General features: G+C 36.7%; 55 protein-coding genes and 1 pseudogene (1 of these 56 running past the window's edge). 28 read left to right on the top strand and 28 right to left on the bottom strand.

Going from position 1 to position 57,671, the window contains the following annotated elements; translation table 11 throughout:
• Window positions 1-168 precede the first annotated feature (168 nt).
• The 5 genes from GYM74_RS11810 to GYM74_RS11790 all read left to right on the top strand — a co-directional run bounded on the left by GYM74_RS11810 (window position 169) and on the right by GYM74_RS11790 (window position 5,808).
• Window positions 169-1,725: an ABC transporter substrate-binding protein gene (locus GYM74_RS11810; RefSeq protein WP_370634075.1), complete on the top strand. Its 1,557-nt coding sequence runs from the start codon at window positions 169-171 to the stop codon at window positions 1,723-1,725.
• A 137-nt stretch (window positions 1,726-1,862) separates the two neighbouring features.
• Window positions 1,863-2,879: a dipeptide ABC transporter permease DppB gene (gene dppB / locus GYM74_RS11805; protein WP_220218394.1), complete on the top strand. Its 1,017-nt coding sequence runs from the start codon at window positions 1,863-1,865 to the stop codon at window positions 2,877-2,879.
• Window positions 2,880-2,893: 14 nt separating this feature from the next.
• Window positions 2,894-3,820 carry a dipeptide ABC transporter permease DppC gene (gene dppC, locus GYM74_RS11800; protein WP_220218393.1) on the top strand — a complete coding sequence of 309 codons (927 nt, stop codon included), beginning with the start codon at window positions 2,894-2,896 and terminating at the stop codon, window positions 3,818-3,820.
• 13 nt (window positions 3,821-3,833) lie between these two features.
• Window positions 3,834-4,814 carry a dipeptide ABC transporter ATP-binding protein gene (dppD, locus tag GYM74_RS11795; RefSeq protein ID WP_220218392.1) on the top strand — a complete coding sequence of 327 codons (981 nt, stop codon included), beginning with the start codon at window positions 3,834-3,836 and terminating at the stop codon, window positions 4,812-4,814.
• Window positions 4,801-5,808, top strand: coding sequence for a peptide ABC transporter ATP-binding protein (locus GYM74_RS11790; RefSeq protein ID WP_220218391.1), 1,008 nt, complete (start codon window positions 4,801-4,803; stop codon window positions 5,806-5,808). The genes dppD and GYM74_RS11790 overlap by 14 nt, the downstream gene beginning before the upstream one ends.
• Before the next feature lie 299 nt (window positions 5,809-6,107).
• Here GYM74_RS11790 and GYM74_RS11785 read toward each other — a convergent pair whose 3' ends face one another.
• Complete coding sequence (locus GYM74_RS11785; RefSeq protein ID WP_220218390.1) at window positions 6,108-6,551, bottom strand: DUF6389 family protein; 444 nt, start codon at window positions 6,549-6,551, stop codon at window positions 6,108-6,110.
• A 271-nt stretch (window positions 6,552-6,822) separates the two neighbouring features.
• On the opposite strand from GYM74_RS11785, the gene GYM74_RS11780 reads away from it, so the two are divergent.
• The 5 genes from GYM74_RS11780 to GYM74_RS11760 all read left to right on the top strand — a co-directional run bounded on the left by GYM74_RS11780 (window position 6,823) and on the right by GYM74_RS11760 (window position 11,865).
• Complete coding sequence (locus GYM74_RS11780; RefSeq protein WP_220218389.1) at window positions 6,823-7,551, top strand: hypothetical protein; 729 nt, start codon at window positions 6,823-6,825, stop codon at window positions 7,549-7,551.
• A 517-nt stretch (window positions 7,552-8,068) separates the two neighbouring features.
• A complete protein-coding gene (locus GYM74_RS11775) occupies window positions 8,069-9,019 on the top strand; it encodes a sulfate ABC transporter substrate-binding protein (protein ID WP_220219671.1) in 951 nt (316 codons plus the stop codon).
• Window positions 9,020-9,099: 80 nt separating this feature from the next.
• Complete coding sequence (gene cysT / locus GYM74_RS11770) at window positions 9,100-9,918, top strand: sulfate ABC transporter permease subunit CysT (RefSeq protein WP_370634074.1); 819 nt, start codon at window positions 9,100-9,102, stop codon at window positions 9,916-9,918.
• A 9-nt stretch (window positions 9,919-9,927) separates the two neighbouring features.
• Complete coding sequence (gene cysW / locus GYM74_RS11765; protein ID WP_220218387.1) at window positions 9,928-10,776, top strand: sulfate ABC transporter permease subunit CysW; 849 nt, start codon at window positions 9,928-9,930, stop codon at window positions 10,774-10,776.
• 9 nt (window positions 10,777-10,785) lie between these two features.
• Window positions 10,786-11,865 (top strand): sulfate/molybdate ABC transporter ATP-binding protein, encoded by a 1,080-nt coding sequence (locus tag GYM74_RS11760; RefSeq protein WP_220218386.1) that lies wholly within the window; start codon window positions 10,786-10,788, stop codon window positions 11,863-11,865.
• A gap of 19 nt (window positions 11,866-11,884) precedes the next feature.
• Here the strand turns inward: GYM74_RS11760 and GYM74_RS11755 are convergent, their stop codons facing one another.
• From GYM74_RS11755 to sat, 5 genes are all read right to left on the bottom strand, one after another.
• Complete coding sequence (locus tag GYM74_RS11755; protein ID WP_065562756.1) at window positions 11,885-12,838, bottom strand: LysR substrate-binding domain-containing protein; 954 nt, start codon at window positions 12,836-12,838, stop codon at window positions 11,885-11,887.
• A gap of 352 nt (window positions 12,839-13,190) precedes the next feature.
• The gene (gene cysI / locus GYM74_RS11750; RefSeq protein WP_220218385.1) at window positions 13,191-14,951 is read right to left on the bottom strand and encodes an assimilatory sulfite reductase (NADPH) hemoprotein subunit; all 1,761 of its coding nucleotides are present in this window, start codon (window positions 14,949-14,951) and stop codon (window positions 13,191-13,193) included.
• Window positions 14,952-14,998: 47 nt separating this feature from the next.
• Window positions 14,999-16,786: an assimilatory sulfite reductase (NADPH) flavoprotein subunit gene (locus GYM74_RS11745; RefSeq protein WP_220218384.1), complete on the bottom strand. Its 1,788-nt coding sequence runs from the start codon at window positions 16,784-16,786 to the stop codon at window positions 14,999-15,001.
• A 139-nt stretch (window positions 16,787-16,925) separates the two neighbouring features.
• Window positions 16,926-17,561, bottom strand: a complete 636-nt coding sequence (locus GYM74_RS11740; protein ID WP_065562758.1) for a phosphoadenosine phosphosulfate reductase family protein — start codon at window positions 17,559-17,561, stop codon at window positions 16,926-16,928.
• A 45-nt stretch (window positions 17,562-17,606) separates the two neighbouring features.
• The gene (gene sat / locus GYM74_RS11735; protein WP_220218383.1) at window positions 17,607-18,767 is read right to left on the bottom strand and encodes a sulfate adenylyltransferase; all 1,161 of its coding nucleotides are present in this window, start codon (window positions 18,765-18,767) and stop codon (window positions 17,607-17,609) included.
• A gap of 346 nt (window positions 18,768-19,113) precedes the next feature.
• Between sat and GYM74_RS11730 the strand changes: the two genes are divergently transcribed.
• From GYM74_RS11730 to ggt, 3 genes are all read left to right on the top strand, one after another.
• The gene (locus tag GYM74_RS11730) at window positions 19,114-20,391 is read left to right on the top strand and encodes an MFS transporter (RefSeq protein ID WP_220218382.1); all 1,278 of its coding nucleotides are present in this window, start codon (window positions 19,114-19,116) and stop codon (window positions 20,389-20,391) included.
• A 12-nt stretch (window positions 20,392-20,403) separates the two neighbouring features.
• Window positions 20,404-21,270: a pyridoxal kinase PdxY gene (gene pdxY / locus GYM74_RS11725; RefSeq protein ID WP_220218381.1), complete on the top strand. Its 867-nt coding sequence runs from the start codon at window positions 20,404-20,406 to the stop codon at window positions 21,268-21,270.
• A gap of 127 nt (window positions 21,271-21,397) precedes the next feature.
• A complete protein-coding gene (gene ggt, locus GYM74_RS11720) occupies window positions 21,398-23,137 on the top strand; it encodes a gamma-glutamyltransferase (protein WP_255556170.1) in 1,740 nt (579 codons plus the stop codon).
• Between the two features lie 299 nt (window positions 23,138-23,436).
• Here ggt and GYM74_RS11715 read toward each other — a convergent pair whose 3' ends face one another.
• Both GYM74_RS11715 and GYM74_RS11710 read right to left on the bottom strand, forming a co-directional pair.
• Complete coding sequence (locus GYM74_RS11715; RefSeq protein WP_220218380.1) at window positions 23,437-24,834, bottom strand: RtcB family protein; 1,398 nt, start codon at window positions 24,832-24,834, stop codon at window positions 23,437-23,439.
• Between the two features lie 145 nt (window positions 24,835-24,979).
• A complete protein-coding gene (locus tag GYM74_RS11710) occupies window positions 24,980-25,783 on the bottom strand; it encodes a hypothetical protein (protein WP_220218379.1) in 804 nt (267 codons plus the stop codon).
• Between the two features lie 104 nt (window positions 25,784-25,887).
• Here GYM74_RS11710 and GYM74_RS12435 point away from each other — a divergent pair.
• Both GYM74_RS12435 and GYM74_RS11700 read left to right on the top strand, forming a co-directional pair.
• Window positions 25,888-26,034: pseudogene (locus tag GYM74_RS12435) on the top strand (RtcB family protein); the annotation flags it as partial.
• A gap of 135 nt (window positions 26,035-26,169) precedes the next feature.
• Complete coding sequence (locus GYM74_RS11700) at window positions 26,170-28,065, top strand: hypothetical protein (protein ID WP_220218377.1); 1,896 nt, start codon at window positions 26,170-26,172, stop codon at window positions 28,063-28,065.
• 54 nt (window positions 28,066-28,119) lie between these two features.
• Here the strand turns inward: GYM74_RS11700 and GYM74_RS11695 are convergent, their stop codons facing one another.
• The 3 genes from GYM74_RS11695 to GYM74_RS11685 form a co-directional block, all read right to left on the bottom strand.
• Complete coding sequence (locus tag GYM74_RS11695) at window positions 28,120-28,635, bottom strand: JAB domain-containing protein (protein ID WP_305054796.1); 516 nt, start codon at window positions 28,633-28,635, stop codon at window positions 28,120-28,122.
• A 15-nt stretch (window positions 28,636-28,650) separates the two neighbouring features.
• Window positions 28,651-28,800, bottom strand: a complete 150-nt coding sequence (locus GYM74_RS11690) for a hypothetical protein (protein ID WP_220218376.1) — start codon at window positions 28,798-28,800, stop codon at window positions 28,651-28,653.
• Between the two features lie 719 nt (window positions 28,801-29,519).
• Window positions 29,520-29,816 carry a hypothetical protein gene (locus GYM74_RS11685; protein ID WP_220218375.1) on the bottom strand — a complete coding sequence of 99 codons (297 nt, stop codon included), beginning with the start codon at window positions 29,814-29,816 and terminating at the stop codon, window positions 29,520-29,522.
• A 241-nt stretch (window positions 29,817-30,057) separates the two neighbouring features.
• On the opposite strand from GYM74_RS11685, the gene GYM74_RS11680 reads away from it, so the two are divergent.
• On the top strand, window positions 30,058-30,813 hold the full coding sequence (locus GYM74_RS11680) for a nucleotidyltransferase domain-containing protein (RefSeq protein ID WP_220218374.1): 756 nt from the start codon (window positions 30,058-30,060) through the stop codon (window positions 30,811-30,813).
• 16 nt (window positions 30,814-30,829) lie between these two features.
• A complete protein-coding gene (locus tag GYM74_RS11675; protein ID WP_220218373.1) occupies window positions 30,830-31,891 on the top strand; it encodes a DNA polymerase beta superfamily protein in 1,062 nt (353 codons plus the stop codon).
• Between the two features lie 81 nt (window positions 31,892-31,972).
• On the opposite strand, the gene treC is transcribed toward GYM74_RS11675, so the two are convergent.
• The 3 genes from treC to treR form a co-directional block, all read right to left on the bottom strand.
• Window positions 31,973-33,646, bottom strand: a complete 1,674-nt coding sequence (gene treC / locus GYM74_RS11670; RefSeq protein WP_220218372.1) for an alpha,alpha-phosphotrehalase — start codon at window positions 33,644-33,646, stop codon at window positions 31,973-31,975.
• A gap of 75 nt (window positions 33,647-33,721) precedes the next feature.
• Window positions 33,722-35,149, bottom strand: coding sequence for a PTS trehalose transporter subunit IIBC (gene treB / locus GYM74_RS11665; protein ID WP_220218371.1), 1,428 nt, complete (start codon window positions 35,147-35,149; stop codon window positions 33,722-33,724).
• Window positions 35,150-35,314: 165 nt separating this feature from the next.
• Window positions 35,315-36,286: a trehalose operon repressor TreR gene (gene treR / locus GYM74_RS11660; protein ID WP_220218370.1), complete on the bottom strand. Its 972-nt coding sequence runs from the start codon at window positions 36,284-36,286 to the stop codon at window positions 35,315-35,317.
• Window positions 36,287-36,492: 206 nt separating this feature from the next.
• Here treR and GYM74_RS11655 point away from each other — a divergent pair, with 206 nt between their 5' ends.
• Window positions 36,493-37,041 carry a hypothetical protein gene (locus GYM74_RS11655; protein ID WP_220218369.1) on the top strand — a complete coding sequence of 183 codons (549 nt, stop codon included), beginning with the start codon at window positions 36,493-36,495 and terminating at the stop codon, window positions 37,039-37,041.
• An 87-nt stretch (window positions 37,042-37,128) separates the two neighbouring features.
• Here the strand turns inward: GYM74_RS11655 and GYM74_RS11650 are convergent, their stop codons facing one another.
• Window positions 37,129-37,413 (bottom strand): helix-turn-helix domain-containing protein, encoded by a 285-nt coding sequence (locus GYM74_RS11650; protein ID WP_220219668.1) that lies wholly within the window; start codon window positions 37,411-37,413, stop codon window positions 37,129-37,131.
• A gap of 227 nt (window positions 37,414-37,640) precedes the next feature.
• Here GYM74_RS11650 and GYM74_RS11645 point away from each other — a divergent pair, with 227 nt between their 5' ends.
• Window positions 37,641-38,276: an NAD(P)-dependent oxidoreductase gene (locus tag GYM74_RS11645; RefSeq protein WP_220218368.1), complete on the top strand. Its 636-nt coding sequence runs from the start codon at window positions 37,641-37,643 to the stop codon at window positions 38,274-38,276.
• Window positions 38,277-38,340: 64 nt separating this feature from the next.
• Here GYM74_RS11645 and flhA read toward each other — a convergent pair whose 3' ends face one another.
• The 5 genes from flhA to flgA form a co-directional block, all read right to left on the bottom strand.
• Window positions 38,341-40,431: a flagellar biosynthesis protein FlhA gene (gene flhA, locus GYM74_RS11640; RefSeq protein WP_220218367.1), complete on the bottom strand. Its 2,091-nt coding sequence runs from the start codon at window positions 40,429-40,431 to the stop codon at window positions 38,341-38,343.
• Between the two features lie 16 nt (window positions 40,432-40,447).
• Complete coding sequence (gene flhB, locus GYM74_RS11635; protein ID WP_220218366.1) at window positions 40,448-41,578, bottom strand: flagellar biosynthesis protein FlhB; 1,131 nt, start codon at window positions 41,576-41,578, stop codon at window positions 40,448-40,450.
• A gap of 143 nt (window positions 41,579-41,721) precedes the next feature.
• Window positions 41,722-42,156: a flagella synthesis protein FlgN gene (locus tag GYM74_RS11630; protein WP_220218365.1), complete on the bottom strand. Its 435-nt coding sequence runs from the start codon at window positions 42,154-42,156 to the stop codon at window positions 41,722-41,724.
• A gap of 23 nt (window positions 42,157-42,179) precedes the next feature.
• The gene (gene flgM, locus GYM74_RS11625; protein ID WP_220218364.1) at window positions 42,180-42,479 is read right to left on the bottom strand and encodes a flagellar biosynthesis anti-sigma factor FlgM; all 300 of its coding nucleotides are present in this window, start codon (window positions 42,477-42,479) and stop codon (window positions 42,180-42,182) included.
• Window positions 42,480-42,558: 79 nt separating this feature from the next.
• Window positions 42,559-43,149 carry a flagellar basal body P-ring formation chaperone FlgA gene (flgA, locus tag GYM74_RS11620; protein ID WP_255556167.1) on the bottom strand — a complete coding sequence of 197 codons (591 nt, stop codon included), beginning with the start codon at window positions 43,147-43,149 and terminating at the stop codon, window positions 42,559-42,561.
• 224 nt (window positions 43,150-43,373) lie between these two features.
• Here flgA and flgB point away from each other — a divergent pair, with 224 nt between their 5' ends.
• From flgB to flgJ, 9 genes are read left to right on the top strand one after another with little or no spacing between them, the layout of a single operon-like run.
• The gene (flgB, locus tag GYM74_RS11615; RefSeq protein WP_220218362.1) at window positions 43,374-43,784 is read left to right on the top strand and encodes a flagellar basal body rod protein FlgB; all 411 of its coding nucleotides are present in this window, start codon (window positions 43,374-43,376) and stop codon (window positions 43,782-43,784) included.
• A gap of 5 nt (window positions 43,785-43,789) precedes the next feature.
• A complete protein-coding gene (gene flgC / locus GYM74_RS11610; RefSeq protein WP_220218361.1) occupies window positions 43,790-44,194 on the top strand; it encodes a flagellar basal body rod protein FlgC in 405 nt (134 codons plus the stop codon).
• A gap of 13 nt (window positions 44,195-44,207) precedes the next feature.
• Complete coding sequence (gene flgD, locus GYM74_RS11605; protein ID WP_220218360.1) at window positions 44,208-44,927, top strand: flagellar hook assembly protein FlgD; 720 nt, start codon at window positions 44,208-44,210, stop codon at window positions 44,925-44,927.
• 16 nt (window positions 44,928-44,943) lie between these two features.
• Window positions 44,944-46,155 (top strand): flagellar hook protein FlgE, encoded by a 1,212-nt coding sequence (gene flgE / locus GYM74_RS11600; protein ID WP_220218359.1) that lies wholly within the window; start codon window positions 44,944-44,946, stop codon window positions 46,153-46,155.
• 14 nt (window positions 46,156-46,169) lie between these two features.
• Entirely contained in the window at window positions 46,170-46,925 is a 756-nt protein-coding gene (locus GYM74_RS11595) for a flagellar basal body rod protein FlgF (RefSeq protein WP_220218358.1), read from the top strand.
• A 16-nt stretch (window positions 46,926-46,941) separates the two neighbouring features.
• Window positions 46,942-47,724, top strand: coding sequence for a flagellar basal-body rod protein FlgG (gene flgG, locus GYM74_RS11590; RefSeq protein ID WP_220218357.1), 783 nt, complete (start codon window positions 46,942-46,944; stop codon window positions 47,722-47,724).
• A gap of 21 nt (window positions 47,725-47,745) precedes the next feature.
• Window positions 47,746-48,423, top strand: a complete 678-nt coding sequence (locus GYM74_RS11585) for a flagellar basal body L-ring protein FlgH (RefSeq protein WP_255556166.1) — start codon at window positions 47,746-47,748, stop codon at window positions 48,421-48,423.
• Between the two features lie 11 nt (window positions 48,424-48,434).
• On the top strand, window positions 48,435-49,544 hold the full coding sequence (locus GYM74_RS11580) for a flagellar basal body P-ring protein FlgI (RefSeq protein WP_220218355.1): 1,110 nt from the start codon (window positions 48,435-48,437) through the stop codon (window positions 49,542-49,544).
• Between the two features lie 15 nt (window positions 49,545-49,559).
• Window positions 49,560-50,585: a flagellar assembly peptidoglycan hydrolase FlgJ gene (flgJ, locus tag GYM74_RS11575; RefSeq protein WP_220218354.1), complete on the top strand. Its 1,026-nt coding sequence runs from the start codon at window positions 49,560-49,562 to the stop codon at window positions 50,583-50,585.
• A gap of 86 nt (window positions 50,586-50,671) precedes the next feature.
• Here flgJ and flgL read toward each other — a convergent pair whose 3' ends face one another.
• The 8 genes from flgL to GYM74_RS11535 form a co-directional block, all read right to left on the bottom strand.
• Window positions 50,672-51,628 carry a flagellar hook-associated protein FlgL gene (flgL, locus tag GYM74_RS11570; RefSeq protein WP_220218353.1) on the bottom strand — a complete coding sequence of 319 codons (957 nt, stop codon included), beginning with the start codon at window positions 51,626-51,628 and terminating at the stop codon, window positions 50,672-50,674.
• Window positions 51,629-51,643: 15 nt separating this feature from the next.
• Window positions 51,644-53,287 (bottom strand): flagellar hook-associated protein FlgK, encoded by a 1,644-nt coding sequence (flgK, locus tag GYM74_RS11565; RefSeq protein WP_220218352.1) that lies wholly within the window; start codon window positions 53,285-53,287, stop codon window positions 51,644-51,646.
• 159 nt (window positions 53,288-53,446) lie between these two features.
• Complete coding sequence (gene motB, locus GYM74_RS11560; RefSeq protein ID WP_220218351.1) at window positions 53,447-54,331, bottom strand: flagellar motor protein MotB; 885 nt, start codon at window positions 54,329-54,331, stop codon at window positions 53,447-53,449.
• Window positions 54,331-55,218 (bottom strand): flagellar motor stator protein MotA, encoded by an 888-nt coding sequence (gene motA, locus GYM74_RS11555; RefSeq protein WP_220218350.1) that lies wholly within the window; start codon window positions 55,216-55,218, stop codon window positions 54,331-54,333. Before motA ends, motB begins: the two co-directional genes overlap by 1 nt.
• A gap of 57 nt (window positions 55,219-55,275) precedes the next feature.
• Window positions 55,276-55,881, bottom strand: coding sequence for a flagellar transcriptional regulator FlhC (flhC, locus tag GYM74_RS11550; RefSeq protein ID WP_220218349.1), 606 nt, complete (start codon window positions 55,879-55,881; stop codon window positions 55,276-55,278).
• A 12-nt stretch (window positions 55,882-55,893) separates the two neighbouring features.
• Window positions 55,894-56,214: a flagellar transcriptional regulator FlhD gene (flhD, locus tag GYM74_RS11545; RefSeq protein ID WP_366915684.1), complete on the bottom strand. Its 321-nt coding sequence runs from the start codon at window positions 56,212-56,214 to the stop codon at window positions 55,894-55,896.
• Window positions 56,215-56,404: 190 nt separating this feature from the next.
• On the bottom strand, window positions 56,405-57,121 hold the full coding sequence (locus tag GYM74_RS11540; protein ID WP_220218347.1) for an RNA polymerase sigma factor FliA: 717 nt from the start codon (window positions 57,119-57,121) through the stop codon (window positions 56,405-56,407).
• 179 nt (window positions 57,122-57,300) lie between these two features.
• Window positions 57,301-57,671, bottom strand: partial view of a flagellin gene (locus GYM74_RS11535; protein ID WP_220218346.1) — the end only. 442 nt of this gene lie beyond the right edge of the window; only the last 371 of its 813 coding nucleotides appear in the window; its start codon lies beyond the right edge, outside the window — the gene reads right to left on this strand; it ends in the stop codon at window positions 57,301-57,303.

The raw sequence follows: 57,671 nt of genomic DNA, 5'->3' as shown, positions 1-57,671 counted from the left end.
TTCAGACTATTTATACAGGCTTTATTTAAAAGATATTAGTAATACAACGTCTTTAACTTTGTTTAAGTAATATAAAAATAGATTTACAATTCAATAATTGGAGTAATTATCATGAATAATTTAAGGAAATATAAGCGTAAATTTTTGTTAGGTGTTGGGTTGCTGACGATGCTTACTAGTGCACAGCTTCATGCTGCCCAAACACTAGTCTATTGTGCTGAGGCTTCACCTGAAACATTCAATCCACAGTTAGTGACAAGTGGAATTTCAATGGATGCTAGCGCTGTGCCTGTTTATAACCGTTTGGTAGAGTTTAAATTAGGTACGACCGAAATTGAACCTTCTTTAGCTAAATCCTGGGATATTAGCCAAGATGGTTTAACTTATACCTTTCATTTACGTGATGATGTGAAATGGCATAACACTAAAGAATTTAAACCAACACGAAATTTAAATGCTGATGATGTTATTTTCACATTTATGCGACAAAAAGATAAAAATCATCCTTATAACAAAGTTTCTGGTGGTCAATATGAATATTTTGAAAGTATGGGATTAGCAGATTTAATTAAAGAGATTAAAAAAGTTGATGATCATACTGTTGTGTTTGAATTAAAACGGCCAGAAGCCCCTTTTTTAGCTGATTTAGCGATGTCATTTGCTTCAATTTTATCTGCTGAATATGCCGATGCTATGCTTAAAAATGGCACTCCCGAAAAAGTTGATTTAGTTCCTGTTGGTACAGGGCCATTCACTTTTGTTCAATATCAAAAAGATTCAAAAATCCTTTATAAAGCTAATCCGGAATATTTTGGACCAAAAGCTAAACTTGATCGTTTAGTTTTTTCAATTACACCAGATGCTGCAATTCGTTATGCTAAATTGCAAAAAGGAGAATGTCATGCTATGCCATTTCCAAATGTGGCCGATGTTGAACGAATGAAATCAGACAATAATATTGTAGTGAAAGAAATGGCTGGGGTTAACATTGGCTATTTAGCCTACAATATGGATAAGCCACCACTTGATAATTTAAAAGTTCGACAAGCATTAAATATGGCAGTGAATAAAGATGCGATTATTAAGGCTGTTTTTCAAGGTGCCGCTGAACCGGCTAAAAACTTTATTCCTCCTTCAATGTGGGGTTATAACGATGAAGTAAAAGATTACCCTTATGATCCAGCACAAGCAAAAGAATTATTAAAATCAGCTGGCCTAGAAAATGGATTTACTATCACTTTATGGGCAATGCCAGTACAACGCCCATATAATCCAAATGCGCGCCGTATGGCTGAAATGATTCAAGAAGATTGGGCTAAGATTGGTGTAACCGCTAAAATTGTTAGTTATGAATGGGGTGAGTATTTATCCCGTATTCGTGACGGTGAACATGATGCGGTGTTAATGGGTTGGTCTGGAGATAATGGTGATCCGGATAATTTTTATTCTGTTTTGATGAGTTGTGATGCGGTTAAAGCAGGTTCTAACTATTCACACTGGTGCTATAAACCATTTGATGATTTATTACAACAAGCTCGCATTGAGCCTGATCATGAAAAAAGGGTCAAGCTATACAAACAAGCGCAAGTTGAAATGCGTGATCAAGCGCCTGCGCTAATGATTGCTCATTCTATGGTTTATATGCCATTACGTAAAGAGCTTAAAGGCTACATCATGGATCCTTTAGCATTACATAATTTTAACCAAGTTACTCTTGAAAAATAGCATCAATGCAATTAACCACCTTTTTGTGGTTAATTGCGGCATTAGCTTTTTTAGGGTTGAAATAGTAAATATTATTTTTATAAAAAATTATCTATCATATAAACAATACGTTAGAAGCAATATTTAAGAGCAACTATATGTTCCAATTTATTTTAAAGCGGTTAGGTATACTGATTACGACGTTTATTTGTATCACACTGCTTACTTTTATTTTTGTCCATCTTATCCCAGGGGATCCTATTACAGTGCTTGCTGGAGAGCGAGGCTTATCCCCAGAACGTCATGCTGAATTGATGACTCAACTGGGTTTAGATAAACCACTATATCATCAATATTTTCAATACATTATCAATATGTTTCATGGCGATTTTGGAATTTCTTTTAAAAGCCAAATTCCAGTATGGGACGAATTTGTACCCCGATTTAAAGCAACGTTTGAGTTAGGATTCTGCGCAATGTTGTTTGCTGTCAGTTTTGGCATTCCAATCGGTGTTCTTGCTGCTGTGAAACGTGGTTCAATATTTGATCATACAGCGATAGGCCTGTCTCTAACCGGTTATTCCATGCCAATTTTTTGGTGGGGAATGATGCTAATAATGTTAGTCTCTGTACATTTAAACTTAACCCCAGTGTCCGGACGTGTCAGTGATATGCTATTTTTGGATGAAAGTAATCCTTTAACTGGATTTATGCTAATTGATACTTTCTTGTGGGGTGAAACAGAAGATTTTATTGATGCTGTAACTCATTTAATTTTACCGGCTATTGTGTTAGGTACTATTCCATTAGCGGTCATTGTCCGTATGACCCGTTCTTCAATGTTAGAAGTATTGAGTGAAGATTACATCCGAACAGCACGTGCTAAAGGCGTTAGCCGAATTCGTATTATCCTTGTTCATGCGTTACGCAATGCGATGATTCCAGTGATTACTGTTATCGGTTTACAAGTTGGTTCAATGCTAGCTGGAGCTATATTGACCGAAACGGTTTTCTCATGGCCTGGAATTGGACGTTGGCTTATTGAAGCGCTACAACGCCGAGATTACCCTGTCGTGCAAAGTGGCGTGTTAATCGTTGCGGGTATGATCATTTTAGTGAATTTATTAGTTGATATGTTGTATGGCGTTATCAATCCACGTATTAGACATAAATAAGAGTATGTATACAGATGAATAAACAGGATATTGCTGAAAAAACCAATACACAGCCGGATGCTAGTTTGGTTGCACCTAAACCCTTAACGCCCTTACGAGAGTTTTGGTTCTATTTTTCAAAAAATAAAGGGGCTGTTGTTGGTTTAGTTTTTATTGTTATCGTTGTATTGCTAGCTGTTTTTGCTAATTTTATTGCGCCACATTCTCCTTCTGAACAATTTAGAGAAGCATTATTAGCTCCTCCTGTCTGGATGAAAGATGGCAGTTGGCAATTTATTTTGGGAACCGATGATGTAGGTAGAGATATTTTATCTCGTCTTATTTATGGTGCTCGTCTATCCTTATTGGTCGGTTGTTTGGTTGTCATCATCTCACTTATTTTGGGCATTACTCTGGGTTTGATTGCTGGTTATGTTGGTGGCTTCGTCGATAACATCATTATGCGAGCTGTTGATATTATGCTTGCTTTACCGAGTTTACTGCTTGCACTGGTTTTGGTTGCAATTTTCGGCCCATCTATTACTAACGCCTCTATCGCTTTAGCTTTTGTTGCATTACCACACTATGTTCGTTTAACTCGAGGCGCGACGCTTGCTGAAATTAATAAAGATTACGTGATTGCTTCCCGAGTTGCCGGTGCCGGAGCCTTACGGCAAATGTTTATAAATATTTTGCCAAATTGTTTAGCGCCACTGATTGTTCAAGCCTCGTTAGGATTTTCAAATGCAATTTTAGATATGGCCGCCTTAGGATTTTTAGGTATGGGCGCACAACCGCCAACACCTGAATGGGGAACTATGCTTGCTGACGTATTGCAATTCGCACAGTCCGCATGGTGGGTTGTTACCTTTCCTGGCTTAATTATTTTAATGACAGTGTTAGCTTTCAACTTAATGGGAGATGGTTTGCGTGACGCACTTGATCCTAAATTGAAGCAGTAATGGAGATACAGTCATGGCACTATTAGAAGTAAAAGAATTATCAGTTGAATTTAACGGATTCAAAGCCGTAGATCATATTAGTTATGACGTCGAACAAGGACAAGTAGTTGGTATAGTTGGAGAATCTGGCTCAGGTAAATCAGTTAGTTCGCTGGCAATAATGGGATTAATTGATTTTCCAGGCAAAGTTACTGCCGAAGCGTTACATTTTGATACTAAAAACCTTCAACAGCTTACAAGCAAAATGCGTCGTAAGATTGTAGGTGCAGATGTGGCGATGATCTTTCAAGATCCAATGACTAGCTTGAATCCTTGTTTCACTATAGGTTACCAAATTATTGAAACATTAAAAATTCACCAAGGTGGCAGTAAAAAAGCACTTAAAGCAAGGGCGATTGAATTGCTTAAATTAGTGGGTATTCCAGATGCTGAAAATCGTTTAAGTGTTTATCCACACCAGTTGTCAGGTGGGATGAGTCAACGGGTCATGATCGCAATCGCAATTGCGTGCAATCCTAAACTCTTAATTGCTGATGAGCCGACAACCGCATTAGATGTTACCATTCAAGGGCAGATTATTGAGTTATTGCTTGAGTTACAACGCAAAAATAACATGGCATTAGTTCTTATTACCCATGATTTAGCGTTAGTTTCTGAAGCAGCACAAAAAATTATTGTGATGTATGCCGGGCAAGTTGTGGAGATTGGCGATGCTGAAATTATCTTTAAAACGCCGTTACATCCTTACACTCAAGCATTATTACGATCACTTCCTGAGTTTACTCAAGATAAAGAACGGTTAGAATCGTTATCTGGTGTTGTACCGGGTAAATACGATAGACCAGTGGGCTGCTTACTTAATCCTCGTTGTCCTTATGCAACTGAGCGTTGTAATACCGAGGAGCCTACATTAATCAGCTATTCCAAAACCAGGAAAGTAAAATGTCATTATCCATTATCGCGCGAAGGGACACCTCAATATGAACAACAATAATATGGAAAATAGTGAATTACTGCTTGATGCCAGAAACTTGACAAAATATTATTCGGTAAAAACCGGTTTCTTTTCGGAAAAAAAACAAGTCAAAGCGGTTGATGGTGTCTCTTTTACATTAGGTAAAGGCAAAACCCTTGCGATTGTTGGCGAATCAGGGTGTGGTAAATCTTCATTAGCCCGATTATTAACAATGATTGAAAAACCGACATCCGGTGAAATATATTTTAAAAATCAGAACCTATTAAATGATGATCCACAAGCGCAAAAACTACGTCGTCAAAAAATACAAATCGTTTTCCAAAACCCCTATTCATCATTAAACCCACGAAAAAAAATCGGCTCGATATTAGAAGAACCTCTCATCATCAATACTGATTTAACGGCAAGTGACCGTAAAGCAAAAGTACTATCAATGATGCAAAAAGTTGGGTTAAAAGAAGAGTTTTATAATCGTTATCCCCATATGTTTTCGGGTGGACAACGCCAGCGTATTGCTATCGCAAGAGGTTTAATGCTTGATCCCGAAGTGGTGGTTGCTGATGAACCGGTTTCAGCATTGGATGTATCTGTGCGAGCGCAAGTACTTAATTTGATGATGGATTTGCAACAAGATCTTGGGTTATCTTATATATTTATTTCTCATGACCTTTCAGTCGTTGAGCATATTGCTGATGAAGTAATGGTAATGTATTTGGGGCGTTGTGTTGAACAAGGGAGAAAAGATGAAATCTATCGCCATCCTCAACACCCATACACGCAGGCACTTTTATCCGCAACGCCAAGATTAAATCCCGATCTTAGGCGTGATAGAATAAAGTTAGAAGGGGAATTACCAAGCCCTTTGAACCCGCCTTTAGGTTGTGCTTTTCATGCTCGCTGTCGTTGGGCATTTTCACGTTGTGCATCTCAGCAACCAAAGCTGATTAATTATAATGAACATAAAATTGCTTGTTTTTGCACAGAAGAGAAAATTAATAACAGTGGCAGTTAATGCTGCCACTAAACTGCCATTATATGAGAAAGTTTTACGGAAGTTTTATTAACAAAACTTCTAACTTACTTTTTGAACGATTGAGTGGTAATGAAGAAGTATGTAATAAGGTTATGGGTGACGTGGAATTAAAAGAAGTGATTAAACGACTTGCCAAACAAATATATGAGCGAGTAAAGTGCTAAAATAATATATAAACACTATTTTTAATAAATACTATCTTAAAGTAGGATAGGTAATATATGACTTACTATACCAATATATTTTCCCCTGAAACCTATTTATCTTTGGATTTTTATTTACTCACCTAGGGGGATAAGTCCCTCAAATTTAGAGCATTCTTCTCCAAATGCATACGCAGGTATGCCTAGCCCCCCTGACAAATTCCATATCCGCTTAAGCCAGTCAATGCTTACTTCAACAATTAGATCATTAACTGAAAATGGAGTTTGATAAGGATCAAATAAAGGCACTTCCGGTTGTAATTTAGCATCAATGAATTTTATGCCAAACAGTTCACGATAAGGTTCTATCACTTTATTAAGTACGTATAGATCTGGTCCGATAAGGTGAATCATAATAGAAAATATACCTTCCTCATCTTGGGTTGGATGAATACCGACCTCAACTGATCTAGCTTTTTCGGGCAGAATCTGTTTAATAAGATTAATCTTCGCAATCGCATCTTGCGTGTGCCTATTAAGGATATCTTTCAGTATTATCATATATTGAGTTTTTGTCATAACTTTCTTCTCGTTAGTTTGTTTTCCTTGCTTTATACGCAATAAACGACAGTTTTTTGTCTGATTCTTGTCATAATATAGTCCTTCACAAGATGTTTGCCCGCTTGAATAATTAATTCATTGCCGGTTGTAATTGTAGTTAAAAAAATTGTTTATTGACCTGAAATTTAAAATAACCTTCATATTAGAATAAAAAATAACCATGTTAATAAAATATAAATTATAATCCTCATCGCAATTCCAACAGAAAAGGCTTGAAAGGTATAATCAAATGATTGGTTTAAAAAATTCGTTGTTATTAACACTACTATGTTTACCTGTTGTTAGTCATGCAGATTGTGAAAAGTGGATTGATATATTGCTCAATGAGCGACACCATTCTCGTGATAGCAAAATGGCAATTTGCGATGTTTGGCAAGCAGATAAAAGCAAATCTATTGTTGTTTTACCCTTACTACAAAAAGGCGGTATAGTTGACACCTATGACCTTGATGTTTTATTAATTGATAATCAATCAGGACAAGTCATTGCTAATAGTTGGCAACCTAATGCACTTGAAAGTGATGCCAAAGAATTAATTGGTTTTGAAATTGATAAAGATAGTTATCAACTTAATCCTGAAACTTTGGCTTTTGGTGTACGTATTCAATATAGAATCAGATCAACTTCCTCTCCTTATAGCGGAGAATATATTAATCTCTACGTTAAACAAAATGATAAATTAAAACCCGTTGTTAATAATCTCCCCATGTTTGAACTTTCAGGTGAGAATGATCAAAGGTGTGCACATGACATTCATATCTATGATCGTAATATAATATTAGGAACTTGTATGACTAATGGTTATGTCGACCTAATTGTTTTTGAAAAAAATGTAAATCAAACAGCTGTGGTAGATGATTATGGCGAATGTCTTGCGCGAGAAATTGCCTTACCTAATAAAACATTTTATATGCATTACAATGGTTTAGAATATCCAGTAATAGAGATTGAGGAATAAGCAATAACAGAGGAATGCAGGAATTGAAAAATTTATAAATATTTTGTTTCAAGAAATAATAATTTTTCGACACGCATGGTAATTAGAATATACGTTCTCTAAAGACAAAATATAAAATAAAAATTTAAAATAATGAATATGAGAATATTGCGTAGGTAAATTAAAAAGAAAAAAGGCGAACAACGAACCCAACATAAGCCTTTATTGCTACTCTATGTTTTTCTTGTGATCCCCAAATTTTTTGTTCAGAAATAGTTAAATCTATTTAATTCATGATTTGAGTGCTAACGCTATAAAAATCTACCCCAACACCTATATATCTATTTTTGTTATAACTAAATGCAAAATAATCGTTTTCGCATCTCACCATAATTTGGTCTAATTATTTCATATTCTTATCATTACTAATCCAATACATTAGTAGCGTAGCGTGAGGTGTCGAGTGAAAAATTTACCTATTTTTCAAAAATTATATAGGCATGGGATCAGCTTAATATTATTGGCAATTTGCACTTTTATGCATCAAGCGCAAGCAATTGAATTACTCAATGTCTCTTATGATCCCACGCGAGAGCTTTATAAAACATATAATCAGGCTTTTATCGAGTATTGGCAGCAGCAAACCGGTGAACGGTTGACGATAAATAATTCGCATGGTGGGTCTGGTAAACAGGCGCGTTCGGTCATTGATGGTTTGCAGGCCGATGTGGTTACGCTTGCGTTATCGAGTGATATTGATGCGTTAAACCGTTATCAAACTAACATATCACCTGATTGGCAAGCTAGGCTGCCAAATAATAGTGCGCCTTACCATTCAACTATTGTTTTTTTAGTGCGTAAAGGTAATCCAAAACAGATTTATGATTGGGGTGATCTCATTAAAGATGATGTTGAAGTAATAACACCCAATCCCAAAACCTCGGGTGGGGCTCGTTGGAATTTTTTGGCGGCTTGGGCTTATGCTAAAAGTACCTATGGTAACGATGAACAAGCTCAAGATTTTGTCACCAAATTATATCAACATGTTCCGGTTTTAGACACTGGTGCCAGAGGCGCAACCATTAGCTTTGTACAGCGAGGCTTAGGTGATGTTTTAATTTCTTGGGAAAATGAGGCTTATTTGGCGTTAAGAGAGCAAGGTGGCGATCAATTAGAAATTATTATGCCCTCATTATCCATTTTAGCTGAGCCGACTGTGGCTTTAGTCGATAAAGTTGTTGATAGCAAAGGTACACGTAAGCAAGCGCAAGCTTATTTGGAATACTTATATAGCGAGCCGGCACAACATATTATTGCCAAGCATTTTTATCGTCCTGTTAATCCTGATGTCCTTAAACAATATGCTGATCAGTTTCCTACTATTAAGCTAGTTACGGTTGATAACGATTTTGGTGGATGGCAAACAGTGCAAAAAAAATTTTTTAGTGATGGGGCCATCTTTGATGCAATTTATGCTGAGATAAACTAATTACTACTTATTCTGGCGATGTTATGTGTGTGCTCACTTAGCTTTGCGGTATAAAGGTGAATGTTATGAAAGTTGCAAGCATTAAACAACAACGGATCATCCCAGGTTTTAGCTTAACGTTAGGTTATACTTTAACCTTTCTTAGCTTGATTGTGCTTATTCCGTTATTAGGTTTGTTTCTTTATTCAACAAAGCTGTCTTTTGAGGAGTGGCATCGGTTATTAGTCAGCAAACAGTTTTTATTGGCATTAACTCTTTCATTAAGTACCGCATTTATCAGCGCCGGTTTAAACAGCTTTATTGGTTTACTATTGGCTTGGGTACTGGTGCGTTATCGATTTCCAGGACGTAAGATAATGGATATCTGTATTGATATCCCGTTTGCCTTACCAACAGCCGTTGCTGGCATTGCGTTAACCGCAATTTATGCCAAAAATGGGCCAATTGGGCAATGGTTCAGTTTTAAAATTGCTTATACCCCCATTGGCATTACCTTAGCGCTGTTATTTGTTACATTGCCGTTTGTTGTGCGTACTTTGCAACCGGTGATGGCTGATTTACCACGTGAACAAGAAGAAGCGGCGAGTTTGCTTGGTGCATCGCCTAGGCAAATTTTTATGCATATTATTTTACCTGCCATTTTACCTGCTTGGCTAACGGGGTTTACCCTCGCTTTTGCTCGTGCTATTGGCGAATATGGTTCAGTGGTCTTTATTGCCGGTAATATTCCATTTAAGACCGAAATATTACCGTTATTAATTGTCTCAAAACTTGACCAATATGCTTATGATGCCGCTGCCGCGATTGGTGTAACGATGTTACTAATTGCTTTTGTATTGTTATTAATTATGAACAGTTTACAGCGAAAACTTAACCGTAAGATTAATAAAAACCATTAATATAAGATTATGCAGATATTACAATCAATAACAGAAAAAAAGAGAGTAACCCGTTTACAGCTATTGCTAATCTTGTTGGCGGTATTACTGTTTTTCGGACTTTTGTTGTTGCCGCTAGTTGTGGTGCTTGCGCAAGGGCTAGCTAATGGTGTAAATGCATTTTGGCAAGTGATTATTGAGCCAGATACCTTATCCGCTTTCAAATTAACACTGATTGCCGTTGGTGTGGCGGTGCCATTAAATGTGATATTTGGTGTATGTGCAGCATGGGTCATAACTAAATATCAGTTCAAAGGCAAACAAATATTAGTCACATTAATTGATTTACCGTTCTCGATTTCCCCCATTGTTGCAGGTTTAATCTATGTATTGCTATTTGGCGCACAAAGTGCGTTGTATCCGTTTTTGCAGGCGTGGAATATTCAAATTGTCTATGCGATTCCAGGAATTATCTTAGCAACGATTTTTGTATCCGTTCCTTTTGTGGCAAGAGAACTCATTCCGATAATGGCGTTACAAGGTACTCATGAAGAAGAGGCCGCCAGCGTCCTTGGTGCGAATGGCTGGCAAATTTTTTTCCACATTACTTTACCCAATATTAAATGGGCCTTAATGCATGGTGTTGTTCTTTGCACCGCTCGCTCACTCGGTGAATTTGGCGCGGTATCGGTTGTTTCTGGGCATATTCGTGGTTACACCAATACCTTACCGCTTCATGTTGAGATTTTATACAATGAATACAATATTGTTGCCGCATTTAGTGTCGCTATTTTGCTATTAATGATGTCGCTTGCGTTACTCTTGATTCGTCAATGGATTGAAAGGCGCTTAGCCAATGAATGTCATTACGGGAACTAAGAGGTAGATATGAGTATTACACTACACAATATCAATAAAAGTTTTGAACACGTTAATGTCTTAGAAAATATCAATTTCAGCATAAAACAAGGTGAATTAGTTGCACTATTAGGCCCATCTGGTTGTGGAAAAACAACTTTACTGCGCATTATAGCCGGTTTAGAAACTGCCAGTTCAGGGCAAATCTATTTTGCTGATAGGGAAGTAACTAAGCTGAGCGCCAAGCAACGAGAAATTGGTTTTGTCTTTCAAAATTATGCGTTATTTCGGCATATGAATGTAGCTGAAAATGTGGCATTTGGACTAAAAATGAAACCAAGATCTGTACGATTAAATAAAACAGCAATTGATGAACGCGTTAATCAATTACTCGAATTAGTGCAACTTGACCATTTTGCCAAACGTTATCCAGACCAACTGTCAGGTGGTCAGCGCCAGCGAGTTGCATTAGCGCGTGCGTTGGCTTCGAAACCTAATGTGTTGTTGCTTGATGAACCATTTAGTGCTTTAGATGCTAAAGTCCGTAAAGATTTAAGGCGTTGGTTGCGTGATTTTCATCATGAACTCAATGTTACCAGCATCTTTGTTACCCATGATCAAGAAGAAGCACTGGAAGTTGCTGATAGAATAATTTTAATGAATCAAGGTCACATAGAGCAAATAGGTACCCCTGCCGAAGTCTATAAGCAACCAAAAACCGCCTTTGTTGCGCATTTTCTAGGGGATGTTAACCTTTTATATGGTTATATTGAAAATAATACATTAATCATTGGTGATTTTCACAAAGATATGAGGGAACAAGGTACCTGGCCTGATCAGTCTACTATCGCTTATGTTCGACCTCACGAAATCAGTATTGCTAAAATTGCCCGAAAAAATGATATCCAAGGAGAAGTTGTACGTATACATACTGCTGGTCCAACCGTCTTTCTGGAAATTGCTGTAGCCGGACAACCAAAGCATATTGATGTATCTATTAGCTATCGACAATATGAACAACAGCAAGTTGAAATTGGTGATACTGTCTACTGGCAACCTGCACTCGTTAATATTTTTATGCAAGATGAACTATTAGAGTTTATGATTTAAGGAGAATGATTCCTATAAATTAAATCTGATAATCAAGTATTTTGGAATGAGTTTGCTCAATTAATGCATGACTTTTGATATCTTCCAGTGACAACTCTTGATTGCATAATTGAATAAAGCGCCAAATATAATTACGTTGTAATTTATGTCGTTTTAATCCTAGCCATGTAACATGTGATTCAAACAGATGTTTCGCATCCAATTCAACTAAATTGATATCATGATCAGGGTTATACATTTTATTACCTAAAATACCAATCCCTAAACCTAACTCAACATAAGTTTTAATAACATCAGGCTCCTGAACATTGAGCGAGATATTGGGTGTCAATCCGATAGCTGAAAAGGCTTTATCAATACTTTTACGAGGAAATATTCCTTGACGATAAGTGATGATAGGTAATGTTTGTAACATATCTAACGTCACTTTATCGACTTTAGTCAAAGGGTGATCTTTCGGAGTAACTATAGAGTAATGCCAACGATAAAAAGGGTAAATAGCAAGTGAACTGTTATCCACTCTTTCATTATCAATACCAATATCTGCTTCGCCAGAAAGAAGCTGAGAGATAATTTCACTAGATGATCCCTGATTGATAATGATATGAACTTTAGGAAAAAGCATTCTAAAAGATTTTATAATATTTGGGAGAATATAACGGGCCTGAGAGTGGGTGGTCGCTATCACTAATGAACCTTCATCAGTATTAGAAAAAATGGTTGATAACCGCTTAATATTATTAATTTCATTTAAAATTCGCTCGGCAATAACCACCAATTCTAAACCGGGTTCAGTCATGTTAATCAAGCGCTTACCTTGACGAATAAAAAGATCAATATTCAGCTCTTCTTCTAGCTCTTTGATATGTCGGCTTACACCAGACTGAGATGTGTATAAAGAATTTGCGACTTCGGTTAAATTATAATTACAACGCGCAGCTTCGTGAATAATCCTTAATTGTTGTATATTCATGACGATCTTCCTAGTAAAAATTACTTTATTCCCGTTATATAGTTGTATTATTTATGTGTAAGTTGCTGTATATAATTAATAACTAAAAAGTGAATTATTTAAAAAATTTCAGACCGCCAGCAAGCATAAGCAATATGATGAAACTGGTTATAAGCATTTTGTCTAATTTATAAATTATGCTTATTCGTAATTTTATTAGTAAAATTATGTGCTTTGATAAGTAATTTCAGTATAAAAGAACGTATAAAAAAGACAAATATGATAAAGTAATAACCATATGAATTATGGCTATATATGCCTACAGTCAATAAACATAGTTTAAAATTATCAATCAACAACTTTTATACTTATCTCAATTCGCCTCTTGATAAAAATCGATCGCTGAATTGAGTACCGGTTTCACAATCTCATGACGAATAACAAAATCACCAAATCCTTCTTCTTTATTGCGATGAATGGACCATGCGGCAATAAGTGGTTCGAGTGCTAATAAAATCTCCTCTACATTCACGTTTTCTTTATATAAGCGAGGAATTCGCGTGCCTTCTCGATTACCGCCAAGATATAAATTGTAGCGACCAGGTGCTTTACCCACCATGCCCACTTCCGCCAACATGGCTCTGGCGCAACCGTTAGGACAACCGGTTACACGCAAAATAATATAATCATCGGATAAGTGATGCTGAGTTAACATCTGTTCTATTTTAGTTACAAACGTCGGTAAAAACCGTTCTGCTTCAGCCATAGCTAGTGGGCAAGTTGGGAAAGACACACAGGCCATGGAATATTTACGTTGTAATGTGACAGTATCGTCAAGCAAACCATATTGACGTGCAATTTGTTCAATGGCTGCTTTTTGTTCCTCTGGCACGTTAGCTATAATTAAGTTTTGATTGGCGGTTATACGCAGATCACCTTGATGAATTTTGGCAATTTCTGCAACGCCGGTTTTTAATGGTTTATTGGGATAATCAAGTAACCGACCATTTTCAATAAATAGCGTTAAATGCCAGTTATCATCAATACCTTTATACCAACCAAATTGATCACCTCGTCGACTAAAGTTATAAGGTTTACTACTTAGAAATTTACTTCCGGCACGTAGTTCAACCTCTTTTTTGAAGTTTTCCACGCCAACACGTTCAAGCGTATATTTAGTTTTGGCATTTTTTCGATTATTGCGGTTACCCCAATCACGTTGGGTGGTCACAACGGCCTCAGCAAAAGTCAGTACTTTTTCGACAGGAATAAAACCAAAATCATCGGCTTTGCGTGGGTAAGTTGTTTTATCACCATGCGTCATTGCCAAACCACCACCAACTAATACATTAAAACCAATCAGTTCGCCTTTTTCTGCTATTGCCACAAAGCTAAGATCATTAGCATGAACATCCACATCATTAATCGGGGGGATGACAACGGCAGTTTTAAATTTACGCGGTAAATAAGTCGAACTTAAAATTGGCTCACTATCGGGTGTAGAAAGCTTTTCACCATCCAGCCATATTTCAACGTAAGCACGGGTTTTCGGTAAAAGGTGTTCTGAGATTTTGCTTGCCCAATGATAAGCTTGTTGATGAACTTTTGATTCCACAGGATTTGAAGTACATAAAACGTTACGATTCACATCACCGGCAGTGGCAATCGAATCTAGCCCTATCTTATGCAACAGCTGATGAGCAGACTTAAGGCTGCGTTTAAACAGTCCGTGAAATTGGAAAGTTTGTCGAGTCGTGAGTCGAATACTGCCATATTTTGTTGCTTCAGTAGCAAATTTATCGATAGTCAGCCACTGTTTTGGGGTGATGATACCACCGGGCAGGCGGCAACGTAACATCATGGAGATCAGTGGCTCCAGTTTTTGTTCTGTGCGTTCTTTACGAATATCGCGATCATCTTGCTGATACATGCCATGTAAGCGAATTAGCTGAGAATTATCGCTGTTAAAGCCACCCGTTAAACCGTTATTAAGATCATCAACGATAGTGCCTCGCAAATAATTACTTTCTCGCTTAAATCGTTCAGAATCCGATAAAGGCAGATCAGAGACATCATTTTGTGGCGGTGTTAAATTGACTGTTTGAGTCAGGGTAACTGTTTTAGATTTGCTCATATTACATCACTCGATAAATTAATATTAGTTGTTGTATCTGTTTATCATTAGTAAACATCTCGTTGATAGCGCTTTTGACTTCTTAATTCATCCAAATAACTGATAGCTTGTTCTTGACTATATTGTGCTTGAGTCATCAAAATTTGTTGAAGCGCTAAATCAACCGCTTTTGCCATACGTTTAGCATCCCCACAAACATAGATAAAGGCACCTTCTTGTAGCCATTGCCAAATATCCCTGGCTTGAGCAATTAATTTATCTTGTACATAGATTTTCTCAGCTTGATCTCGTGACCAAGCAAGATCGATGCGAGTTAACAGACCTTCTTTAACATAGCTCTGCCATTCCACTTGATAGAGAAAATCGGATATAAAATGTGGATTGCCAAAGAATAACCAATTCTTACCGGTAGCACCTTGACTCGCACGCTGTTGTAAGAACGCCCTAAAGGGGGTAATGCCCGTACCGGCAGCAATCATAATGATTGGTGCATGAGTATCATCAGGTAATCGAAAATTATCATTATGCTCAATAAAAATTTTGACTTGATCTTGATCAGCAATTTGATTTGCTAAGAATCCAGATGCGCCGCCCATACGGATCTTATCGTCGACCTGATAACGTACTACATTTACGGTAAGATGAACTTCTGAGCCAACTTCATCTTGCGCAGAAGCAATGGAATAGAAACGCGGAGTAAGAGGCCGAAGCAATCCAACGAAGACCTGTGCCGCTATCTTGCCGCGATAGCGGTTAAGCATATCAACCAGTGGTAATGTTTGACTCATTTCCAATAAGGCTTCTCGATCGCCAATTAAGGCAAGAAGTTCGGGATGTTGAACGGCTTGAGCGTATTTTTCAATAATGATCGGCGTATTTTGAGTCAATTCAACATATTCAGTCAGAACCGTTTTTAAAGCGATCTGTTGTCCATGATGTTCAACTGGCGTTTCACCTGCAAGCTGGGTGATACTTAGTATCTCCTCCACAAGTTCATTACTATTTTTATACCAAACACCTACCGCATCACCAGGTTGATAATGAAGATCCGAATCGGACAGGTCAAGCTCAATATGACGAATATCACGATCTGAATCGCGTGAGGTGATTTTTTGATTAACGTTAACTGCGGCAATAAATGGATTATCGCGGTGATAAAGGCTACTGTTAACGGCTATACTGGTTGAATTTTCTGTTGGCGATTGTGTGTTTGATAGTTGTAATTGACTAAGTTTATCAATCACTGCCTGTCGCCAAGAGGTACTTATGGTTTGAAAATCTGTATCAGCATCTACACGTACTAGCAGGCGCTGAGCATCTAATTCAGCGAATCGTTGATCAAAGTCTTTAGCAGCTTGACAAAATTTTGGATAAGAAGCGTCGCCTAAGCCAAAAACCGCAAACTGTAAATGAGTTAATTTAGGCGCTTTAGCGGCAAACAGATATTTATAAAGTGACAGCGCTTCTTCCGGTGGCTCACCCTCACCTTGGGTTGAGGTCACCAATATTAAAATCTCTTCCTGACTGAGTTTTTTAGCTTTATATTCTCCTGCCGGCAGATGAGTCACCGCAATACCCAAACGTTCAATATCCTGACTTAACTCGTTAGCTACTCGGCGGGCATTACCGGTTTGTGATGCCGATATAATTGTGACTTTTTGCTCCGCTTGAGTCATATTGGAGGGGAGAGTGGTACTCGGTAAAACTTGTTCGACGGAACTTTTTTCCGCCCGTCCCCATAAATAACCCGATAACCAAGCTAGCTGCTTATCGTTGCAATTTTCAATAATTTTTTTTAACTCATCACAATTAAAAGGAAAATGTTGTGTACTCATACGATGACCTTATCTGATAGCGTTTAGGCTATCGTTAAATTGCTATTGGCTCGTAACCTTAACGTGCTATGGTAAATCTAACCAATATTGTTTTACTCATCTTCTGTTGGTAAAGTCCAATGTGGATCGATCCTAAAAATCAAAAAGTTATTTTATGTAAACCGCACTCTCTACCTTGTGGTCCTTTAGTTGGATCGACGTAGTCCATTTCGTTAGGTAAATTATGTTTTTCGATATAATTCTGCATATCTTGACTCGTCCAATCGAGTATTGGGGCGATCTTAAATAAATTGTCCCCTGCTTTTGTTACAATATTGAGTTCTTGCCTTAGCGCAGATTGTTCACGGCGTAGTGCAGTAAACCACAATGTGGGTTTAAGCGTAGACAAAGCACGGTTAAACGGTTCAATTTTAACAATTTGTGTAAACTCGGTGTGTTCCGGAGTATCAAGTTCAGGTAGCCCGCCATATCGCACATTTAAATAAGCAGTCGTCCTTTGTGGGACAAAAATATGTAGATTAAGATTAAGTTGTTTAGTAATTTCATTGGCTACACGATAGGTTGCATTGGTTGCATAACCGTTATCGACCCAAACAACCTTAATATTTGGATCGATTTGGGTAACAAGGTGCAAAAGTACGGCCTCATAAGGGCCAAAATGGGTACTGATAATACTTTTCACTGGAATATCTTGTTGTTTTTTCAGTGCCCATTCAATAATGGTTAACGGTGACTGATTTTGCAATTTTTGGTTAACTTTAGTTAAATCTAGCATGGCTTTTCCCTTTATTGATTTATGGATGATTAACTATTTAGCTGATTACTGATTTACCCATTGATATAACTCAGCAACGACTTCTGGCCGACTAAATGTTTCTGGTATCGGCTCTTTGGCTTGTAAACGTCGTCTGACCTCTGTGCCTGAAATAAGAACGCGATCAGCACTACCGTGTGGACAAGTTTTCGTTGATGCCATACCGTCACATTTATGGCAATAAAATGTCCAGTCAATCTTAATTGGCTTAATGAGTAAATCGTCATCCTGCAAATGGCTAAAGATCTCTTGTGCAGCAAACGGTGAGTAAAAATCCCCAACCCCAGCATGATCGCGGCCGACGATAAGATGACTACAACCATAATTTTGTCTAAAAAGGGCATGCAGTAACGCCTCTTTCGGCCCAGCGTAGCGCATATCTAAAGGGTAACCGGAATGAATAACGGAATCTGGCACAAAGTAATTGTGAATTAAACTATTAATTGCTTTAAGACGAATGTTGGTCGGTACATCGCCGGGTTTTAAGTTACCAAATAATGAATGGATAAGCACACCATCAAAAAGTTCTAACACGGTTTTAACTAAATATTCGTGTGAACGATGCATTGGATTACGAGTTTGAAAGGCTGCTATTTTTTTCCAACCTAATTGATTAAAGCGTTCCCGTGTCTGTTGTGGCGTTAAAGCATATTGACCAAACTGTGCTTTAAAGCCATTATCGTGCAGAACCCGGACTTTACCACCTAAATTAATCGGTGGTTGAGCCATCAGCATTGCAACACCAGGATGACTTGGATCTGTCGTTGTAAACACCTGATTAGCTTCATATTGTTTATCTGGACGATAAATACTATCCACATTCAAAATACCGATTATCTGCCCATCTGGTGTTTTTAAAGCGATTTCATCACCTAATTTTAGGGTATTAGCTTGAGCATCGGTCACCGATACGGTTATGGGAATTGGCCAAAAAACCCCGTTCGCTAAATGCATATTATCGCACACGCTACGCCAGTCCTCTTCTCGCATAAAGCCATACAGAGGTGTAAAACCCCCGACGCCTAACATCACTAAATCCCCTGTTTCACGACTGGATAAGGTGATGGCTGGTAAATTTTTTGCATATTGTTGCAGGGCTAGCCGTTCATCGTCATTAACCTGTAAAGGTTGTAAACTGTCACTAGCATGAGGCGCGATCAATCCCATAATGATTCCTTACCTATCTCGTTATTTTTATTATGTCTAATTAAAAGCGATTATCGATAAATAAGGAAATATCAATTTTATATACCATTATGCGATTTGTGTATATTCAAAGTTGATGCAAGATGTTATCACTACAATAAGATAAAAGTTATCGGAAGCCCAAAGCTAAAGTGTTATAATTAATTCGCATACATCAAGTTGAACGTATTTAGTAAAATAGAAATATTATTAAATTTCTATATATAATTTTTAATCTCTTTTCAGATAACGAATTGTGATGTTGATAGCTTTGTGCTAGTTTTATTATTCATTATTGGTCATACATTCCTCTACCCAAGGTTTACTTATGTCAAATTCATCTGCAAAAAAAGTGGCTTTTGCTGCTTTTATTGGTACTACTATTGAATGGTATGATTTTTATATCTATGCGTTAGCATCGGTATTGATTTTTGGTCAGCTTTTTTTCCCTTCAGATAACGAGTTTGTGCAAATTTTAGGGGCGTTTGCTACCTTTGCAGTAGGTTTTTTATCACGTCCTTTAGGTGCTATGTTATTTGGGCATATTGGTGACCGTTTAGGGCGTAAAAAATCACTTATTATCACTTTGCTTTTAATGGGGACGGCGACCACTTTTGTTGGGTTATTACCGTCTTATCAACAAGCAGGTATTTTGGCACCAACGTTATTGGTTGCATTGCGAATTTTACAAGGTGTTGCCGTTGGTGGTGAGTGGGGTGGTGCCGTGTTGATGACGAATGAACATGCGCCGAAAGGGTTGAAAAACTTCTTTTCATCCTTTGCTCAGTGGGGAAGCCCAGCAGGCAATATTTTAGCATTACTGGTTTTTTCTTATATTATTCGTTTACCTGTTAATGAACTGATTGATAGTGGTTATTGGCGTATTCCTTTTTTAGCCAGTGCTATTTTGTTAATTATTGGCATTATTGCTAGAGTGACGTTAACCGAATCGCCGGTTTTTGTTGAAGCATCTAAAAAACAAGCAGACTTAAAGCAAGAGTCAGCACCGATTATCGAAGTATTTAAAAAAGCATTGCCATTATTAATATTAGCGATTGGTGCTAATGTGCTGTCATTTAGCGGTATCTTTTCCAATACCTTAATGATTGGTTATACTACTTTGGTACTTGGTGTCGAAAAATCAGTGATAGTTGATGCACTGTTTTGGATCGCTATTGTCCATTTTGTTGCTCAACCGTTTATCTCTTATTGGTCAGAAAAATTCTCGGCAACACGCTTTTTGATTTGTACAGCAATGTTGGCAATGGCATCGGTATTCTTGTTATTCCCGATTATAAATACAGGCACAAAAGCCAGTTTTATTATTGGGATTTCGTTAAATGTGATTTGCTACAGCGGCTTTTATGGTGTAATAGCTGGGTATTTGAGTCGCATTTTCCCTGCCAGAATGCGCTATACTGGGTTATCAATGAGTTATCAAGGGTGTGCGGCTATTTTTGGTAGCTTAATTCCAATGATAGGTGGTTATGTTATTTATACCTTCAAAAGTTTTTGGTTACCCTTAGCCTTATTTTATTGCGGTTTAGCACTGATATCCATTATCTGCATCTACTTGTTAAGCAAATATCGTTATTATGATGAATAATAAGGCCTATATATGAAAACTGTTTTATCAATTCAGTCCAATGTTGTTTATGGTTATGCCGGTAATAAAGTGGCGACACTAGCGATGCAATTGCAAGGTGTCGAAGTGATGCCAATACACACCGTTCAGTTATCGAGTAATACGGTTTATCCACATTATGACGGCATTGTGCTGGGCGCTCAGCAAATCACTCGAATCGTCAATAGTTTAGAAAAAATTGGTGTATTGTCATCCATTGACGCCATTATTTCGGGCTATATTGGACTTGCCGAACAAGGTGAAGAAATCCTTGAAGCCGTAAAAAAGATTAAATTTTATAATCCTAATGCGATTTATGTTTGCGATCCGGTTATGGGGGGCGACATCAATAAAGGCAGTTCCCTGCCACAAAATATTATTGATTTCTTCACTAAGCAAGCAATCAAATACGCTGACTATATCACACCAAATTTATTGGAGTTACAGATATTATCGAATCTGGAAATTAAAACCTTTAACGATGTGCTTAACGCGATAAAAACACTGCAAAATAAGCGGATTCAAGCCATATTGGTTAAAAATCTGCTGCATGCCGGTAAAACGACGGAATTATTTGAAATGATTTTAGCCACACCATCGCAAAGCTATCATCTGGCTCGACCATTATATGATTTTCCACACCGTCCATTGGGCGTGGGCGATTTAATTTGTAGTCTGTTTACTGCCCATTTAGTGAATGGACAATCCCAATTAACCGCCTTTGAACTCGCTGCGAATGCCGCCAATCACGTTCTCGACATCACCAAACAACAAAATGCCCGAGAGCTGGCGATTATTGATGCTCAGCAGTGGATCAAACAGCCGGATTTGAAGTATCGGGGGACACAGCTTGCATTATAAGGCAATTCAGAACGGTATTATCGCCATTGGTCATAATCATTTTAGCTGCAAAATTTAAATAGTTTATTCTTGGCATAGAAAATGCATTCCTCAAAATGTTACAGTTAACAATTGAGGAACTTCTAAAATGAGGAAAAGATACCCAATATTATTAAGTTTATTGCTTATTAATCCTTTATCTGGTGCTGCTGATATACCGCTATCAGAGACAGGAAAGTACTGTGATACCCCTTCCCGTTGTCTTAACCCGATAACGACCAATGTTATGGTAACGTCCCCCAATTATTTAGCGACTCAAGCTGGAATTGATGTATTACGCAAAGGAGGCAATGCGGTTGATGCAGCGATTGCCGTAGCCTCAACGCTTGCTGTTGTTTATCCTCAAATGAATACCATTGGTGGCGATAACTTTTGGTTAATCTACAACGCTAAAACCAAAGAACTAAAAGGGCTAAATGCCAGCGGTCGTTCTGGTAGTTTGGCCACGATAGACTATTATAAAAATCAAGGTTTCCATAAAATTCCGTCGCGAGGTTATCTGGCAGCCAATACCGTTCCAGGGGTGGTTTCCGGTTGGGATGAAGCGTACCAATATGCCTCTAAAAATATGAAAAATGCACTACCGTGGAACACGTTATTTGCATCAGCAATTGATTATGCCGAAAATGGATTTTCGGTTTCACCTAGCCTAAATTATTGGTCTACAATTAATATTGATCCAAAAGACAAAGAGTTTCGGGAGTTACAGCGTTTTTCGGAATTTAAAAAAGTATTCTTAAAAGACGATGGGCAAGCTTACCAAATTGGCGAAATCCTTAAACAACCCGATTTAGCTAACACATTAAAAATTATTGCAAATAAAGGCGCTAAGGAATTTTATCAGGGTGATATTGCTAAAAATATTGTCAACGATCTGCAAAGCCATGGTGGTGTATTGACTTTAGATGATTTTGCTAAGCATCGTGCTACATGGGTAGCCCCGATCCATGTTAATTATCGAGAATATAGCGCCTATAATCTACCACCCAATACACAAGGTATGGCATCGTTAGAGATTCTAAATATACTCAATAATTTTGATATAAAATCCTTGGGTGAAGGTAGCGTTGATTATTACCATTTAATTATTGAAGCAACAAAACAAGCATTTGCTGATCGAGATAAATACCTTACTGATCCCGATTTTAATCAGATTCCGCTTGATCTCTTATTATCTACCCAACATGGTCAGCAACAAGCAAAACAGATTGATATGCAAAAGGCACGTGTTGAAATAAAGCCATTAGATCCTAAAGGCGATACCGTTTGGTTTGGTGTTGTTGATGCAGAAGGAAATGCGGTTTCTATTATTCAAAGTATTTATCATGATTTTGGTTCTGGCATTGTTGCTAAAGATACAGGAATTTTATTGCAAAATCGTGGTAGTTTTTTCTCGTTAGAGCCTAACCATATTAATCGTTTAGAGCCAAATAAACGCACCTTTCATACGTTAAATCCAGCCATGCTTTTAAAAGATAATAAACCTTATTTGGTTTATGGCACCATGGGCGGAGAAGGACAACCACAAACGCAAGCGGCAATTGTGACACGAATTGTTGATTTTGGCATGACACCTCAAGATGCCATTAATGCACCAAGATGGTTACATGGCCGCACATGGGGTGCATCTTCCAATAATCTTAAAGTTGAAGGGCGCATACCTAACGATGTAATTCATTCCCTCAAATTACGTGGGCATGATGTGCAAATTGTTAATGATTACACCGATACCATGGGTCATGCCGGTGCCATTCTTATCGATACCAATCATCATCGACTAATGGGCGCAACCGACCCGAGAGGGGATGGTTTAGCGGCTGGGTATTGATACTATTTGGGTATAGCTATTAAATAAAGTTGCTCAATGCAGAAAAATCCCTTTTAAACTATATATAATCTTGTTAAGGTTTCCACCGTTAAATGTTGGAAACCTTAAACCGGATAACGGTATAGACTCCTCAATAATTTTTATAGAATTTAATTTTAATAAGCAACAACTATTAGCTTGATATTATTTGCTATAAATAAGTTGTTGAGAGTGTTTTTGCTGATTTAGCCGATGCTTGTGCAAACAAAGTAATTTTTAAAACCGCATCAAGCCAAGTCAATGCGGTTGTTGTATAAAAATTACACCTTAAACGTAATCCACGGTTTAAGTTTAACCACTGTTTGAATCAAACCGGCGTTTTGTTGTGCTTCAATCACTGGTGTGATCGGTTTGTAGGCTGTGGGCGCCTCTTCACGTAGCCGTTCTTCTTTTAAGGTAATACATTGCCATGGCAAATTAACCTTATCATATTCGACTTTTTTGCTACGCATAGCTTGTCGTCTTTCTGCTCGACCTGCACCGTGTGAGCAAGACCATAACCAATCTGCATTACCTTTACCTACTGCCACATAAGAGTGATCACCCATCGAACCTGGGATTAAAGCTATCTGACCAGCATAAGCAGGCGTTGCCCCTTTACGATGAATATTCATCTCTTGTTCAGGCAAAATGATATTGTGCGAAATATCGACCACAAGTTGACTATTATCTTGATGAAAAATAATTGCAAGTGATTTACGTATCAATTCGGTAATCACAATTCGATTAATCCAAGCATAACGCGCAGCAACGCCCATAGCGTGTAAATAGGCTTGTGCGTGACTATCTGTTAAACCGAATAATCCGAATTTTGGTTGTTTTTCATTAATCGGCCATAAAGCTTTTGCTCTATCTTGCCAACGCTGACCAATGTAAAAACCAACATCACGCGATCCGGTATGAATCATGACGACGACACTACTTTTTTCAAGACCTAATTGATAAGCTAAATGTCGATCGATAATATCATCAACAATTTGTAACTCGACAAAATGATTACCAGATCCGACAGTACCTAAACTCGCTGGGCGGACAATATCGCGCTTTTCAAAAAAAGCTTCAGGTGCATACTGACTATCTGCCTTAATTAAATGATTACCCGATATTTTATTAAGCTCTGCGTGTAATCGTTCATAATTAACTGAATTCCACAAACCTTGCTGCGGTAACGCCGATAACCATGCTGCAAGACCTTGATCGAATAATGCCTGAAAAGATTGCGGCGTAACAGGTACATCACGTTCATCTTGCAATAACACACGTTTTAATTGGGCAATAATTGTCGATTTTTGTTCACACACCTGATCAAAGCTCAAACCGGTAGTAAAAAGCCGCATACCGCAATTAATATCGGTACCAATTGCTGCCGGGATAATTAAATCCTGAGTAGTTGCAACAATACTACCAACAGGCGCAACCGCACCTGGATGAAAATCAGGAGTAGCACGAGCCATGCAAACTTTTCCTAAACTATTAGGAACGTTCACTGATGCAAAGTTCAGAAACTGTTCTACCGCTTTTTGCTCTAAAGGCAATGGACTCGGTAACAAAATCTGAGCAGATGTACTTTCTTTATTTAAAGTATAAATATCATTATTAAAATGACTTTCAATCCCAAGACGGGACAAACGTTTTTGTAAACGGGAAAATGTAGACATAATAGCCACCTAGAAAACAATAAAAAAGCGTCTCCTCAAATTGAGAAGATAATTACTGTTTTCCTGCAGCAGCACTATTCAGGAAAGCGGGTGAATTTTATACCAAGTTTATGGGGTTGTGAAGTACTATATATATTAAACAACACTATACCAATATTTTGGTATGTGGTTCAAAAAGTCGATAGTCATAGGGCCATAATTCATCTTTTTTATGGATATAAAGCAATTGCCGATAACGAACAAGATCAATGGCTTCATCTAACGAAATATTATCTTCATGTAATTTGGTTAATAATTGTTGATCTGGATGGTTTAGACTATCCTTGCCTGTGAAATTATAAAAAAGACCTTTTTCAGTTCTAAAATCAAATCGAAAGCTGGTACGCCATTGAGAGTTATGTCCCCATCCGTGTGACAAATCATGGGCTTCACGATTGTTTCTGGTATAGGCCCAATAGATTGGTGCTGTTTTTATCTCTTGAATCGGATACTGCTCATCGGGCAAGGTGATCGTTGCACCCCCTCGATTGATTAATAAGTTACCCAAAAATAAAGCTGGGTAATGCACAGCGTGTAACAAAAAAGGATCCGTTCCTACTTTAACATCCGTAATTTCATAAAAAAATGGATGAAACTCTTTAGGTTGCTCACAGCTTAAGCCAATACTTTGGGCAAAGGCTATATACTCATCCAATGAAATATGTGGGTAATGAGAAGAGTGTTGTAAGGAGCATGTTAATATATCTAATACACGGGATAGAGCATAAAGCTCCCAATTAGCAGCATCAGTAATATAAAGTGCATCCTCAGGTTCGATGATGTTTTCCACAATATGTTGTAAATAACGATGATAATTTTGCTTATTTGACCAGAATGAAATGACATCAGAATAAAATGTATTTCCTTGGTATTCGTCCATAGCAAAAAAAAGTTCTCTAATGCTATTCATTTAGTTATACCTGTTTAATCTCATCCCAACTCAGCCCAAATTTTGCCAAATATTTTTTTAGCCTGTCGGCATCATTACTCTTCTGTTTTTTGGTTCTCGAAATCGCAAAAAGCTGTATTTTACAAGGACTGGTCAATGAATACAATTTCTGCTCCTGTTCACATTGTGTAGTGAGTGATAAGCCCAAGGTGATTGATGAAATCCCAACGGCATACAAAGATATTGATGCCGTTATGACTGCGCAAAAATAAATTTACATAGTTTAAGTGAATTTGATTAATTCATTAGCAATTTTCGTATAAAATTAAATAAATTATTGAGGTTAATACTATATAATATAGTGACATTCATGACTATCTTTGGTTAATTTTTATCGAGGTTAAAAAATGGAGCAAAAGGTCAAAAATAAAATTAAAGAAGCATTTGATTCATTGTTAAGAGCTGATTATTTATCTCTTGATAAAGTGAATGAGTTGGAGGAGTTGAATGATTATTATGTAGATATTTTTAATACCACTGCTAGTATTCTTCAAAAACAAGATAGCTATATATCTGGTAGGAGAGGGACAGGAAAGACTACAGCTCTTTTAAAAGGATATTACGAATGTTTAAAATCACTTAAAAGTAATTCTAATTTATTAGAAAGAAAAATTTTACCTATATACATTGACCTTAGTAGCTGTAGTGATTTATTTGATGGTGACAATATTGAATTGTTTGAAGTTCATTTTGTAAGGCAAATTATTGATTCTTTAAAAAGACAACTTGAATCTTTTTATGACGAAAAAAAACTTTTAGTTTTCAAAAAGGATAATCCAGCATTAGATGACCTTGAGTATATCGAAAAAATGCTTATAAGTGGAAATTTGTTGTCACGTTCAAGAGATGAAAATATTACCTCTAAAAGTGCAACATCTGACAAAAAATCAGTTGAAGCATGCCTATCTTCAAAAAACCTAAATTTTTCTGGTAAGGCAGACCAGAGCACGTTGAATGAGCATAGTAAAACTTATACTCAAACTAGAGGTGTTAATGTTCAAGAATTTTTAAATAAAATTAATGATATTTTGAGAAAATCTAAAATAGATCAAACATATTTATTTCTTGATGAATTTTCAGATTTAAATTCAGAGTATCAAGCTAAGTTTTCGAAACTCTTAAAAAGTTTTCTTGGTTCAAAAACTAATTTGTTTATAAAAATAGGTGTCATTACAGATAGATTTGATTTTGGTGATAGGATCATAATTGGACGAGATATTTTCCCTATTCCACTTGACTTAAATGAACATGTTGAACGTTTAGGAGGATTGTCAATTGCATTAAAAAAATTGGAAGAAACAATCTCACTTTTGATTCAAAAACGATTAATTGCTTATAGTCCCGAAATTACGTTTGATAGTCTTTTAAAGGGTAATAAAACAGAAATTATTGCTCGTATTGCCAGAGAGTCATTAGGAGTAACAAGAACTGTAGGAATGATTCTTCAAAATGCTTGGAAACAAGCTGAGAGTAATGATTGTAAAATAGGGCTTAATGAAATTAATTATGGTATACGTTCAGCTAGAAAAACATATCAAAAACAATATGAAGGTGCTCTTAAAATAAAATTGATACCAGGATTTTACAACGACTTATGGAATGCCCTAATAGCCAAAGCTATTGAGGAAAAAGGAAAAAACTCGACCAGACCTGCAAGCCATATTTTAATCGCTCCCAATAGAAAAGAATATTTTAATGTATTTAAAGAAAATTTTTTAATTCACTTATTAGAAGAAGGGCGTTCTTCAAAGTATGGTGGTAATTATAATTTATATGCTTTTGATTTTGATATCTGTTTAGACCTTAATATCAAATATGCAGAAAATAAAGATGAATATACGGCAAGAAGATTCGTTTATGATACAGTTTTAGCAAACTATGATAGCTATTTCACCAGTTCAAAACTAAAAAGTTATAAATGTCCAACGTGTAATTATATATATGAAGAACAAGAAGTAGCTAAAGCAAAAGTAAAGCGATGTTTTGCAGATGACAGTGTATTAGACGAAATTGTTCATCAATCGTTTGAAATTGCTCAAGGTAATTTCGCGGAAGTAGAGGTTAAAATTTTAGGATTAATAGCTACTTTAAAACCAGATGAAGCAATGACAGCTGTAGAAATTGCTGATTCAGTTGGTTGTACAAGACAGAAAGTATCTGCATGGTGCTCACGAGTTTTAGCTCCCAAAAAACAAATATTTATTAGAAAAGGTGATAAAAATTATTATTATGGCGAAGAATAATAATTAAGTCTCATAAATAGAGAGCTCAAGAACTTTTAATTAGCTCTCTTTCCGCTATATTTGATTAACTTTTCTTTCAGATATATCCAGAATTTTCGCGATATCTTCGATTGATAAACCTTTGCCACGTAAAGCTATTGCTGTTGCCAGTTCTAGTTTTTCACGAGGTTCCTTTTCCGCTTTTGCTTTTTGTTGAGCTGTTTTTGTCTTATCCTTTTCAACCGCCAACTTCTCTTTAGCGATCTTTTTTTCTTCCTTACGGATCATATCAATCACTTGATAAGTCGGTACGTATTTTAGACTTTGTTCTAACTCGTCCATAAGCTTAGTTTTGCGGAAGCTAATATAGGATTTAGGGTTGATGATTAGGTGGTCAATTGGGTCGATATTTAGAATACGGCCGACTTGAATTAATCTATCGGTGATATCTTTATCCGCCTCGAACGGCGTCAGCGATCCTGATGAAGGGTTGTAAACTAATACCCTCCGTGAGGCGTTTTTCATTATCGCAACACGAATTACATTCATCGGCTCAATGTCGGCCGATTTATAACTGCCAAGCGCAATCAGTTCGATATATAGGATTTAACCAGCTTGATTCATGCCAATCATCCAAAGATGTTCTTTTTCTTTGTCGAACTGATTATCACGCAATAATACACGTTGCATTAAACTGTAGAGATCATCCGTCCCATCAATATAGTGTTTGTCATGCTTGATTAGTTTTATATCCATCTTACCGTCATGTAAAATCACTTAAAAATAATATAGCATATTTTTCTTATACTTAGCAGTAGTAAATTAGTCTGGGACATACCTATGATAACTATTTTAAGTTTGCCTGATAGGTTCATCGTAAACTGCAGTAAAAATCATTTAGCATTTTAGTTTGGATTATAATTCTACTAATCTTTATTATAATAACGCCTAAAATAACAGTAGATAATTCAATATCACAATCCAATCTAAGGAGTTATACAGTATTAAATAGTTGGGGGATTTTTTGGCTAGTTCGGACAATTGATTATTGCTTCAACACAATCTTACTTAATATTTTTTGTATCCCACCAATAGAATAATGACAGCATAATAAAATTGCCGGGTAGATTATAAAATTAAGGGTTATCATTGATGTGATACCTAACATCCCCATAATAAACTCTAGATTAAAAATCGATTTATAATCATCTTCCATAATTAATATGAAGAAAATTGGTGACATTACGGTAACGATAAGACCTATAGGCACGCCGAAAATCACTAAAGTCATCGGTCTTTTTATTTTATTTAAAAGAAAGATTGAAATCAGAATAAAACAGAAATAACACAAACCATAACATATCAAATAATATAATTCTGGTGGTAAACGATGATGTTTTCTTATAATTATTGAATAACACCATTGGTAACTTAGATAGGCACCGATAAAATTAAATAAAACGATAATTACTAAATTAATTATTTTCACTAACTTGTCCTTTTTTATCTTCAATCTCTTTTACCGCTTCTTCTAAAGAGCCAGGCATATAATAAAGTCCTTGTAGACCATATTCATCTAAAAGAGATGAAATGGCATATGCACCATATGGGAAATAAAAAGGAGCAATTGCATGATTACGATTAATCATTCTTTTTTCAATATTCAGCGCTTGATCTTGTGTTAATGTGATTTCTCGTTGAGAAACATAATCAACATCTTGTGCGTGGTATTTTACACATTGTTCTATTGAATAGGATGTGTCCATCATCATAAAAAAATTCTCCTTGTCCTCGATATTGTCGCATATACTTTCTATTAAGATCAAAAATTATGGTTTGATGGCTAGAGTGGATTTTATTTTAAATACAACACTTTAATGCTAAAAAAAGTTACAGCCCGTTTTTGGTTAAAATGATTTCAGATTTGAAGCTTTTTATCATAAATAGTCATGGTTAATTAATTGATTATCAATGATAATGAATAAAGTGTGTCAAAATTAAGGAATAGTTAAAATGGAACGGCGAATAAAACAGAAAATTACTGAATTAGAACAACAATATCATATCCATATTTTATACGCTTGTGAGTCGGGTAGTCGGGCGTGGGGATTTCCCTCGCCAAATAGTGATTATGATGTGCGTTTTATTTACGTTCATCCGTTGGATAAGTATTTAGCTATTGATAATCCTTCATCACATTTAACTTTTCCTGTAGATGATGAATTGGATTTACAAGGTTGGGATCTGAAAAAGACGTTACAGTTAATACGTAAGTCCAACACCACACCATTTGAATGGCTACAATCTCCAATTATTTATCATCAAAATGAAGCCATTGCAGGCCAACTGTGGCAACTGTGTGCCCACTTTTTTAATGCGCGTGGTAATATTTATCACTATTCAGGTATTGCCAAAAGTGCCTTACAAAACCGTGATGGGCAGCAGATTGGCATAAAAAAACTGTTTTATGTGCTAAGACCACTATTGTGTGCTAAATGGTGCCTAGAAAAACGGCAAATTGCGCCGATGTCAATCATTCCGTTATTAACGTTGTTACCGGACAGTTTGCGCCAGCAAATTAATGATATTATTACATTAAAAGCAACCATGGTGGAATCAGCGCCAATTACCATTGCGCCAGAAATCTTATTGTTTATTGAACAATCAATGATTGATATCTCTGAACAAGTTCAATCTATCTGCGAACAACATTTTAATGCAGATAAATTAGATCAATTTTTTAGGCAAACATTAATGACTTTAAAATAGCGTTGAGGAAGACTTAATGACAATTGATGATTTAAAAGCGCAAAATCTTATTCTGTTTGAAGTGATTAGTGGTAGTCGTTCATTCGGATTAGCTACCGAAACATCGGATACGGATATCAAAGGGGTATTTTATCTACCTAAAGATAAATTTTATGGACTGGAGTATATTCCGCAAATTAGTAATGAAACCAATGATATTGTCTATTATGAATTAGGACGCTTTGTCGAGTTATTACTAAAAAATAATCCGAATATTTTAGAAGTATTGGCTTCTGCACCAGACTGTATTTTATATCAACATCCGATAATGCAGCAGTTAACCCTTGATCTATTTCTATCTCAGCAAACTAAACAAACCTTTGCTCACTATGCCATGTCACAAATTAAAAAAGCCAAAGGATTGAATAAAAAAATTAATAATCCCGTTGAGGTGAAACGTAAAACAGTCCTTGACTTTTGTTATATCATTCAAGGTCAGCATGCTTATCCTCTCACCAATTGGTTAAATGAAAAGCATCTTGATCAACACTTATGTGGTTTAGTGAATGTGCCACATAGTCTAGATTTATATGCACTTTTTTATGATGCATCGGGAGACTGCGGTTATCATGGTATTATTCAGCATGATGATTCGACTGAACTGTGCTTGTCGTCGGTGAAAGAAGGCACCCCAGTAAATGCTTACTTAAGTTTTAATCGTGATGGTTTTTCATCGCATTGTCGTGATTATAAGGCTTACTGGCAATGGGTTGCCGAACGTAATGAGCAGCGTTATCGTAGCAATATTGAAAATGGTAATGATTTTGATGCTAAAAATATGATGCATACCATTCGCTTATTACAAGTTGCTCACGAAATAATGACCAAAGGCACTATTACCAATAAATGCGCTAATCGTGATGAACTGCTCGCCATTAAAAATGGTCAATTAAGCTATGATGAGATTATAAATATGGCCGAATCATTACTGGCTGACATTGAAACCGCATCACTAATATCATCACTATCTGAACAACCTGATTCAGCTAAGGTATTACAGATTTTGGTTAACATGCGAGAGTCGTTGTATCAATATTAGTCGGTATGATGAGATTAAACAGCGTAATCTTTATTGATTACGCTGTTACAGACTTTTATTAAAAGCCAATAGTTAAAATCATTAATCTTCGTTCAATAGAAAATACATCGCTTCGTAAGGTTGCAATGTTAATTCCGATTTTAACGTTGTTTCATTTTGGTAATTACTCAATAACTTTTGCCAAGAACTATTTTCTAATGCTTTAGACAATTGCCATTTAACCCTATTTTCGGTCAGATTGGCTATCACAAGTAACGTTTGATTATTCCAATGTCTGATATAGCACCAACAATTAGCATTATCAGGCGTTAGATCTTGATAGTCACCGAAAATAAAGATCGGGTATGTTTTGCGTAATTTGATTAAAGTTTGATAGCAATAAAAAATGGAATTGGGATCATCAAGCGCAGCCTTAACATTGATTTTTGAATAATTGTTTGCCACCTCAATCCAAGGTTTACTTTGGCTAAATCCGGCATTGGCGGTGTTATCCCACTGCATTGGCGTTCGGCTATTGTCCCGTGATTTACTGGCAAGAATCGCTAACATATCAGACTCTGACACACCTTCGGCAATTTTTTCTTGATAGATGTTAAGACTTTCCACATCTTTATATTGCGAAATATCGGTAAAATGGGGATTGGTCATCCCAATTTCTTCACCTTGATAAAGATACGGCGTGCCTTGTAGTCCATAAAGAATCATTGCCAGCATTTTGGCCGATTCGCTGTGGTATTGGTCTTCATTACCTAAACGTGACACAATGCGAGGTTGATCGTGATTACACCAGAAAATCGCATTCCACGCCTGACCGTGCATACCCACTTGCCAATAGCCAAGTATCTTTTTGAGTTCAAGTAAATCAGGTTTAGCCAGCGTCCATTTTTCCCCATTTGGATAATCAATTTTTAAATGATGAAAATTAAACGTCATGGTCAACTCTTTGCCATCCAATGCGGCATATTTTTGACAGTTTTCAAGCGTAGTAGACGACATTTCACCCACTGTTTTTAAACCATTAGGTTGAAAAACATCTCGGCTTATCTCTTGCAAAAATTCGTGTATTTTCGGACCGTCCGTATAATATCTTCGTCCGTCACCTTGCACGTCATCCGGAAAGTCTTGCTGTTTAGAGACTAAATTAATCACATCAAGCCTTAATGCATCGACGCCTTTATCCGCCCAAAATTGACAGACATTTTTAATCTCTTGGCGAACGGTTGGATTTTCCCAATTGAGATCGGCTTGCTGTTTTGCAAACAGGTGTAAATAGTATTGTCCTGATTGCTCATGCCACTGCCAAGCTTTGCCGCCAAATTTTGACCGCCAATTATTAGGTTCTGAGCCGTCAGCTTTGGCGTCTTTCCAAATATAAAACGATCGAAATGGACTGTTTTTATCTAAAGCCGATTTAAACCAAGGATGCTGTGTTGAAGTATGGTTAAATACCATATCCATCATAATCCGGATATCACGTTCATGCGCCTGCTTCACCAATAATTCAAAGTCATGCATCGTGCCATAAGCCGGATCGATATCATAATAATCTGATACATCATAACCATTATCAACTTGCGGAGAAGGATAAATTGGCGTTAACCAAATCGCACTAATTCCCAGATTTTTGAGATAATCTAATCGACTTATAATGCCTAATAAATCCCCCGTTGAACTCGCACCACTGGCTTGAAAACTTTTGGGATAGATTTGATAAATAGTACCATTTTGCCACCAAGGGATTTCGTTCGTATTCATTGTTTGCTCTTAATTTTTAATCTGACATGAATTAACCATTCAGTAATCGAATGGTTAACGGTTATTAAATCGTGTTTAGCGAATCTCTAATGTCCCTTTTTTCAATTTCAATTTATAAACAGCTGCTGTTAAAATAATTGGCACAACTATTGCCACCAACATAGATAAGGCATAAATTCCCCAATAAACGGGTTGAATCGATAAGATGCCTGGTAATCCGCCGACACCAATACCATTTGATAACACACCATATAAACCACAGATTAACCCAGCACTAGCTGCTCCAATCATGGCGCAGAACATTGGGAATTTATAGCGTAAATTGATACCGTACATAGCTGGCTCAGTTACACCTAGGTAACCTGATATTGCCGCAGGTATGGAAACTTCGCGCTCATTATGTTTTTTACTGATTAGAATGATGCCAACAACGGCTGAGGCTTGAGCAATATTAGATAAGGCAATGATTGGCCAAATCGGTGTACCGCCCATACTTTCTGTCATCTGCATATCGATAGCTAATGTAGTATGGTGAATTCCAGTAATAACCAACGGAGCATAAAAGAATCCAAAAATTGCCGAGCCAATGAAGGCATAATCACCAGTCATTAAATATTTAACCACATAAGCAATACCATTGCCTAACATTCGTCCGATTGGTCCTAAAAGAAAATGTGCAAGGACGACGGCTAATAGTAGTGATACGATTGGGACAATCACTAAAGTTAGGTAATTAGGGACAATTCTACGTAATCGAGTTTCAATCCATCCTAACGCTAAACCGGCAAAAATTGACGGTATAACTTGTGCCTGATAACCAACTTTAGCAATAGTAAACCAACCAAAATCCCACACTTCGGGAACGATTTTCCCTAGATTATAAGCAGTCATCAGTTGTGGGGAAACCAATGTTATCCCTAAAACGATCCCTAACACAGGGGAACCGCCCATTTTTTTGACTATAGACCAACATATGGCTACCGGTAGAAAATTGAAAATCGCTTCACACGGTAACCAAAGAAAACTATGAATAGGTACCAACCAAGTATAAGTGTCAGTAAGCGGTTTATCGTTGATAGTTGGCATGTCACCAATCACATTACGCAAGCCAAGTAATAAGCCACCAGCAATCAGTGCGGGTAATAATGGGACAAAAATTTCAGCTAAATTTGAGATTAACCGTTCAAACCATGACATATTTTGCTTAGCTGCAGCCTTTGTTTGCTCTTTGTTGGTTTCATCTAAATTTAATTGCTCAATAAGCACTTTGTAATAGCTATCAACATTTGTGCCGATAATGACTTGAAATTGTCCGGCATTACTAAAACAGCCTTTCACAAAAGGCAGCTCTTCAATTGCTTCGATATTGGCTAATTTAGGATCTGCTAAAGCAAATCTGAGCCGAGTTAAACAATGGCTAACACTGGCAACATTATGTTTCCCACCAACAAATTCAATTAACTGCATAATTGATTCTGTTGTGATATTGGAATCTTTAGCCATAGCAGGCCTCCTTTTCTTTTGTACTTGTACATTTTTAATGTGATCAATAATGTGGCTATTTTATGATAGGGTTTTAGCATAAAATGAATTTGAAAACTAATAAATGGGAACGTTCCCTTTTTGTGATTCAATTCACATTTTTATTAAAATTTGGGGGAGATAAGTCTATTTTGACGTGTTAAATAAACAAGATGTCACAGTAATTGTTTTATATTCAACTTTACCTTTTAACATAGCCAGTAATTCTTGCGCAGCATAAGTGCCTGCTTTATCAAACCCTAGCTCAACCACTAAAGTATTAGCAAATAAGAATTGAAGTAGTTCACTATTACCAACACTCGCAACGACAATATGTTTTAACTGATTTTCGGCTAAATATTTGTTTAAACCTAAAGCAATACTGTCTGTCGCACAAATGATAGCGCACGGTGATTTTTTTAACACGGATGCGGCAAGATCATAACCGGAGCGGTAACTCAATTTGCTTAAAGCGGCATTAGGTAAAAGTTGCTGTTTATGGCAAAAATCAAGATAAGCTTGGTAACGTAATGCGCCTGTAGTTTGATCTTGTTGCTCAACACCAATAAAAGCAATGTCTTTAAATTTCTTTTCAAAATATAAATGGTTAAGTAGCTTAATTACTGCACCCGTATCATCATAACAAATACAATTATAGTTAGAAAAAGATCTTGCTATGATGACACATTTGCGTTGCCAAAATGATAATAATGAGTGTTCAAGCCCGTTGAAAGCAAAAATGATTACTCCGTCAGCTTGCTTCTCTTTTAACATGGAAAGATGTTCTGATACCTTTGTAACACAAAATTGGCTTTCAATGATTATCGGGTCATAGCCAGATTGGTAAAAAATAGGTAGCATACTTCGAACAGCTTGATTTTCTGACATTGAATCGAGCCGAGTGACAATAATACCAATCACTTTATTACCATAACCTCGCATTGCTCTAGCTGATTTGGAGGGCGTAAATTGATATTGTTCAATAATGGCATTGACTTTATTACGTGTTGCCTCTTTCACCATAGGATCATGGTTAATTACTCTTGAAACCGTTGATTTGCTTACACCACTAAGTTTAGCAATATCTTTAATGGTTAAATGGCTCAATGACTTGCTCATAATAAATTTACTGAATAAAGATCAATTAAATTATAGTAATATAGTTTTAACAAAATTGCGATATGGTGGCAGGTTGGTTGATATTTAAATATATGCAATATTGCTTATATTTTATTTAAATTCAGTGGTAGAATTAGATTAAAGTTTGACAAGTTCTTGGTAATACAATTTAACTCAATCTGTAACTTTACTAAAAGCCATTAGACATGAAAAAATTACATTTACTTTTGACTTACACTTCCGCTCTGTTTTTGTTGAGTTTATCTGGATATGCCTCTAGTGATGACACGAAGAATACAACCATAACAGAACAATTTAGATCAGCTTTATTATGTCAGTCAAAGCCTTTTGCCATAGAAGATAAAAAGATTATCGCTGAACTTGAAAAACAAAAAATTACTATAAAAAACAAAAAACAAGATAGTATAACTGAAATCGAATACCATTTTGAGCAACCTATCAAAGTCAAGAATGTATGGGTGAATATGATTCGTTATGAAAGCGATAATTTCATCACCTCTTTTTATGCTAAAGCCAAAGGTGATATGCACAAGTTCGCTAAATTGATTGAGGTTAACCCTATATTACGCAGCTGTGAAGAACCTATTCCTTTGAATGATACAGACATATTCCGAAAGGAAATTACCCCTATGACTGACAATAATCTTTACCCAGATACAATCGTTATTGGTCAGGATAAAGACTCAAAACCGGATGAATTTTATTTCATTTGTTCTAAATTTGATGCTAATTAGCCATCATTTTTTGCTTAATGAAAATCATGCTATCAATTTGCTAACATTACTTATGCATAGATAGAAAAAACTTTTTATCACTAAAACCTACTTTTTACCCTGTTTTAATTGATAAGCACTTCCCCACGCCAACATAGCGTCATGCACTTGTTTTAAGCTTTGTCCGACATCGGTCAATGTGTATTCAACTTTAGGTGGTACTTGGGCATAGACTTTGCGGCTGACTAAGCCGTTTTTTTCCATTGTTCTTAGATGTTGAGTTAATACTTTCTGTGACACGCCATTAAGTGATTTTTTTAATTCACCAAAGCGTTTTGTACCTGTTAATAAATCACGAACAATTAAAACTTTCCATTTATCGCCCATTAGCATTAATGTGGTTTCAACCGGGCAGGGTGGTAAATTTTCATTACTTAACACGCTGATAATTTCCTTAAAATTCAACAATAGTTACTAAATAGATACTATATTACTATATGGTACCTACTTTACAATGGAAACTTTGAATATTAATCTAAATATATTCGTTTTTTGATCAACATGTTAAGTCAAAAAGTGTTAACAAAAATTTTATTTTGATAATATTAAAGGAGTAGACCATGAAAATTGCGGTCATTGGTGCGAGTGGTAAATCAGGTAGTTTAATCGTTAAAGAAGCAATTGCGCGTGGGCATGATGTGACGGCGATTGTTCGTAATCCAAATTCGCATGTCGATCCTAATGCAAAAGTTCTCGTTAAAGATCTGTTCGAACTTACTTATGAAGATTTGAAACCTTTTGATGTGATTGTTGATGCATTTGCCACATGGAGTCTTGAATCACTGCCTCAACATCAAACCAGTTTAAAACATCTTACTGATATTTTAAGCGGTAAACCTAATCGTTTATTAGTTGTTGGCGGTGCCGGTAGTTTATATGTTAATCCACAACACACTATTCGTTTAGTTGATACCCCAGAATTTCCAGAAGAATTTAAACCGTTAGCCAATAATATGGCCAAAGCACTAGATGAGCTTAAAAAATGTCAGGATGTAAACTGGACTTACTTAAGCCCTGCGATTGAGTTTATTGCCGACGGAGCAAGAACAGGTCACTATAAAGCCGGTAATGAGCAGGTCTTGTTCAATTCGCAAGGACAAAGCCGAATCAGTTATGCCGATTATGCTATTGCCATGATCGATGAAGCTGAAAATGCCAAACATATTAAGCAACGTTTTACGGTAGTGGCTGAGTAATATATAGGGTAAACCTTACATTCAATATTGTTTCATTTTATGTAAGGTTTTAACAGATAATTTATTAACTATCATCCCCAATTTGCGTTGTCATTTTAATCTCTCTATTATCCGTAATTTCTAAATTTGATAATACCGCTAGCTGTGGAAAGCTTGGTCTTAAAAATTGCGATAGCATTGGTCTTAATGTGTGATTAACTAATAATACCGGCGGAGCACCTATTGCTTCTTGTTGATTAATTGCTTGCTGAACTTGTTGAATAATATGTTCGGCTAATCCCGGTTCAACGTTGTTAGTGTTTTGCATTGCTTGCAGTAACAGACGTTCTAAATTGACATTCAGTCCAATGACATTAATTGGATCTGTACCGGGAAACCATTGTTGAGTAATAACTCTTCCTAATGCGATTCTAACAATGCTCAGTAACTGATAAGCATCATTTTGGTTTGGTGCATGTTCACTTATTGTTTCAATAATTGTTCGCATGTCACGAATTGATACTTTTTCCGCTATTAGATTTTGTAGAACTTTGTGAAATATCGTTAAAGACACCACGCCCGGAATAAAGTCTTCGATAAGTTTGGGCACTTCTTGTTTTATGCGTTCAAGTAATTCTTGAGTTTCTAAACGCCCGAGTAGTTCACTGGCAAATTGTTGTAATAAATGATTGAAATGGGTTGCAATCATGGTGCTGGTATCCACTACGGTATAACCTAAAATTTGGGCATTTTCTTTATTGTTTTCATCTATCCAAATTGCCGGTAATCCAAAAGCAGGTTCAGTGGTTGCGATACCTTCGATGCTATCTGTAACATTACCGGGATTGATCGCAAGCCATTTATTATTCATTATCTCCCCTTTACCGATTTCTCCGCCTTTGATAAATATTTTATATTGATAAGGAGCTAAAGAAAGATTGTCACGGATATGGACTTGTGGCGGCAAAAAGCCAAATGTTTGGGCAAACTTTTTGCGTAGGCTACGGATTCGTCCTAATAATTCACCATTTTGTGTTTGATCAACCATTGGAATCAGCCCATAACCGACTTCCATTGCCAATGTATCCTCAATATTGACATCAGACCAACTTGCTTCGTTATTTGCTGGCGTTGTAGCTGGTGCATCAGTGTTTAAGGTGGTGCTTTTCGGTTTTGCCTTTTGCTGTTTAGTTAACCACCATGCAATAAGTGATAAAAATGCAGTGAAGATTAAAAAAACCATATTTGGCATGCCGGGAATTAATCCAAGTAAACCAATCACAACCGCTGTTAAGATTAAAACTTGCGGATTATTAAATAGCTGATTGAGCATCTGTTCACTGATATTTTCTTGTGATGAAACACGTGTAACAATCACACCCGCTGCGGTTGAAATAATCAGCGACGGTATTTGGGCAACCAGACCATCACCAATGGTTAATAATACATAAGTTTTACTGGCGTCAGATAGCGTCATATCGTGTTGCATAACACCAACGAGTAGGCCACCAATAATGGTGATTGCCATGATGAGTAGGCCTGCAATCGCATCACCACGGACAAATTTACTTGCCCCATCCATTGAGCCATAAAAATCGGCTTCTTGAGTTACCTCAGCTCGTCGGGATTTGGCTTCGTCTTCGTTAATTAAGCCGGCATTGAGATCGGCATCTATCGCCATTTGTTTACCCGGCATACCGTCTAAGGCAAAACGAGCCCCAACCTCTGCTATACGACCAGCGCCTTTGGTAATAACCATAAAGTTAATTATGACTAAAATAATAAAGACAACAATACCGATTGCAAAATTACCGCCTACTAAAAAATGCCCGAATGCCTCAATGACCCGCCCAGCAGCTGCACTACCGGTATGTCCTTTTAATAATACAACACGAGTTGAGGCAACGTTTAAAGATAAACGTAATAAAGTGGCAAATAATAAAACAGTGGGGAACGCCGCAAAATCAAGAACACGCTTAGTAAATAGCGCCACAATTAAAATAATAATGGATAAAGCGATATTAAAGGTAAAAAATAGATCCAAAATAAAGGCTGGTAAAGGCAGTACCATCATCGACAGGATCAATAAAATAAGCATCGGCCCGGCTAATATTTGATAGTGGCCATTTTTTAGAGTATTAATTGATAATAAATTCTGTAGTTTTGATTTCAACATAACAAAGATGATTGCCTTATTTATTCACGGTGAATGATTCAGGTATTGGTAGATTATTCGGTGCTATAGGTTTATTACCGCCATATTTATACCAATGTTTTAATTGATAGACCCATGCCAAAATTTGAGCAACGGCGGTATATAACTCAGCAGGTATGGTTTCTCCAATTTCGCCGTGTCGGTATAGCGCACGTGCCAGTGGTGGCGCTTCTAATTGTGGGATGTTATGCTCGTTTGCAATTTCTTTAATCCGCAAAGCAATTTTATTCGTGCCTTTAGCCAATAATTTAGGTGCAGCCATGGTTTTTTCGTCGTATTGTAATGCGACAGCATAATGGGTTGGGTTAGTAACAATGACATTTGCTTTCGCCACATCTTTCATCATTCGTCGTCTTGCTACTGCCTGTTGCATTTGGCGAATACGCCCCTTGATTTGTGGATTGCCCTCTTGCTCTTTAAATTCGTCTTTGATCTCTTGTTTAGACATTTTCAATTTTTTCAGATTGCTCCAGATCTGATAAAAAATGTCAAAACTAACCATTGGAATTAAAGATAAAACCGCCAATATCCCACAAATTATTAAAAGTTGTACTACCTTTGCTAAGGCATTATTTAGATACATATTGGGCAGTGCCAACATGTCAGGAAAGTGGTGTAATAAAAACAGCGCAGAAGTGATAGAAATTAAAATAACTTTCAAGACACTTTTAAGTAATTCAGAGAAAATTCTGCCACTAAATAATCGTTTAAATCCGGCAATGGGATTCAATTTTTTAAAATTAGGTTTAATAGATTGCAGACTAAACAGTAAACCACCAACTCCAGTTGGAGCAATGATTGCAACGATAACTAAAGCACAAAAAATAGGTAAAATAGCCCAAAAACCGGCGGTCAATAGATTGACTAAATTAAATATCATTAGCTTATCGTCGTCGACACGATAAGATATCTTCATTGCCGTTTGGATAATGGTTATTAAGTTTCTGACTAAATTTGTCCCCATACTCCAAAATAACATAATGCCAACGAGTAGTATTATTAACGATGTTAATTCACGAGAACGAGGAATCTGTCCCTTTTCTTTAGCTTTTTTTATTTTGCTATCGGTGGGTTGTTCACTCTTATCTAAGTCACTATCGTCAGCCATTTTGGAATTAAATACCGATTTATGGTCTATTTAGGGTTTTTGGTCGTAATAGTATGAACGCAACTTGGAAAAGTTGTTGGCTTGAAAAGACCATAATTTACAGGGTATTTATCTCGTTTACAGATTAACTATTCAAAGGTGAACTAAACTTTAGCTCGTTTTGATGAAATCGTTTCGTTTTGTTGGTAACCATGATTGGTATAAACAACGGGATTATTTAAGCTTCTTAAATGATTTATGGTTTGCTCTGTGATATTTAAGCGATTTTGAATAATCATGCCATTATCACGATTGATTTGAGCAAGCTGTTTGGTTGTCTCAGTGATTTTTTGCCACTTTTTAGCGAGCTCAGGAACTTGGCTATAGGGTGTTTGAATCTCAAATTGTTTGCTTACTTTGATGCGTTGCTCATCGAGTAATTTTAGCTCGATAAGGAGTTTGCTTTTTTGATTGATTATTTCATTTAGCTGATTAATTGAACTTTTATTAGTCAATATTTGTTGTTCAGTTTGTAGGATATCTGAAAGTGTGTGTAACATGGCTGTTACTTTAGTTAAGATGTTATCTAATTCTAACATTTTTATTTTCCTTCAAACCTAAATTAGCATTTCATATCTTCAATTGTTTGTTTAATCAGCTCGTCGGCAATTTTGTCGGGGTTTATCACTAAGCTTCCATTTGTTATCGCTTGTTTGATGTTGTTAACTTTTTCCATATCAATGTCACTTTGGGTAGATTGTAAAAGTGTCATTGTATTTTTGCTTAAACTTACGTTAGTACTTTGTGATGCGTTGTCTTTGGTTTGCACCGATGCATTTTTATTTTTATGCTGTTCAACTGATACATCTCGGCTAAGTACCCCAGATATTGTTGTCACTAATTTAGTCGCCTCTATACTCATAAAAATTCCTTTGATTTATGTTGAGGTTTAAATAATCTGTTTAGTTCAATTATCGGCAAAAATCAGAAAATCATTAATTTTATTTGTTAAGAATTGTTATACCTTGCTCGGTAACCAGACCTTCAACAATATTACCTGATTGAAGTTTAATGTTAATAAGATCATCTAAAGCCCCATTACTTAATGCTTTACCATTAGTTGCAATTAAATATCCATCACCATTGATCATCACTTTTACTATCTGTCCAGCTTTAATGCGCCAATTTTTTTGTAGCATTGCCGATTTGAGTGGCTCTTCATTATTGATATTGCGTATGGCTATTTTATTTATAATTTCGGCTTTATCGATAATAACACTAGCCGGTAACTGATCTAACCGACCAGATCGCATTTTAATGTGATCTTCCGTAATTTGTGTACCGGCGCTTATTGGTTGATTAGCTACAAAATATTTGCCTATCACAGATACATATATTTGAATGTATTGTGTCGTTTTGTTGCATTTAGCGCTCAAGGTCATATTTCCCCAATATTTACTTTTATTGAGTAATGTTAATACCGGAAAATCGCATTTAAAAATGGGTTTAGTTGAAAGGTACTTAATATCCAAGCTATCAATTTCTTTGATGCTCAATTGTTGTAATACGACATCTTTAATTTGTTTTTTCATTAAGTCAGCAAAACAAATATTACTGCTAAGTAGCAATAAAGCGAATAATGTAAATCTCATCATTATCGTCATAGTGATTGGCTTTTAAAAATTCCATAACTGAATTCTACTTCATCAAAACCGGATTGAATGTAGAAATAAGGACAATTTTTATCTTTATTTGTACGATGAGTTTTTTTTTATTCACTTAAAATTCTTTTCATCAAGAAAGATGAGATGATTTTATGTTAAATAAATTAGATACTTTTGTTAATTTTCATCAACAAGCATTAAATATTCGCAACCAGCGTCAAGAGATATTAGCGGCAAATATTGCCAATAGTGATACGCCTAACTATCAGGCTCGAGATATTGATTTTAATCGTGAATTAAAAAAGGCTATTAATCATCAGCATAATATTAATCATGTCACACTCAATATTACTGCCAAAAATCATATTCAAGTCAATTCATCAAATCAGTTTAATTATGATCTTCTTTATCGAGTTCCTTATCAAGTGTCTGCTGACGGTAATACGGTTGAAATGGATCATGAACGAACAGCTTTTATGGATAACGCTATCCATTATCAAAGTAATTTAACCTTTTTAGGTGAGCAGTTTAAAAATGTAATGGCAGTATTGCAGCAAGGATAACGATAATGAGTTTTTCAATTTTTTCGATTTCGGGTTCAGCTTTAATGGCACAGTCGCAACGAATGAATGTGAGTGCCAGTAATTTAGCCAATGCCGATAGTGTCACCAGTACTTCCGGTCAAGCATATCGAGCTAAACAAGTCATTTTTCAGGTTGATAATTATGGGGATCCCAATCGTGTTTCTGGTGTAAAAGTTGCTCAAGTGATTGATGACCCAACACCAATGAACTTAGTTTATCAGCCCAATCATCCATTAGCCGATGAGCAAGGTTATATTCAAAAACCGAATGTCGATCCGGTTGCCGAAATGGTAAATACTATTTCAGCCTCTCGCAGTTATCAAGCTAATGTTGAAGTGATTAATACGGCAAAAAGTTTAATGCTAAAAACACTGACTTTAGGACAATAATAGGGAGTGGCTTATGGGGATTTCTAATGTGTCTGTTTCTGAATCATCTGCGACAAAAAGTCCACAATCACTGCAAAAAAGCTCATCAGACGGTAATTCCAGTAAAGAGCTACAAGATAATTTCTTAACTTTGCTCATTGCACAAATGAAGAATCAAGACCCAACCAATCCAATGGATAATAGCCAACTAACATCACAATTGGCGCAAATTAATACGTTAGCCGGTATTGAAAGGCTTAATACGACACTGGGTATGGTTTCCGGTCAAATTGATGACAGCTTGTCGGTTAATGCCAGTAATATGATTGGTAAAGGCGTTATGGTGCCCGGCAATAAAATATTGGTTGCTACTTCTGATATTGAAGGTTCTAAAACTGAAAAAGAAACCATTACAACACCATTTGGGTTTGAGCTTGTTCGTGATGCTGACTCAGTCATTATTACCATTCAAGATGAAAATGGCAATGTGGTACGAGAAGTTGATTTGGGCGCAATCCCTGCTGGGGTAAGCTCATTTACTTGGGATGGTGAATTAAATGACGGCACAACAGCACCCGACGGGAGTTACACATTTACCGTTAAGGCAACCAGCGAAGGGCAAAAAGTGTCATCAACTGCATTATCTTATTCAGTTGTCTATGGCGTTATTAATAGCAAGGTTAACAATAAAGTATTACTTGATTTAGGAATACTCGGTTCAATTAGTATTGACGAAGTTCGTCAAATTCTTTAAAGGAGATAAAGTTCACATGGGATTTTCTCAGGCAATTAGTGGTATGAATGCTGCTTCAAAGCAATTAGATGTAATTGGTAATAATATTGCCAATTCGGCAACAGTCGGTTTTAAAAGCGCCAGTATCTCATTTGCTGATATCTATGCTGGCTCAAAAGTCGGTATGGGCGTAAAAGTTGCAGCAGTTGTGCAAAATTTCAATGACGGCACTACCACAGCGACCAATAACAGTTTAGATGTCGCTATTTCGGGTAATGGATTTTTCCGTTTGGTTGATAGCAGTGGTCAAGTTTACTATACCCGTAATGGGCAATTTCAATTAGATGCTGAAAGAAACATTATCTCTGCTGACGGTTTACAATTAACCGGTTACCTTGCCACCGGCACACCACCTAAAATTCAACAAGGTGCAACCCCAGAGCCTTTAAAAGTGTCACAAGAGATGTTAAATGCTTCGGCAACGACTAAAGCTTCACTACAAACGAATTTAAATTCGAACAGTAAAGTTCCTGAAAAGCAGCCATTAAATGCACTTGATGCTGATACTTTCAATTACTCAACGACAATAACCACTTATGATTCATTAGGTAATCAACGTAATGTTCAGCTGTTTTATGTTAAAACGGCAGATAATCAATGGGATGTGCATTACCTTGACGGTAGTGATCCAACGGCGAGCTTGCAAAAATTAGGTCAAATGGAGTTTGACTCGACCGGTAAATTAATTAGCGATCCGGATATGACCGTTAACCTAAACGGCATTAATGGCTCTGCCGATAACAGTTTTACTTTATCATTTACGAACAGTTCTCAGCAAAATATGGGCAAAGAAGTCGGTAGCATTAAAACCCCGGTTGTTGACGGATACGCCGCAGGCGATTTGGTCGGTTACAGTATCGCTAATGATGGTTCGCTCTTTGGTATTTATTCTAACCAACAAACCATGTTATTAGGTCAAATTGCTATGGCTGATTTTGCTAACGTTAATGGACTTGAGCCAGCAGGCAATAACAATTGGCGTGCAACACTTAATTCGGGTGCTGAAGTTTTAGGTATGGCAAACTCAGGTACGTTAGGTTCACTAATGAGTGGTGCTGTTGAATCGTCAAATGTGGATATGAGCCAAGAGCTGGTTAATATGATTGTTGCACAGCGTAATTATCAATCCAACTCACAAACCATAAAAACGCAAGATCAAATTCTCAACACACTAGTTAACTTGCGTTAATTGAAGGATTAATTATGGATCGCGTTATATATACAGCAATGACAGCTGCCAGCCAGACGCTTAATCAGCAGGCGATTACAACCAATAATCTTGCTAATGTGTCAACGGTTGGTTTTCGTGCTCAATTAGCGGCGATGAAGGCGGTGCCGATTGTGGAAAATGCATTGCCGACCAGAACTATGGTTACCACAACCACGCCAACTTTCGATTCGACTATGGGCGCATTTAACTATACCGGACGTAATTTAGATGTTGCACTTTCTCAAGACCATTGGTTGGCGGTGCAGTTGACTGACGGCAGTGAAGCTTATACCCGTAATGGGGCGATCGAAATTGACGAAAATGGCACGCTCAATATCCAAGGCTACCCATTACTGGGTGATAATGGCGTATTAACTGTGCCTCAACGTTCACAAGTTAGTGTAAGTTCTGACGGCACATTATCAGCATTAGGAGCAGGCGATAAACGTACCACCATTGCTCAGGTAGGCAAGATAAAAAAAGTTCGCCTTGAACCTAGTGAAATAATCCGTGGTGATGACGGTTTCTTTCATGCAACCGAACAAACACGTAATGCGCTTGGCGCTGTTTTGCCGGATAACCCCAATGCAAAACTGATGTCGGGTGTTTTAGAAGGTAGTAATGTCAACCCTGTTACTGCAATGGTGAATTTGATTAGCCATTCACGTCAATTTGAAATGCAAATTAAACAAATTATGACCGCTGATCAAAATGCACAAAGCGCTAATCAAATTTTATCGTTAACTTAATTAAGGAAGGAAAAAAATGATTAAATCATTATGGATAGCTAAAACCGGATTAACCGCTCAGCAAATGAATATGGATATTATTTCTAACAATCTAGCTAACGTTAGCACAGGTGGATTTAAACGGCAAAGAGCGGTCTTTGAAGATTTACTTTATCAAACGCTCCGTCAGCCGGGTGCTCAATCATCTGAGCAAACCACACTACCGTCAGGCTTACAAATTGGTACTGGTGTAAGACCTGTTGCTACCGAACGAATTCACAGCCAAGGTAACTTAGAGTTGACCGATAACAGTAGTGATATTGCAATTAATGGGCAGGGATTTTTTCAAGTTTTAATGCCCGACGGTACGCAAGCCTATACTCGTAGCGGTGCGTTTCAAGTTAATCAAAATGGTCAATTAGTCACGGCTGCTGGTTACGAAATTCAACCGACAATCAATATTCCTTCTAATGCTATAAAAATGACCGTTGGGCGAGACGGTGTTGTGAGTGTAACTTTAGCTAATCAATCAACCCAAGTGCAAGTCGGGCAGTTGACTTTACACACTTTTATTAATGACACTGGACTTGAAAGTGTTGGCGAAAATCTTTATCTGGAAACGGAAAGTTCGGGGGCGCCGACTGAAAATACGCCCGGATTAAATGGTGCTGGGTTGTTATACCAAGGTTATATCGAAACATCAAATGTCAATGTGGCCGAAGAGTTGGTGAATATGATTCAAGTGCAACGTGCTTATGAGATTAACAGCAAAGCGATTTCGGCATCAGACCAAATGTTGCAACGTTTAAATCAACTATAAATGAAGAATATGATCAACGTAATGAAATATTTTTGTATTGTTGTGACATTTTTTTTATTTAGCTGTGCTCAGTTACCTAAAAAGCCGTTAGTTAAAGGCGAAACAAGTATTGTTCCTAAAATGCCAGAAATTGTGAATTCAACCGGTTCAATTTATCAGTCGGCGCAACCAAGCAGTTATGGTTATCAACCGATGTTTGAAGATCGCCGTCCTCGTCATATCGGTGATGTGTTAACGATCGTATTACAAGAAAATGTCAGTGCCAGCAAAAGTTCATCAATTAATGCCGGGCGCAATAGTTCGGTTGCTTTAGGTGTAAAAGCGATACCGCCATTTTTAGATGGACTAATTGGGCGTGGTAAAGTTGATACCGATCTATCCGGTGCTAATGATTTTAAAGGTTCAGGCGGTGCCAATGCGAAAAACACATTTAGTGGCACCATTACCGTTACGGTGCAAGATGTGATGATCAACGGTAATTTAAAAGTCATTGGTGAAAAACAGATAGCAATCAATCAAGGTACAGAGTTTATTCGCTTTTCCGGCGTAGTTAACCCAAGAACAATAAGTGGAAATAACACCGTAATTTCGACGCAAGTTGCCGATGCTCGTATTGAGTATGTAGGTAATGGTTATATTGACGAAGCCCAAACAATGGGCTGGTTACAGCGTCTGTTTTTTAATCTTTCACCATTTTAAAAGGTATCATTATGTTTAACAATTTGCGTATTTTTATCTCTATTGTTTTGATGATGCTATGTTTTGTACCTAACAGCTATGCTGAGCGCATACGGGATTTGGTTACTATTCAAGGTGTCAGAGAAAATGCCTTAGTCGGTTATGGTATTGTGGTCGGATTAGACGGCACTGGCGACCAAACTTCACAAACCCCTTTTACGATTCAAAGCATTACCAATATGCTCTCCCAGTTGGGCATCACTGTACCGTCTGGCAGTAATATGCAACTAAAAAACGTTGCTGCTGTAATGGTGACAGCGAAATTACCTTCCTACTCTCGAGTAGGGCAGCAAATTGATGTGGTGGTCTCATCACTTGGCAACGCCAAAAGTTTGCGTGGCGGGACATTAATTATGACGCCGCTAAAAGGGGCAGATAATCAGGTATATGCTATTGCGCAAGGCAATCTCTTTGTTGGTGGAATGGGGGCGAGTAGTAAAAGTAGTAGTGTGAGTATCAATCAAATGGTTGGTGCGACAATTCCCAATGGCGCGACAATTGAACGAGAACTAGCAATTCGATTAGACGAGCAAAGTGTTATTCATTTGCACCTTAATCAATTTGATTTCACCCGAGCATTAAAAATCGCTGATGCCATAAACAAGGTTCAAAAAAACAGTGCTGTAGCTTTAGACGGCATAACAGTTAGCCTAACCATGCCAAAAGAGAGCGCAGCCCGAGTGAAATTTTTATCGCGAGTTCAGAATTTAGAAGTTGGATCGACGCCGGTTTCGGCTAAAGTGGTTATCAATACTCGCACCGGTGTTGTTGTCATGAATCAAAAAGTACAGTTAGATAATTGCGCTGTGGCACATGGTAATTTATCTGTTGTGGTCAATAATAAATTAAAAGTAAGCCAACCCGACACACCATTAGCTGGCGGAGAAACGGTGGTAACACCGGATGATCAGGTCAGTGTTATGCAAGAAGGCGGCGCTTTACATAACGTTGCATCAGGCACTGATTTAAATCGTGTCATTAATTCACTTAACCTTTTAGGTGCCAATCCGACCGAATTGATGTCGATACTTGAAGCATTAAAAACAGCAGGGTGTTTACATGCATCATTGGAAACTATTTAATCAAGAAACGATACAATGAAACATTTAATTAGTCAGCCTATCAACCGGTTTGCTTATGATTTTTCGGGACTTAATCAATTAAAACGAAATGCAGCGACCGGAGCAACAGATAGCGTTAAACAAGTTGCGCAGCAATTTGAATCACTATTCATTAATATGATGATGCAATCGATGCGTAAAGCGGTACCGGAAGGTGGTCTTTTTGACCGTTCTACCAGTCAGTTGTTTACCTCAATGTTTGATCAACAAATAGCGCAGCAAGCAGCAGGTAAAGGATTTGGTTTGGCTAATGTTATCGCTAAGCAATTAACCCAATCCCAACCAACTTCAGGGAACATAAAACCGCAGTTTAATGGCAATAATTCGCAGCCTAATTTGCAATTAGCTAAATCATTATTTAGTGACAACAAAGCAGCGGTATCTGCTCAAGCGATTGGGCAGATGCTCTATCATAACCACAAAGCAAATAGTGCTGCGAAAGCAACAACTAATGCGTTAGTTTTCAAAAATGAACAAACTAATAGTGAAAAAGATTACGTCACAGAGTTTATCATTGAGTGGCTAGAGCCAGCAAAACAGGCATCAAAGGCATCGGGTATTCCTTATGAAGTAATTATTGCACAAGCAGCATTAGAAACGGGTTGGGGTCAAAAACAGATCAAAACGACAGATAACAATGTGAGTCATAATTATTTTGGTATCAAAGCGACGGCCTCATGGCAAGGGGAGTCTACCCGATTAACCACACAAGAGTTTGTGAACAATAAGATGATCAAAATTCAAGATGATTTTAAAGTTTACCAAAGTAAGCAACATGCTTTAACTGATTATCTTAATCTTTTAACTAAAAGCCCACGCTATCGTGCTGTAGCTATTGCTCCGGATGCGAGAGCGGCCGCTAAAGCGCTACAAGCGGCACAATATGCAACCGATCCTAATTATAGTGATAAGCTGATTCAAATTATTAGTCGAGTCGAACAAATAGCCAAAGATAACCCGTCTACTAATGTTGCCGGTTTTAGGCAAATTGCCTTTAATTAAACTATTTAATTGGGGATAACCCAAAACATTTTGCAGTCATAAAAAAGGAGGTGTAAACCTCCTGAAAGTGTTGTTAGATTAATCAATTATTTCATTTGAAATAGTGACATGTTTTGCATGTTCATAAAAGTATATTGCGCTGCTTGTAAATTCGCTTGTAACATGACATAGTCTGAAATAGCATCATACCAGTCAACATCTTCAATTTCGCTAATTTGCGTTTGAAAATCAATATCGAGGGTTTTGCCGAGTGCTGATAACCTTTCAACTTCAGCTAAAACCGTACCGCCTGCGGCACGAAGGGTTGATATGTTATCAAACGAATTATCGATACCGGCACTTGCTTTTGATAACCCGTCTCTGAATTGTTCAATGGCCTTTTCATCATTACCGTCTAACTCGATATTAAGTGCGGCAATGGCATAATCAAGACTAGCAAAAATATCGCTTTCAGCAGGTGTGCCGTCTGGCTGAGTAATGTTTGCGCCTGTCATAAAGGCTTGTAATCCGGTAAAGCTCAGTGATACTTCACGGGTATCATCAATAAAAATATTAATTGGCGTTGTGCCACCGACATAGTTAACTTTGCCTGATTCATCAACCACAAATGGTGGCGTATCGTTTTTATTTCCGGCAAATAGATAATTACCATTGGTATCTTTTGCATTCGCTAATGAAAGCAATTGATCTTTAAGTCCTTGTAACTTATTTGCTAAATCTTGTCGGTTTTCATCGTTTAGTGTTTCGTTACCGGCATAAACTAATGTTTCTTGAATTGATTGGATAACCGTGTTGGCTTCTTTCAATATGGTGTCTTGACGACTTAATGATTTATCAGCACTTTCACGAGCAGCTTGAAACTGATCATTTCTTGATTGTGCTTGTTTAAGTATCAATGCTTGCGAAGCGCCCATAGGGTCATCAGAAGGGGATAAGATCTTTTTGCCCGTTGCTAAATGTAAGCCCGATTTTTGCCATTTATTGTTGGTATTTAAAATACTATTTAGATTTTTTTGATACATTGAATTAGTGCTGAGGCGCATTTTTAAATCCTTTCATTATTTGGCTAAACCTAATATCGTGTCGAATATTGTTGTTGCAGCATCAATCACTTTAGCATTAGCTTGGTAATACTGCATATATACCTGCATAGAGATATATTCTTCTTCAATATTAACCCCGGATATTGATTGGTTTTGTTCGTAAATTTGTTGCGTAATATTTTGGCTCGATTGTGCCGAAATTTTTGCTGTATGCGTTTCACTACCAATGTAACTGACTAATGAAGTATAAGCGCTATTTAACGTTTTTGTACCGTTAATTAATTTTTCATTTTGTATTTCTAAAAATTTAGCTACATTACGGTTATCCCCTGAACCATTTTCATCATCAGCAATACCGGTAGCTAATTTATTCACATCTTTAACTAATAACTGTAATGAAGACGCTATGTCGGCAACGGGTTTAAGCATAAATGAGTCGCCGCTAATAGCATTACCGGTTATTTCAATCGATAATCCATCAAAGATTAATTTGCCTTCTTCAAGTTGCGGTGTGATTTGCGTGTTGTCTGATAATCTGGTTACTACCCAATCGGAACCGTTATATTCAATCTTATAATCTGACGCTTTTACATCATTAACCGATTGATAATCGATGTTAACTGAGGCATTGCCTTGATTTTTGGTGTTAGCTATCAAACTTGGTTTCTGGTAGTCCAACAGTTTTTCACCTTGGTCACCATTGATATCGACACCTGACATCTGTACTTGATTAAAACGTTCCGACAAATTTAATGCAATCAATCCTAATTGATTGCGAGATTCGGAGAGTGGTCCATCACGAAAAGCTAATAATCCATTAATTCTGCCTGATGCGATATTTTGACTGCTCAGTTCTTGAGTCGCACCAGAATTATGCGTGTAAACAATTGCATTCAAAGACGGGTCATCTTTAGACGGTTGCACTGATAAGGTGTTAACCGTTGATCCTTGTACTAAATTTAACCCGTTCGCTAATGAAATGTTATATTGTCCGTTTTGTTCTGTAACATTGATACCAACAATTTCACTTAATTCGTTGACAAGCTGATCACGTTCATCAAGCAAGGCATTGGGTTCGTTCCCGCCACTGACTGCTTGAAGCTTTGATATTTTTTGATTAAGTTCAGCAATTTGTTTGGTATAAGCGTTGATTTGATCAACATTATTACTTAATTCAGTATTAATATTGGCGATCTGATTTTTCAAGCTCATTTCAGTTTTATTAAACTGGCTAACTAATGAAGTCAGATTGCTTATCACAGTTTGTTTGGATGATGCATCACCGGCATTGGTGGTGAGTTTATTTAAACTGGCAAATAAATTATTAAGTTGGGATGAAATACTGTTATCGTTTTCTGCCAATAAATTATCCACTTTCGACAATTCATTGTAATAAGCCTTAATCGATCCATTTTGTGATTGAGATTGCCTAAGCTGACCCACAACAAACTGATTAAAAGCTCGATTAACCGAATTAACCGACACACCATTTCCGACAAAACCAAAATTATATTTAGAGCTATTTGCTTGCTGTAAAATTTGTTGTTGACGATTATAACCAGTGGTATGCGCATTACTTATATTATTGCTAATAACATTAAGCATATTTTGTGCTGCATTTAATCCACTAATACCGGTATTCATCAATGAATTTGACATAAAAGCTCCTAAATAAATTTTCAGTTTATAATCTTATTATTAAACTAAAGTGTTATTTTCTATATCGGCTGAAATTGCTAAAACTTTAATTATTTTTTTATAAAATCTTTCTAGAAATGGTATTTCTATTAATCACCAACTTTACTTATTTTTGCTAAATTATTCTGATTGAACAGGTTGTTGTGCTTGTTTTAAAAAATCGAAGCCAGTCATATTGTTTTCATCTTCAATATATTGTTGTGCGGCTTTATTTAAAATTAAAATACTAATTCGGCGGTTGGCATCTTTGCTGTAGTTCGGCTTATTTAAACCGACGGTATCGGCTAATCCAATAATACGTATAATTTTATTCGAATCTAACCCTCCGGCAATAAGCTCTCTTCTTGATGCATTGGCTCTGTCTGCTGATAACTCCCAGTTGCTATAACCACGATCACCTGTAATATATTGGCGTTCATCGGTATGACCTGACAGGGTAATTTTATTGGGTAGTGAGTTTATAATTGGTGCTAATGCATGTAAGATTTCTTGCATATTGGGGTGGATAACTGCACTGCCTACATCAAACATTGGTTTATCATTTGACGCTAAAATTTGAATTCTTAAACCCATTTCGGTTATTTCGACAATTAAGTTAGCAGATAAATTTTTTAGCCTTGGATCTAATTCAAATACTTCGTATATTTTACGAGCAGCCTCGATTAACTGTATTTTTTCGAGTTGTTTTGCACTTAAATCGGCATCAGGCGTCTTTTTTTCTTCGCCTAATGTTTTAGTAATATCATCACCGCCACCAGGAATCGGGCTTTCACTGTCACTGAGATTTTTTCCGCCGTTTTGGCCTAAAATAAGTGGTGTTCTGAAATATTCGGCAATACCTTGTAATTCTTGTGGCGTAGATTTAGCAATTAACCACATCACTAAAAATAGAGCCATCATGGCTGTCATAAAGTCAGCATAAGCGATTTTCCATGAACCGCCGTGATGTCCTCCCCCATGCCCCGATTTTTTAGCAATAATTATTCTTACTGACTTATCTTTCATTATTCTTTACTTTCTGTTTGGTTAGTATTTTGATCTTTCACTTCTTGAATATATTTTTCTAACTCAAAGAAAGATGGGCGTTCATGTGAGAAAATGGTTTTGCGACCAAATTCGATACATATTTGTGGGGCATAATCATGCATGCTGGCAATCAGTATCACTTTTGTACACTCTAATATTTTTAGATTATCAGCATTTTTTTGTTTTAAAAGCGCAGCTAATGGTGATACAAACCCATAAGCAAGCAATATTCCTAAAAATGTTCCAACCATTGCATGAGCAATGAGCTCACCTAATTCACTAGCCGGTCTATCCGCTTGAGCTAAAGTATTAATTACCCCCATGACAGCGGCAACAATACCAAAGGCTGGCAATCCATCACCGACGCTTGAAATGGCATCGACCGGTTTTTCCAGCTCATGTTGATAGGTTTCGATCTCTTCATTCATTAATGCTTCGATTTCGTACACTTCCATATTACCGCTAATCATTAAACGCAAATAATCAGTGATAAAATCGCAGATCTGTGGATTGGCTAAAATTAGTGGGTATTTTTTAAATAACTCACTCTCTTTTGGATTATCTATATCGGCTTCAATGGATAAACCGCCATTTTGGCGAATTTTCGTTAAAACGGTGTACATTAAATTAATTAATGTTAAATAAAGCGTTTTATTATATTTGGAGGTTTTAAATAATTGCCCTAACGACTTGAGCGTAGCTTTTATTGCTTTTTTTTCATTACTGACAATAAATGCCCCTACAGCAGTTCCACCAATGATAAGAAATTCTAATGGTTGAAAAAGTACTGCTAAATACCCTCCACTTAGCACATAGCCCGCTAAGGCCGAAGCTATAACCACAATATATCCTATAATTATTAGCATTATTTTTCCTTTTTCTCCATTAGACAGTCGTTAATAAGTTTGATTTTTTTTATTGATTTAAACGGTTATATATTTTGCAATCGCTGAATCAAAACTCTTAGGTACTGATAGCACTTGCAGGCATTTGGCATGGTTATCTTTGTGAGTTTTGTTGTTCTTTTCTGCTCTTGAAGGTGGTTGACATAAACTACAAATAAACGTGTTACTCGGCTGGTAAGCATGAGTAATAAATCGACCTTTGCACTCTTTACAACATGATTGTTGCATAACATTGCTTTCAACAAATTTGACTAAAATCCAAGCTCTGGTCAACCCTAAAACAGGCTCTTCATCATGAGATGAAGGACATTGTTCTAAGTAAAGTTGATAGGCTTTTAAAATTGATTGAATACCCGGCTTGCAACCATGTTTTACTAAAAAGTGATAAGCATTATAAAAAATGCTTGAATGAATATTCGGTTCCCAAGTCATAAACCATGTAGTTGAAAAAGGTAATAATCCCTTAGGCGGGGGGCATCCTTGAATTTCTTTGTATAATTTAATCAGTTTTCCACGGCTTAAATTTGTTTCACTTTCTAACATTTGAATTCTGGCGCCAAGCGAAATTAAACGAATAGCTAACTGAACTTCTTTGTATTTTTGAACAATACTTGTGCTGCTCATCTTAATCCCTACCTATTTATTGATTGAGTCTAAGAGTAAGCTCGATAAAAGAATTCCAGTATGCATCTGTTTAATATCACCAACACGAGACTCTTGTGTTAATGTTTCCATCATTTCAGAATTTTCGAAGCGTAGCTGAAAAGCCAATTGATTTGTTTCTGATAAAACCAGCATTTGTGACGCACTTAAATTACTTAAAATGTCTGCTGTTTTTTCATCTATTCCTAATCGATACATTGCCATTATTTTATCTTTTTCAAGCATTCGCTGACTTAACAACAGTGTTGAAAGATTTAAATGATGTATACATTTAAGAATATCGTCATCTAGTATGTTTCCCAATTTAATCACCAATCCATATCTGCTTGCGTTCGCAGTAAAAAACGCAAAATTAATAAAAAAACGCTTAATTTCTTTTTTTATCGTCAAAATTACATTTTTAAACGCAAAACGTCAATAAAAAAATGATTTCAATTTATTTTCGATTAATTTCGCTTGGTATTACTTTTTTTATGCTTATTTTTTATATATTGACTTTACTTTGTATTCTTTTTATTGCCTGACTATGCAATTGACTCACCCTTGATTCACTAATATCGAGCACTTTACCTATCTCTTTTAAATTTAGTTCTTCTTGGTAATAAAGTGCTAAAACCATTTTTTCCTTTTCGGGTAAGTTTTCAATTTGTTGAATAACAATATGGCGAATTTCTTCATCTATAATAGATAAAAAAGGGTTATTATCTTCATTTTGCTCAATAATAAAATCGACGTTATCGCCCAATTTTTTTTGAATTTCATCATACGAGCATATTTGACTATAATTTGAATCTAATAATATTTTTCGGTATTCGGTTAAAGATAGCTGTAAATATTCGGCAATTTGTTGATCATTAGGTGCAACACCTAGGCGCTGTTCTAATTCATTTATTGCACTTGTCACATCTTTAATTTTTTTTCGAGTTTGTCTTGGTAACCAGTCTCGGTTACGTAACTCATCAAGCATAGCCCCTTTTATTCTTGGGATTGCAAAAGTGGTAAAGGTATTGCCTTGTGAGGCATCATAACGTTTTATCGTGTCTAACAAACCGATATAACCAACTTGTAACAAATCATCAAGCTCTATTGTTGCCGGTAATCGAACCGCTAATTTAAGTGCTTCATTTCGGACTAAATAGATATATTGTTGCCAATCAATTTGATTCACTACACCTTGTGAGTTATACAGGCAATCACTCATATTTTGAACCAATGTTAAAAAATGCAAAATAGTATTATGACGACAATTAGATTATTTAATGGCAAGAATAAGATATTAAAAAATAGGTAATTACCATAATTAGCAATAATGATATTAAGAAATATCATTATTGCTAAGGTACAAAATTAGAGTGGGCAATTAATTCTAATGATGTGTGATTATTGTAATAAAGAAAGTACAGATTGTGGTACTTGGTTAGCTTGTGCTAAAACAGATGTACCGGCTTGTTGTAAAATTTGACCACGAGTCATATTTGATACTTCAGTTGCGTAGTCAGCATCTTCAATTCGGCTACGAGCAGAACTTAAGTTATTAACGGTATTGTTGATGTTGTTAACAGTTGATTCAAAACGGTTTTGTACCGCACCTAGCTCACCACGTAATCCGTCAATTTTTGATAAAGCTGCATCAAGTGTTTTTAAAGGATCAGCTGTTGGGCTTGAAGAAACGTTGAATGAAGCCAGACCAAGTTCAGTACTGTCGATTTTTTTCAAATTGATTTCAATAGTTTCGCCGTCATTTGCACCTA

The sequence above is a fragment of the Gilliamella sp. ESL0405 genome (assembly GCF_019469205.1).
GTDB lineage: Bacteria > Pseudomonadota > Gammaproteobacteria > Enterobacterales > Orbaceae > Gilliamella.
This window is presented reverse-complemented; position numbering and strand designations above follow the sequence as displayed.

Excerpts from the sequence above, each read along its gene's own strand:
- GYM74_RS11790 (WP_220218391.1), top strand. The coding sequence starts at position 4,801 with ATGAACAACAATAATATGGAAAATAGTGAATTACTGCTTGATGCCAGA.
- GYM74_RS11700 (WP_220218377.1), top strand. The coding sequence starts at position 26,170 with ATGGAGCAAAAGGTCAAAAATAAAATTAAAGAAGCATTTGATTCATTG.
- flgK (WP_220218352.1), bottom strand. The coding sequence starts at position 53,287 with ATGTCAAATTCATTGATGAATACCGGTATTAGTGGATTAAATGCAGCA.
- flgL (WP_220218353.1), bottom strand. The coding sequence starts at position 51,628 with ATGCGCCTCAGCACTAATTCAATGTATCAAAAAAATCTAAATAGTATT.
- dppB (WP_220218394.1), top strand. The coding sequence starts at position 1,863 with ATGTTCCAATTTATTTTAAAGCGGTTAGGTATACTGATTACGACGTTT.
- flgJ (WP_220218354.1), top strand. The coding sequence starts at position 49,560 with ATGAAACATTTAATTAGTCAGCCTATCAACCGGTTTGCTTATGATTTT.
- flhB (WP_220218366.1), bottom strand. The coding sequence starts at position 41,578 with ATGGCTGACGATAGTGACTTAGATAAGAGTGAACAACCCACCGATAGC.
- flgM (WP_220218364.1), bottom strand. The coding sequence starts at position 42,479 with ATGAGTATAGAGGCGACTAAATTAGTGACAACAATATCTGGGGTACTT.
- GYM74_RS11760 (WP_220218386.1), top strand. The coding sequence starts at position 10,786 with ATGAGTATTACACTACACAATATCAATAAAAGTTTTGAACACGTTAAT.
- GYM74_RS11740 (WP_065562758.1), bottom strand. The coding sequence starts at position 17,561 with ATGCTAGATTTAACTAAAGTTAACCAAAAATTGCAAAATCAGTCACCG.
- treB (WP_220218371.1), bottom strand. The coding sequence starts at position 35,149 with ATGGCTAAAGATTCCAATATCACAACAGAATCAATTATGCAGTTAATT.
- flgD (WP_220218360.1), top strand. The coding sequence starts at position 44,208 with ATGGGGATTTCTAATGTGTCTGTTTCTGAATCATCTGCGACAAAAAGT.
- dppD (WP_220218392.1), top strand. The coding sequence starts at position 3,834 with ATGGCACTATTAGAAGTAAAAGAATTATCAGTTGAATTTAACGGATTC.
- GYM74_RS11775 (WP_220219671.1), top strand. The coding sequence starts at position 8,069 with ATGCATCAAGCGCAAGCAATTGAATTACTCAATGTCTCTTATGATCCC.
- flgC (WP_220218361.1), top strand. The coding sequence starts at position 43,790 with ATGAGTTTTTCAATTTTTTCGATTTCGGGTTCAGCTTTAATGGCACAG.
- GYM74_RS11585 (WP_255556166.1), top strand. The coding sequence starts at position 47,746 with ATGAAATATTTTTGTATTGTTGTGACATTTTTTTTATTTAGCTGTGCT.
- GYM74_RS11675 (WP_220218373.1), top strand. The coding sequence starts at position 30,830 with ATGACAATTGATGATTTAAAAGCGCAAAATCTTATTCTGTTTGAAGTG.
- treC (WP_220218372.1), bottom strand. The coding sequence starts at position 33,646 with ATGAATACGAACGAAATCCCTTGGTGGCAAAATGGTACTATTTATCAA.
- flgA (WP_255556167.1), bottom strand. The coding sequence starts at position 43,149 with ATGAAAAAACAAATTAAAGATGTCGTATTACAACAATTGAGCATCAAA.
- flhA (WP_220218367.1), bottom strand. The coding sequence starts at position 40,431 with ATGTTGAAATCAAAACTACAGAATTTATTATCAATTAATACTCTAAAA.
- GYM74_RS11785 (WP_220218390.1), bottom strand. The coding sequence starts at position 6,551 with ATGACAAAAACTCAATATATGATAATACTGAAAGATATCCTTAATAGG.
- GYM74_RS11780 (WP_220218389.1), top strand. The coding sequence starts at position 6,823 with ATGATTGGTTTAAAAAATTCGTTGTTATTAACACTACTATGTTTACCT.
- flgE (WP_220218359.1), top strand. The coding sequence starts at position 44,944 with ATGGGATTTTCTCAGGCAATTAGTGGTATGAATGCTGCTTCAAAGCAA.
- GYM74_RS11685 (WP_220218375.1), bottom strand. The coding sequence starts at position 29,816 with ATGATGATGGACACATCCTATTCAATAGAACAATGTGTAAAATACCAC.
- GYM74_RS11745 (WP_220218384.1), bottom strand. The coding sequence starts at position 16,786 with ATGAGTACACAACATTTTCCTTTTAATTGTGATGAGTTAAAAAAAATT.
- GYM74_RS11580 (WP_220218355.1), top strand. The coding sequence starts at position 48,435 with ATGTTTAACAATTTGCGTATTTTTATCTCTATTGTTTTGATGATGCTA.
- GYM74_RS11680 (WP_220218374.1), top strand. The coding sequence starts at position 30,058 with ATGGAACGGCGAATAAAACAGAAAATTACTGAATTAGAACAACAATAT.
- dppC (WP_220218393.1), top strand. The coding sequence starts at position 2,894 with ATGAATAAACAGGATATTGCTGAAAAAACCAATACACAGCCGGATGCT.
- GYM74_RS11755 (WP_065562756.1), bottom strand. The coding sequence starts at position 12,838 with ATGAATATACAACAATTAAGGATTATTCACGAAGCTGCGCGTTGTAAT.
- GYM74_RS11730 (WP_220218382.1), top strand. The coding sequence starts at position 19,114 with ATGTCAAATTCATCTGCAAAAAAAGTGGCTTTTGCTGCTTTTATTGGT.
- GYM74_RS11690 (WP_220218376.1), bottom strand. The coding sequence starts at position 28,800 with ATGGATATAAAACTAATCAAGCATGACAAACACTATATTGATGGGACG.
- GYM74_RS11810 (WP_370634075.1), top strand. The coding sequence starts at position 169 with ATGCTTACTAGTGCACAGCTTCATGCTGCCCAAACACTAGTCTATTGT.
- cysI (WP_220218385.1), bottom strand. The coding sequence starts at position 14,951 with ATGAGCAAATCTAAAACAGTTACCCTGACTCAAACAGTCAATTTAACA.
- ggt (WP_255556170.1), top strand. The coding sequence starts at position 21,398 with ATGAGGAAAAGATACCCAATATTATTAAGTTTATTGCTTATTAATCCT.
- GYM74_RS11595 (WP_220218358.1), top strand. The coding sequence starts at position 46,170 with ATGGATCGCGTTATATATACAGCAATGACAGCTGCCAGCCAGACGCTT.
- GYM74_RS11715 (WP_220218380.1), bottom strand. The coding sequence starts at position 24,834 with ATGTCTACATTTTCCCGTTTACAAAAACGTTTGTCCCGTCTTGGGATT.
- GYM74_RS11540 (WP_220218347.1), bottom strand. The coding sequence starts at position 57,121 with ATGAGTGATTGCCTGTATAACTCACAAGGTGTAGTGAATCAAATTGAT.
- flgG (WP_220218357.1), top strand. The coding sequence starts at position 46,942 with ATGATTAAATCATTATGGATAGCTAAAACCGGATTAACCGCTCAGCAA.
- treR (WP_220218370.1), bottom strand. The coding sequence starts at position 36,286 with ATGAGCAAGTCATTGAGCCATTTAACCATTAAAGATATTGCTAAACTT.
- motB (WP_220218351.1), bottom strand. The coding sequence starts at position 54,331 with ATGAAAGATAAGTCAGTAAGAATAATTATTGCTAAAAAATCGGGGCAT.
- pdxY (WP_220218381.1), top strand. The coding sequence starts at position 20,404 with ATGAAAACTGTTTTATCAATTCAGTCCAATGTTGTTTATGGTTATGCC.
- GYM74_RS11655 (WP_220218369.1), top strand. The coding sequence starts at position 36,493 with ATGAAAAAATTACATTTACTTTTGACTTACACTTCCGCTCTGTTTTTG.
- GYM74_RS11630 (WP_220218365.1), bottom strand. The coding sequence starts at position 42,156 with ATGTTAGAATTAGATAACATCTTAACTAAAGTAACAGCCATGTTACAC.
- cysW (WP_220218387.1), top strand. The coding sequence starts at position 9,928 with ATGCAGATATTACAATCAATAACAGAAAAAAAGAGAGTAACCCGTTTA.
- sat (WP_220218383.1), bottom strand. The coding sequence starts at position 18,767 with ATGGGATTGATCGCGCCTCATGCTAGTGACAGTTTACAACCTTTACAG.
- flhC (WP_220218349.1), bottom strand. The coding sequence starts at position 55,881 with ATGAGCAGCACAAGTATTGTTCAAAAATACAAAGAAGTTCAGTTAGCT.
- flgB (WP_220218362.1), top strand. The coding sequence starts at position 43,374 with ATGTTAAATAAATTAGATACTTTTGTTAATTTTCATCAACAAGCATTA.
- GYM74_RS11650 (WP_220219668.1), bottom strand. The coding sequence starts at position 37,413 with ATGCTAATGGGCGATAAATGGAAAGTTTTAATTGTTCGTGATTTATTA.
- motA (WP_220218350.1), bottom strand. The coding sequence starts at position 55,218 with ATGCTAATAATTATAGGATATATTGTGGTTATAGCTTCGGCCTTAGCG.
- GYM74_RS11645 (WP_220218368.1), top strand. The coding sequence starts at position 37,641 with ATGAAAATTGCGGTCATTGGTGCGAGTGGTAAATCAGGTAGTTTAATC.
- GYM74_RS11710 (WP_220218379.1), bottom strand. The coding sequence starts at position 25,783 with ATGAATAGCATTAGAGAACTTTTTTTTGCTATGGACGAATACCAAGGA.